Genomic DNA, 54,582 nt, shown 5'->3' with positions numbered 1-54,582 from the left:
GCGGCGCATTGCGCCGCACGCCCGCCACCCATTGCTCATGCGACGGCGCAGTGGTCACAGCCGCGGACGAAGCAGCCGCCGTCGTATTCCGCCGCGCTTCCTCCTCCAGGTGACGATCCAGCAGCGCGCCAATCAACCCGTCATCGCCGAGCAGATTGAGATCCTCATAGCCAATCAGGAACGAATCAACGTCGATGTCGCGGACATCGCGAGCGGGGTCAAAGCCAGGGAACCATGACTTCAGCTCCGAGAGCTTGAACGCTGGCCTGTCGGCCAGCCAGGTTCCCTTTGCGACTTCTTCAAAGCCGAATGCGGCGAGATTGCTGCGCGTGTAGCCCCGCACAACCAGGCGATTGCGCCCGTCAGGCGGGCACTGCATCGCAATCAGCATTTCAGCCCCGTCATATCGAGCGAGGCTCACCCAACGCCGCATCGTCACGCTCACCCCCTGAACGTCGGTCGGGGGCGGCTCGCCACCGATACGCGGCTCGCCTCGGCCAGCTGCAAAGCCGGCTCGAGGCGATCGCTGGCCCGCTGGAACCAGTGCTGGGCGTTGATCATGTTCTGCCGACTCGGCTGGATGCCCATCGCTGCATACGAAGCCAGACGAGCGAGCTGCATCCCGGTCCTTTGCAGATCGCGAATCGCGTCAATGCTGTCGTCCAATGCCATGAATTCCCTCAATTTCTAGGTTTGATGCTCGAATGCGAGCGTGTCGAAAATCTGCGGGTCCACGATGAACGTCTCATCGTCGGCACCCTCGGCTGTCGGCCCCGCCGCGCTCACGCGCACGTCGTCGGCAGCACTGAATGCGGTCTTGAGTGCTGCCAGCACCGCGGGCAGATCCGCCGGATTGCCCCTCGCCGTTGTAGTCAGAGAGTATGCGTCCAGCGCGAATTCGGGATACAGGCGACCCGAAATGCCATCGTGGGTCTCGAACGAAATCTCTTCGCCTTGCAGGCTCACACGTGCCAACGGCTGCTCCTGCAGGTTCGCCTCGAAGTGAAATCCGTCCGGATGGAGAAGCGCCTGCTGGATCAGCGCGCGTGATTCGCCGCCTGTCGTGAACTCCTTCATGACCGAGATCATCTTGAGCATCGGGACGCTAAGCTCAACCGGTTTCATCATGGTTAGTTCACCCATTCATCGTGCTTGCAGGACGGATAGCTCGAGCACGAAAGTTTCCGCTTACCCGAGGCAAACCGGATGCCCTTCATTTGAGCTTTTCGACACTTCGGGCAGGTTTCGCCGTGGCCCGGCACCGTTTCATCCGTCTGCGGAGCGGCCTTTCCGCTCGGTGAGGAGGCGGCCTGATCAACCGGTCCCAGTTTGGCCGCGTCAAACACGCAACGTCTCATCGCCTCGACGATCCTCGCAACCTGCTTGCGCACCACCCCATCGGCCTGCTGTGGGGTGATCTTTCCCTGCTCGATGAGGCTCAATGTCATTTCCCACTTCGCCGTCATTACGGGGTTCGCGAGCTCGACTTCGGGCGGCAGCTTGGTGATCAACTCGATGCCGAGATCGGTCGGATACACCTCCACGCGGCTGCCTTTCTTGCGCGTTGCCATGTAGCCCACGTGTTTGAGCTTTTCGATCATGGGTGCGCGCGTGCGCTCGGTTCCGAGACCCCTGGCATCCCGCAACACCTTCCGGTCAGCGTCGTTCGTTACGAAGCGATGGATGTTGGTCATCGCCGAGATCAACGTGCCCTCGGTGTAGCGTTCGGGCGGAGTTGTCTCGGCAGCGTCCAGCTCGACCACCCCGCCTTGCAGGACCTGCCCCTTCTCGTAGCTCATGGAAGGCTATGCCGCAATCAATACGGGACGTCGTCGTCGCCGAAATCGGTGCCGCCACCGTTGCCAGGCACGCCGTGCTCGGCCACCGCAGCGCGCGCCGGACGCTCGACACGTGACGCGGCAAAGCCGAGGCGCGCATGCAGCACCGGCGAGCACGCACGCGTGACGTACACGGCCACCGGCTGCGCGCCGGGGAGCGGCTCGCCGGTATCGCCGACAGGGTTGAAGAGGACCGTGTCGTAGTAAACGTCGCTGCCGTCGGCGCGAGCGTTCACGACGTTGCCGAGTGCGACCGTCACGTATTTGATCTCGCCCGAATGGTCGTCGACGCGACGTGCGGACAGCGAAATGAACGTACCAGGTTGCCCCTTGCGATCGTTGACGAACGCCGTTACGCGCTCTCTGCCCTTACCCTGGACCAGTTCGATCACGCCCGTCAGAACCGCGCGCGTATCCGGGTTGGTCGGCTCGGTGAAACTGGCAATCTCGAAGACTTTGTCGCCACGACGGGCGACGGCACGAAGCACAGCAGCGGCATTGGTCATGAATCCCCTCACAGTGGATGGTTGCTTGCGGCCCTGTTGGACACCCGCGCCGCGTGGTCGTCGCACTCTGATCCTGGTGATACTAATTCCGTATCAAAGCAACGATACGAACTATTATAACGAGCAGCTATCGCTTGTCCAGCACTACCTGGTGCCCGCGTCAGGGGCCGCACCGTTCACCCGCACACCTGCACCCTCGCCTTTTCGGCTACCAATCCCGGAAACAAATGACAAACACAACAGACAGCCGAAGGCAGGCTGGGGGAGCCGCTAGTCGAGGACGCGATGGATGAGACCGTGGATCAGCGAATGCCAGTACGCCCGGCCAAGCGTTCGGCGGCGGAGCGTCTTGTCGTCCATGTGTAAGCGCCCTTGAACTTCCCCACCTTGTGTTGCATGTACGAGAAGTACGTCCGTTCCCATGTTGGATCCAGGGATCGAAAGATAAGAACATACTTCTGGTCCCCAATGTTCACGTCGCCTATGCTAAGTCAGTAGCCCTCAGTGACAAATTGGATGCGGTCCGGCGACACGCGCCGGTCTCCTCTTTCCCTTTCAAAAAAGGAAAACGCATGGGACGCCTGACAAATAATGCATGGGAGGTATTGCATCTCAACAGGAACGACTGGTCGGAGGATGCGATGTCCGCCGCCGTAATGGTCAAGGTTAGCAACGTTAACATGGAGGGCAAGGTTGAACGCGATGAACATATCGAGTACTTTCACGTTGAAACGTACAAGGCGGACACGGGAATTCACGTTGAACAAGCACTCATGACCGCGCTGTCCAAGCGTTACGGAACGCTGCAGGCACTCCCTGCACGATGCACGATCGTCTTTGTGGCTCAATGGAGTCCTTGCCGGCATTGCACCGAAGGGACCATCCCCATGTTCCTGAACCAGGCGGACATTGTTGGAAAAAGCATCCGGGTAAAGTTTCGATTCAAGCAGTACTATGCCCATGGCATCTTTCCTAGAGCGGACAAGGTGTCAGCGGAGCATCTTTGGCGCACCGTTGGCGAGGCGAACGCCGCTTACGATGCTCTGGCCAACCGGTACGACTTTCACAACTATAAACTCACAGGCTTTGTGGAAGGCGGTATGGCGGTCAAACTCAGGCGGCGGGTCGTATTTGCACCAGCCCAAGTCACCTCAACAAGCAAGGTGGAGACCTGGATTTTTAAGTAACTGAAACTTGTCGAACTTCTATCTCGCCGCGTTTGCAAACAACGCGAGTGCCGTCGCGCTCGCGACAACATCCGGATACCCGCATGATAAGGAAACGGGAACTCCTGCATGCCGTCCTCCAATGGACTCACCGGCTCACACCGGTATAGGGAACATCACACCAGTTTGGCCGTCGGCATGCCCGCGAGAAGAATCGCCGCATGCATGTTCGCCACACTCCGAAGCGGCCCATGTCGCGCCAGGACCGCCAGAATTTCAGGCGATTCGAAGCGAAGCTGGCAAAGCATCTGGCCGCACGCTGCAATCCGCGCGATCTGCTGAACCGTCAAGGCCATCAGAATTTCAGCGACCTCGGCTGACAAACCCAGGCGAAACATGCCGGTCGCAACGTCCTCGCGAAGCATCCGTTGTGCGAGCAACAAATACGAAAGATTGATCTCCTGAATCTCGTTGACGGCCGGTTGATCACTATCCATGGCAGGGACCAGAGAAGTCGAAGAGGCTATACGGAACCGGACAGGCTGGATGACTCAGTTCGCAGCCTGGCGGCGCAGCATCCGACGTTGCCAGAGACGCCATCCGCACCACGCGGTCGCGAGCGCAATCACTGCGGGCACTGCACGGCCAACGTTCAGGACGACCCAATGCAGTTGGTCATCGGCCGTCATGTCCGAGAACGGCGTAGCAGCGAGACGCTTCGATTCGAGCACGAGTGCTGCGTCCGCCCGCACCGCTTGCGCGGGCTCGAGCCCGGCTCGCTCCACCGCAACCACGCTACGTTGCAGCTCGAGCAACGTGCGCCTGCTCGGCGACGGATCCGCAGCCAGAGCATCAGCAACGAGTCGAGCGGCGTCCGCGCTGCTCCGGGCCTGTGCAACGAGCCTCGTGATCGCCGCGCTGGACGCCGGCAACCCGGATGCCAGATGCAGGATCACGGTGCATACGATCAGCAGCACCAGACCACACTCAATCGCACGACCAGCAAGCGCCTTGCGCTGCAACGCGCTGCGCGCGCGCGGGCTATTTCGCTTCATTGGAGCACCACCGTGTTGAACTTGGCGTTGGTCGAGCCCTTCTTGTCCATGTACACCGCAATCGTTTTCTGCGGCGTGATGAATTTGAGGACGCTTTCTTCGATGTTCAGCTTCTTGCACGAGGCGGCCCAGAACGAGCTGTCGATACCAAGGAGGATCTTCGTCGCGACCGTCGTGATTACACCTTGCGGGAAGTCAGACGGCGTCTGGGATACGGCCCACAGTCCGAGGCCGAACTTGCGCGCCTCCTTGGCGATCTTGTTGTAGATGCTGTCGGGATCGTCATCAAACAGGTTATGGGCTTCGTCGGCACCGATCACCTCCTTGAGGTGGGGCGTCGCGCCCGCGAGCTTTCGCATCCGCATGATGTACTGTGCGCGGATCTTCGCGAAAATGTACTTCTCGCCCTCGTCGATGTTGGTCAGGTCGTAAGACCATATTTTCGCGCTCGGGTCGAACGGCGGCGGATTCGCATTGAAGATGCCGATCGCGCGAAAATTCTTCAACCGGTCGATCACGCTCTTGAGCACATCCTTCGAGTCGTATTTGATCAGGTCGTCATACTCGCGGCCGGTCTCGATCGTCTTCATGTAATCCATGACGCGCTCGAGGTACTTCTCCTTTGCAGCTTCGAGACTCTTCGCAGCCTTCTCGCGCTCCTCGTCGTCCACCTTGCGAAGCTTCGTGTTGACCAGACGATTGAGACTCGCCGCCGTGCGATTCATCTCTTCGAGTGCATTGACGGCACGGCTACCATCTTCGTTTGCGTTCAGGCCGCCGTACATGGCCCGGAGTTTTCGTTCCGCGAATGCAATCGCATCGTCGAGTGTCGGGTAGTAACGCGCCATCAGCTCGCGAAAGTCGCGTGTCCATCGTTCGTTTCGCTCGCGCTCGGTGATCTCTTCGCGTCGCCATGTCGCGGGCTCCGTCTCATAGATGCCGAAGATCGCATAGACATCGGTCAGGACGTTGCGCAGGCAGGCCTCCTGCTTGTCCATGATCTTGCGGGACGTCTGGTTGATCGTCTGCAGGATGAAGTTGATCTGCCGCTCAACACCACCCGACTTCGGATTCGGGTCGAGCACGAGCGGGTTGTATCCATAGCGCGTCGCACGCGAGAACTCCACGCGACTCTCACCTGGGATAACGAGATCTCCATGCACGTCGAGGTTGTGATACCGCTCGAACTCGTCGCCCGCTGACGCGAGCCCCTCGCGTATGAAACGCATGAGCTGGTACGACTTGCCCATGCCGGACTTCGCACACAGGATGATGTGTGGATTGATCAGATCGTCGGAGTCCCAGAAGACGGGAACGTCCTTGCCCTGCTTGCGCAGGTAGTCATTGAAACCGAGTGGGATTCTCATACGGACCGGTGTGAAATGCGCTTGCGTAGCCGGAGGAATCCAATGCAGGCGATCCACATCACGATCCAGCCGGCAAAGAAGATCATCTTGGCTGCTACATCGACTGTCGCGTCACCCGCGAGGTCGTTCGTCAACGTCTCCATCAGCTCGCAGATCCAGAGCGGGTGCGGCTTCGGGAGCCCCACCAGTGCAACCAGGATTCCAGTCGCGATGTAGACGCGCAGCACTGTGAAGCCGAACAGGTCGATGCCGAAAAGCATCCGGGCGGAGAGTTTCCGCATCATGCAACGTGCGCCTCATTGATCTGGCCGCTCGCGCCGCCTGCGCCCTGGCTCCAGTCGGCCCCCGCGCCGCCCGGCACATAGTCTTGCCGCGGCAAATTCGCAACGGCGTGCAAGCCACCGTACATCGGCGACGCGTGTTGCTGTACCGGCCGAGCGTTGCTCGCCGTACCCTCGCGACTCTCGGAGCCGCCCGGCTGCACCACCGGTTGACCGGCAGTCTCCGTGCTTGCCGGTTGACCGGCGACGACGTTGAATACCTCCTTCTGGATCCGGCCGTTGACTTCGCCGCCGAGCTCGATCGCCAGCTTTTCGTATGTCACGTTGCCAATGATCCTGCCGGTCTCAAGGATGATGACCTCGTTCGCGCAGACATCGCCTTCGATCAGTCCGCCAACGATCAACTGATGGCTACGCACATTGCCATGCACGCCGCCCGTATTGCCAATCAGCAGGCTGTGCAACCCTGCCTGGGTGATGTTTCCTCGAAACACGCCCTTGATGACGAAGTGCTCATCGATCTCGAGGTTGCCGTTGAACTTCGCCTCGACCGGGAAGACCGTTCCGATGTCCTTACCTTTTGTGACCGCCTGCATGATGTCCGTACGCACCGTGGTCGACATGGCTCCGCCGGAAGCGCTCGCGGATGCGGGCGGCTGGGTTGCACGGGCGGGCGCTGCATCCTGGCGTGGTTGTCGCTGTTCGGCCGAGGTGCCAGGCGCTGCGCTGGCCTGGGGCTGAGGTCGAGCTGGCGTGGACGCCTGCGTTTGCGACCGGGCGGGACCCTGCGTGTTGCCGGCTGCCGGTGCGCCCTGCCCCGCATTTGCTGTGGCCGGTTGCGCGGTGGACGGGGCCGGCGCACGTGCTGCGCCTGCCATCGTTGCCGTCGACCCATTCTGGCTCGGGGGGTTCTGACGGATGATGCCAGTGGCAAGGCACAGTCGGACGATCGGATTGGTCATGATGCTGGGCCTCAGTTTGTTACGTTGATGATGCGTTGGTTAGTCACGATCGAATGACTTTCCGGGTCGATCGCCACGATGATTTCGCCCTTCTGGAGCGCCTGGCCGACCGAGAGGCTTTGACCGCCGATCTGGACGACGCCATTGCCGAAGCCCGTGATGTTCATCGCCTGCGCGGGAATCGCCTGCAGTGGCAGGGCGGTGACATCGACTCCGGCCGCCGCGCGCGCGGTGTCGAGCGCCTGGTGGATCGAGTGCGAGACGGCGACCACCTGGGCCACACCATCGCGCGTTGCGCGTGCCTGAGGCGCTTGCGGCGTAGCCGCTGGGGCCGACGCCACCGCCTTCTGGATCACGTCGACGCGCTCCTCAAGTGATTGAAGGCTGTCGGCCATCGCCTCGAGCTGGTGCTTGTTGGCCTCGGCGGCCGCGCGCCACGCCGACGCCTGGATCTCACGCGTGTGGCGCTCGCGCACGAGCTCATCGGAGAGCTGCTGGCTGGACGCACCTGTGAACTGCGGGAGGGGGCCGCCGACGGCCCCTGACGGCTGTGCTGGCGCGACCGTCCGCGGCGGCATTTGATGGGCAACACCACCTGCATATTCAGCGGGATGAAGGCGTTGCCACTCAGCGTAGCCGCCAAACCCCACCGCGCCCGCGATGGCTAGAAGCACGATCCAACCCCGCGCCGTCATCACGACCTGCCCCGGCATTTGCCCGGATCCACCCTGCTGAATTGCGCTGTCCATACGATCCCCGCATGCTTGACCGTCGCCCGGCCATACGCGCGCGTCGATCGGATTTCACGAGTGCGTCGGGCTGCTCCACCTGTGTTCGGCCCCGTCGCAGGCCCATAATTACGTATCGTTAGTTTGATACGGAATTCATGATGCTATTTTTTTGTCTGCCAGTCAAGAAATCTGGACGCGGAATGCCCCGGCGAGCGTCCCGCGAAATAATGTTGTTTCATCCTCCCCCAAAGAGAGCCCGTGCTGCGGTAAGCGAACCAGCCCGTGTATTCAACTTTGCTTTCCGGAAATGCGAAGTAAACTTGGACCTTGTTGACGAAGGGAAGTAAATCTGGAACTTTGCGAAGGGTGGGTGGTGGCTGACGTTCGTCCGGTTGATCCTGCGCAGCAGTTGAACTTTCACCCGATCTCCATTCAGCGCTCGAAATCGACGCACCAGTTCCAGGGTACATCGTCGACTCGCGGTATCGGGAGGTTCCGAGATGGCTGTTCATTGCGCTCGTGCTAGGATTTTCCCCAACAAGGGAGGGAAAGCGATGGCTGTACACGCTATAACGGCGGTTCGGGTGGACGGGAATTCGGAAAGGGTCACACACGTGCTTTGGGGGCAGGTGTCCGTGAGCGGAGACCAATTTGAGGTCGCTCCGCACTCATCGCCCGTAATCGAAGTGGTAGACGCACTGGCTAAGGGCGACACCGTCGTAACAGTCTTTCCGCTGGATGGCCAGCGCGTTGCAGGTCCAGAAGTCCGCTGCGTCGTCGACGAGGCCGGACGCGAAGGCATCGAAATGGTGGTCACTGATGCCGATGAGGGCCGAACGCTCACGGACCTCCCACGGCTTGATCACGAATAGAGCGCTCATCGGGTCGGCTCTATCGGACGGAGTTTAATCAACCGCCCTCACGAACCGGCGCCGAAACCTTGCCCCAGACTCACGTCGTCTGAACACGCGGTTTGGCTTGTCATGCGTTCCACATTAGAGACAGTGATCGGCCACAACCGGACGTTCGGCAACGCACCGTGCATCGTCGACAATCGTTGGTAGCCTCGATGAGAAGAAAGAGGACCGGCGAATATTCTGTCCAGCATTCCTCGATGCGAGATGGGGCGCGCATCGCCGCCGAGATGGCAGTTGAAACGGCTTATCTAGCGAGACCAGCATGAATTCAATAAAAACGAAACGGCCAATTCTTGTCTGGGTTGTATTTCTTTACTATCTGGTAACTATTTTGCCTGCCGCCGGCGCACTTCTCCTCGTTTGGCACTCGGCGCCGTTTTCTGCGAAAGCACGGATCGCCCTCGAGTCCATGACAACGCTGGCTTGGGCACTCGTCGGGCTGACGTTCGCATTGGAGCTGGGTGGTGCGGTCGCATTGTTCAAACTACGGCGCATTGCGTTCCCCCTGTTTGTTGGAGCGTTCGCCTGCACCATCCTTCAGATGACAATGCACCGTCAGGAGAGCGCGGTTTCGGGACCCGGCAGCCACACTCCTGCACTATGGATGGCAATTGACCTTTTCGTATGTGCGTATGCCTGGCGTCTACGGTCTCGTTCTGTGCTCACTTGAATCGCGCGTGCCGGAAATGCCGAAGGCAAAAGATCTAAAGCGCCGCCGTCGGGAAAGTCCGTTCGGAAGTAAGGCAACTGGCTGCTCAGGGCCGGTATGCCTATCGCATGATACGTGAGCCGGGCAGGCGCGGGGCCGTTCGCGTGACGCACTGCGGCCACATGCGGCCGCTCGACAGAAGCTGCTAGATTGCTGACAATCCTGAGACGGCAGGTAGGTGATTCACTCCGAGTAGGCCCAAAAACCTAATGGAAGGCCGAAGGACATTTCAACTCAAACTTACGATTCGGCGTCAATGAGCTCACAACTGTCTTGGGACGATATTTTTGTCGATGCGGCACATCTTGATTTTGGTAATCTCTTGGCGCAGTGGCCAAGCTTGGTCAATGGTCCGGTTAGGCCGATAGGGGCGTCCGTCTTCGGCGATCTATTCTTTGAGCGCCGATCAGGGAAGGTTGAGAAAATTGATGTGTTGGAGGGTGGACTTCATCCTATTGCAGACAGCTTCAGGGATTTCTCAGCGCTGATGAATTCCCGCGATTGGCAGGAGCAGCACCTTCTGACTGAGGGTGTTGCTTTGTTGAAAGACAAGGGAGTAACCCGAGCCGTTGATCAGTTCTTCGGATTTGCCCCGCATCCTTCACTCGCGGGGAGAATAGTTTGGTCAACCGTGATGCCGCTCGACGCCGTCGTTTGGAATTCGATTTGCGCACAAACCTTGTCCAGTCATAGCTAACCCCTTTCTCAGAATGGCTCTTGCAATTGCCGGATGGCGAGCATATGCCTCGACGCCGCAGAGCGTCATTGATTGGTCGCTTACGAAACGGATTGGACGACTGCTTTGGAGCGGGATGACTGTCTGGTTCGGGTCGTCTGCTGCCGCACGCCAGATTGCCATGCCGGCCGGAGGACGGGAACGACGCCGCTCCTCGCACGGCGTCGGGTGGACGATATGCGACAGGACCGATAAGTTGCCTTATCGGTCCAGTTGCCAGTCCGAGCTAAACCCTCAGTCGCGAAAATACGCAATACGCGAGACCGCACCCGCCGAACCCCGCGATTCCGGCGGCCACATGCCCTATCAATTCGGGCCGCGGGAAAGCTCCATCTTCACTTCGCAAAACACGCAATCAATTGATTTTCAAGGAGAATATTTCTTCGAAATCGCAGAAATGCGCCTGAATACGGCGAAGTTTCTACTTTACTTCGCGAAACGAAACATCTTTACTTCGGCGGACGGCGAGCGCCGTGCAACGCCCGCAGAATCATGCAGACGGGACGTCAATTGACGGTGAGGCGGGGAAAGGCGGAAATGAAGAGGGACCGTCTGGCGCTTGCTGGCAAGCGCCCAGCACGGGCACACCATGCACGCGAACGCGGCATGGTGTCTTAGATCGTCACTTCGATCTCGGGATGAAACTTCACAGAAGCCGCGGCGATCACATTCGGTTGAACCGCATAGTCCACCTTGAATGACGTAGCCGTCATCGGTAGTTGGTGGAATTCGACCTTCGCGGGATAGGTCACCACGTTGATATGCTGGAACTCGGGCAACGCCAGCAGACGCGGCAACAGGTCGGTGCGGCGCGCCACGAAGTCCTCAGGCTTGAGCCACTTGTATTGCTTCAACGCATCGACGCCTTCATCTTCCGCAACCCACGCCTTCCAGTGCGCGGCAATTTCCGCAATCAGCGATTTGGATGCGCGGAACAGGCTCAGCACGTCATGGTTGGGCAATTCTTCTGGTGGAAGAATCTTCGGATAAATAGGCTTCTGGAAATTGACCAGCATATCGACCACGAACATTTCGAGACGCTTCTTGTTCGCATATTCGCGGGCATGCATCAAACTCTGCACGCGCTGAAATCCCGATATACCGGTAATGTATCCGGACAGTGGTCGCTCTAGCGAAAGACCGTCGAGATCCCTGATTGAGAGACGTTCAGGAATCTCGTTGCGCGGATAAAACAGAATTGCCGATACATCGATCCCTGAGCGTTTTGTCTTTCCCATAACTCTCTATGCCTATTATTTATTCTCTCGCCGCCACGAATTCTTCAGGAAAGGATCGCCAATACCCTGCCGCTTGGCAACCGTCTTGGCAATCTTTTTCAAGATAGTAAGACGATCTTCTCCAGGGACATCGTTCGGTAACCGACTAACGGCTGCCATTAAGCGCTCGACTGAGGCACTTGGACGACTGGTGCCGCTTTCCAGCCAGCGATACGAACTTGCCTTTTCTTTTCCGTGAAGGAGTGAAAAGGTAATTTTGTCTTTTGGCACCGTTGGATCTAATGTCAGGCTTTCCATATAAGCCCGCATATCGGGTATTCGTTTGATCGGGATTGTCTCTGGGTATAGCCGATAAAACTCCAGCACCTGACATATGCTATTGTCTTCAATCATGCTGTCTGGTTTTTTCAGCATGGCAGTCCAGCTCACGCGTTGCAATCCGAGACATTCGCATGCCTCGGTAATCGTGAGTCCGTGTTGTACCCGGAAATATTCTATATCGTCATTTCTGAACGGAACAGTCCGGGTTTCTCTGGAAGAATTCTGGCTAGTCATATTTTCTGCTTTGGCTTAAAGCCATTGTCTTTCTTGAGGAAAGACGAAAAGTCATCGCTTACCCAATCCGATTCGAATTCGGACTCGGACTCGTCGGCGATCGCATCGGTCACAGCAGCTGCGCGCCCCAATGCCTCAACCGTCTCGGGCTTTCCGTCCACCGCCCCCTGCTCTGCCAGCAGACTGACTGCATCATGCACCAGCACCAGCTTTCGAGCCTCCGGCCTGGCTGCCTCGGCCGTAGCGCTCAAAGCACTTTCATGCGGCTGGTTTCCTGCCAGGCCCTCGTTTGCCGCCTCGCCATTCGGCGTACGCACAGTCGCACTCTTGAACTGCGCCAGCGACACCACATTGTCCTGCGCCCGCGTTTTCTTATCGCTCAGGAACGACGCGTCGTGCCCTTGCATGCGCAGAAGATCCGCGAGTTCGTCGCGTGCGAACACCCCTGTCGTTAGAGCATGTTCGCAGATCAAGCTTCGCGAACGCGCCAACGCACCGAGCGAGGCTTCCAGCCGGCCGAGCTCCGCGATGTGCGTGCGCATCTCGCCAGCCGGATCGATCTGGTTGGCGAGCACGCCACCGCCCTTCCCGTCGCGGACATTGTCGAGATCAGCGCGCAGAATGCGCAGCGCTGCCGCAGGCTCAATCCCGTGCTGACCAGCAAACAGCGTGAGCTCCTGCTCCAATCCGCCGCGAAGCGAGTCGCTGAGCTTCCGGCAGGCGAGCGTATCGTCCAGGTTGCTCTGAAGCAGCACGCGGAACGTTGGCTTGCGGTCCATCTCCGGCATGTCCATCGCCGCTCTGACCGATGGCGACAGATCCACGCCTAACGCGCGGTCGATAAGCTCGTTCACCGACTGTTGTACCGGCCCCACTGCGGATTCCGGCAACGAATCCGTCACGATTTCGTGCTCGTTGTCACGCACAATGCCACTGGGAGCTGGCGCACCGGCCGCCTGTGCATCCGGGCTGCCCGCTGCCTTGCCGAAAATCGCACGAAAGATCCGCGCGATGAACGCGCGAATGCGCTCGAGCAGCGTCACGAGGAAATTCTCGTCTTCACGCAGCGCCGCGGGCGCGGCCATCACCTTCCGGTAGATCGCATCGCGGTCGATGCGGATCCTGCCACCGTCTAGCTGGCTTGCGGCAGGCCGGTCTTCTGAAAAGGGCGGAGCCGAGAAGTGTTCTCGAGCAAACGCAGACGGTTGTGCCGCAGCAAAGTCGTTTCTCATCAAACCCTCCGGCTCATTCTGTATCGAAGCAATTTTACGCACTTCGCTCATTTTGCATTATACGAAACAACGGCGCCGCAACCAGCAGTCCGTGGGCGAAAAGAAAAACAATGAGCGCCTCGCGCCCATTGCCATTGCTGACAGCACACCCCATGCCGGGAGCGTCACCGCGCCCGCCAGGAGACCGGGTTACCCCTGACATCCGTATGAATAAAGTCGCGCACATAGAAGCCGACGCCGCCTTGCCGCGACAACCATGCAAGCCGCCCCATGTACTCGCTCGGAATGGTCGGCGTGCTGAAATCGCCCGCCCGAAAGACGCCTTGTGCGTCTGGAAGGTGGTATGACGCCAACGCCGCGCCTTCCGTCGAACGGTTTGTCGCCGGCGTGCGCAGGCCGGAATGGATGTCGAAGCGGACGTGGTAGCCGTAGGCGGCAAGCCAGGCCTGCATCCATGCCCACTGCTCGAGCAGCCGGGTATGCGGCACACCAATGATCCCCGCCCGAACGTCGCGCATCATCCAGGCGATCGCCCGGTATCCCTCCGCGGTCGAATAGTCGAGCTGCGCCTCGTCACGCCCCCGACGCACCCACAGGAGCGTCGGCAGAGGCGACTGCGTGTCTGCGCGCGCCCGGCCGGGCGACGCAAACGGTGCGACCGCCGCGGCCGCCGCTAGCGCGCGGCAAAAATCCCGTCGCCCGATCATCGTCCGTCACCCCTTCTGCGCCGAACGGCGAATGGTGTCCTGCATCGAACTGAAGAGACCGTCGAGTTCGTCCGCTGACATCTCATCAACCGGGCTGTTCCACTTCAACTTCTGCGAGATCTCTGCCTCGGTCGCTTTCATGGATTCCTCGGGATTCTCGCTACCGAGCGCGGCTTCGATCTGAACCAGGGTTTCGGCCGTCCTCTCGGTAAAGCCAATGACAATCTCGGGCTGATGCGGCCCGCTGCCGCTGGGTTCCGGCGCAACGCCCCGCGCTGCCACCGCTGCCACGGCCTGCTCGGCAAAGGGCTCTCCCGCCACAATGACCGCATCTGCCGACACCGCAGCCACCGGCCCCTCGCCGAACACGGGATCGTCCAACCCCGTTGGATCAGCCACGGGTGCATCGAGCGGCCGATCCTCGCCCGCGTCCATGTGGGCGCGCAGCAACGCATCCATGTCGTCCGGCTGCGCATCAGCAGTGGGAACGGCATCCTGGCGAACCGGCGTGGCTTTGCCCGCGTCGAGACCGGTGCTCCCGCCAAGATTCGCCTCGAGCAGCGCATCGATGCTGTCGGGTACATCGTCGGGCTCTGCGCGCGAGGGCGTCGCACCCGGCGCGGAGGTTTCAGGCGAATTCGCAGGCCCCGTGGCCTCGCGCTGCGCGCGCACGGGAGCCGGAGCATCCTCTGCGTCATAGTCAGCCGGCACGGCGGCCGCCGCCTCAGCAGCGGCACGCTCGGCCACAACCGCTGTGGCCTGTGCGTCCACCGGGCCTGCGAATTCCCGCACCAGATCGTCGAGCGTCGAAGCGGCCCCTACGATAGTCGCCTTCTCCTGCAACGGCGGATTGTGATACGCCGGGTTCCCGGTGGGGTTGCCGCTCGGGCGCGGTGCCGGTCCCCCGCCTCCACCGCGCGAGGCTGTGGTGCCCTGGCCCTCGCCAGAGCCGCCGTCTTCATCCGCGATCGCCATCGGCGGCGCTTCATCCTCGAGCGTCGTCGGGTCGACTTCGATCACTTCCCAGTAGCGGCCGTGCGCGTCCGGCTTGTTCGCACGCATCGCGCCGACGGCCGCCATGTAATAAGCGATACCGCGATTGACTGGCGACTCGTTGGGGTTCGTCTCGGCGATGTGCCGATGCGTCTCGCGAACCGCATCGAGCACCGGGTCTTGCGTTGCCACATAAGCGGGAGGCTTGCCTTCGCGAATGCGTGCCACGATGCCCGTGATCGTGGTGAACCGGGGATTCGTCTGGGAGAGTGGCTGCATCTTCTCCGACAACTCAATGCGAGCCGGGCGATCGACCTGCAGGAAACGATTCAGCCGGAACGGCAGCTTGGTGCGCGGCGTCGAGTTGAACCACGTGAAACTGCGCGCGCGCGTAACCTGGTCCTGGAAGATCAGCACACCCTCCATCGGCTTGAGCGCCTTGAGCTCGCGCATGTCGAGACGATCGCGCCTCTCAATCGAGCCGCTCAGATTGCGCCGGTAGTGTGAGGTTGTGAAATTGTTGACCGACCCCTCGTACGCGGCGACCTCGACAGAAATCGCTTCACCCGCGACCTTCTTGAAAACGTCCAGCGTCTTGTCCGGATCCTCAAGTGCGAGTGTGTACTTGATTTTCGTGTTGGCGATCATGGAATCGACTTCTTCCTTGTTCTCGCCCTTCGCCATCGCCGCAATGTCCTGGCCGGCGGCGATCATCATGAAGCCCAGGCTCCGGGCCTGAGCAAACATCAGGGCGATGCCCTCAGCGAAGTAATACCCGAGCTCGTCCATCGTGATGATGTAGGGCGCAGGCGATGCCGTCGCCTTGGTGTCGATCACATCGGCATAGGTGCCTTCGAGCACGTGACCGAGGTTCATCGCCATCATCAGCCGAATGCTCGACACCACGAGCTTGCCGAGGTTCGCCGCCTCCTGTGACGACTTTTCTAGCGTCGGGATCATGACCACGAGGATGCGCCGGTTGAGCAGCACATCCATCATGTCAACTTCCGAATACTTGTCCTTGAAGATGTACCCGTATGTGTCCATCAGCATGGACAGCGTGCGCGCGTACTGGCCTGTGAGGTAGCCGTGCTGGTCGTAGACCCCCTGATCCCACTTGTCCGGCTTGTCGGCCAGATCCGGGTTAAAGCCCGGAAGGCCCGTCTCGAGATAGGCCTTGATCGGCAGGAACGCGAATTCCGGCAGTTCGCCCTTCTTGCCCTTCAGGTACAGCTTGACAAGGTTCTTGAGCGACAGATACTCGCGGATCACACCGATGGAGAGCGTCACATTGCCGACTGCCCGCTCGTAGCACAGCGTACGAATGAGGGCGTCCATCATGTTGACCGCCTTCTGCTGCCACTGCGCGCCGTCACCGCTTGCCTTGGGCAGCAGCGACGATGAGAGCTGCGAGAGAAAGTCCGGACCGCCGTCGTACCAGGGGTTGGTGCCGTTGGACTTCTTTTCGGTGGTCTTCTTGGCTTTGTACGGGTCCGCGCCGCCCGTCATGAAGTTCAGCACGAGGTAGTCGTCCTCACGCCCGACGCGACGGCATAGGTTCCAGACAGCCGCATGCAGACTCGAGTCAGCCTTGCCGTCCGAGTAGAAAAAGCCGGATCCCCACGCGAGCGCATTGAAACACAAGCTCAGCAGCGTGACCGTCTTGCCCGAGCCGGTGGTCCCCATGAGGAGCATATGGGTGCGGCAGTCGTCGTTAGTAGCCCATAGCTCCTTGAGATGCTCGCCCCGGTCTGGTGAGCGCTGATTCCCCAGGTACAGGATGCCGTCTGCCTGCTTGCGCTCAGTGATCTCCCCCTTTCCTTTGGGATTGGCCTTCTGCACATCAAGCGTCGGATCAATCCCGCCAAGATCCTTCGGATAGCGCATCGGCATGGCCTGCTGCTGCCACGTGTACCAGAGGTGCGCGAAAAGCATGACGACCGTGATCGGGAGCCAGAGAAACGCCAGGGCGAGCGCAAGGCACGCCATGCCGATCTGGAACTTTCCGTAGTTGCGAGGTTGCTTGAGCCACCATCCGAACCGCTGAGACAGCGTGCGTGGATCCAGCGTAATGTTCCGCTGGTTGACTTCCTGCCATGCATACGGGCTGTACTTATCCGACATACGCTATCCGAACTGGGTTGGAGATCGGGGCATCACCCCTTGCTATTCGTATCCGGAAGACGCGCAGCTTCGGCCCGGATATCACTGGCCGTCGCGCCGGCCGCGAACGCATGGCCCGTCCCGCTCACGACACGTGGCGTCTGCGTAAAACCGAGCCGGTCAAAGGTCTGCATGTTTGCCTGCAGCGCCGCGTCGTCCTGCTGGCACTCAGCACCCGTGACGGCCTGATTGACGTCCAGGGTGTCCATCACCTCCCCCCACTTCGCGCGCCGATCCGGCGCACACAGGATCTTGCGGGCCAGCTGCAGCGATCCCTCCTGGTAGGCAACCGGCAACACGTGAATCTCGAAGTCCTTCGCGAGACTTTTCAGGTGCGGCTCGAAGCGCCGGCACGCCGGGCATTTCGGATCCGAATAGACATAGAGCACCCTGCTCGGCGGTTGTGCGCTCAACCCGAACGAAATCGAGGTCATCGACCCTGTTTCGGGCGGCTGCACAGCAGCCGTTGGAGGAATGGTGATCGACGCAACCGCTCCGTCGGCCGCGGGCGCGGCGGCCTGCCCCGAGATTGCGGCGGGCAGCTTCGCGATCGACGGCATCGCCTGGCCTAACGCCTGATCTGCCGGGGACGGTTGCAGCAAGTTCACGCCGCCCGGCGTGTTCATCAGGTTGCGCAACATGTCGATCGCGCCGTTATGCGAGTCGAGAAAACGCACGGCGGCCATGCACACAGTAGCCGTGAGCAACGGTGCACCGATCCACACGATGGCAGAGCGCCAGAGTTTCCCAAGGCGCGCACGCACGACGCGACGAAGCAGCACGTGCGTCAGCTGCGAGAACGCGAGTTGCGCGTCGCCTTGCGTCTTGAATCGCTCGATCAACGCGAGCTTCTCGACGCCGTCGACCTCGCTTACGAACATCAGTGCGTAGGGCGCAGAGGCGACGGTATCGGCATCGCCGCCCTTCGCCTCCGACACGATGAACGAGCCCGTCGAAGCCGTCGCGCCCTTTGCGAAGCGAGTACGTGCCACGCTTTTCAGAAAGCCCGTCGCTCCAAAGTACGAGAAGATCGTTCCGTCCGGCTCAAGCTTCACGATATTGCGCGCAGAGTGCGCGCCGAGATCCATCTTCACTTTCATGTAGGTATCCTTAGAACGGTTTGGATCCTTCTATTTCGAGTACCCCAGTGTCCTCGAGATACTTCCTTAGCCCCAGAATGGCGTTTTCGACGTGCGGCTCGGTGAGTACGCAGCCCGCGTCCCACGCGACCTCCTCGGCTTGCATCTGGTTGAATACACCGGCGGACTCCATGAACGGGGCCTTGCGGCCAGCCGTGTTTAACGGATACCAAAGGGCGCGGTCATGCGGCTTGAGCCAGATGAAATTTGCGGACGGCAGCACACCCATCTGCCTCGAATCGATCAGCAAGGCCATCAGCAGCGTCCGTGGATAGGGATGCTTGCGCAGCCACTGCCTGGCCACCGGCGCACTCGCGCAGCGTCGGAATGCCGTATCGGCAAGCGACAGATCGGCCTTCGACTCGCTGTTCTCGGCGCTATAGTTCAATGCGTCGGCCAGGGCGTCCGCGCCCTTCTTGTCCTTGAAGAAAACGCGCAGGCCAAACACTGCGAAGAGCGCGCGCTCTTCTGGCGTGAATTCGCTGTAGGCTGTTACGCGCTTGCCGATCTGCTCGACCAGGCGTTGTCGCGTAAGCGGAACATCCAGCGCTTCGTTGACGATGAGGCCGTATTCCGCGACCCATTCCTCAGGGTGCACCGAGGATCGCCACTCCGGCGACGTGTCGTTCGTCAGATCCCGTTTCAGGACGGGCACGATCGAGGAAAAGCTTCGGCTCTGTGCCTCGAGCAGCGACTGGATCGAGTGCACACGATAGGCAGACACAACGGGGTGCTTCAGCGCCCGGCGCGCCCACCAGATTGCGAGGCCAAACGGGATGAAGAGCCAGAGTGCCCCGATCTGCCACCCCAACCAGTACACTTCGCCGAAGGTCATTACGCCCGCGTGGTCGAAATAGATCACGAGGCGTTGCCGGAGATCATCGGCCGGGCCGAAGAGCCACGCCATCGGAATGACCTCATATGCCTTCCAGATCAGCATCCGCTGCACGATCAGCTCGTGCCTCATGTGCCACACCAGGATCGATGCGACGACCGTCAGCACCGCGACGACGGCCAGCAGTGGCAGGATGCTCTTGTTGTGATTTACCTGATCTGACATCCGAACCTCTGCGCCTCGCGCGCGACATTCATCACGTATCGGGCATGCTCGACAGGTGAGCGGCTATGGTAGTTGCCGACCCCGCGCCAAAAGTCACCGCCAGACGAATTGATCTCGTATCGGATGATGTAGGCGGCACCGTTCACCGCAAGGCAGGCGTTGTTCGCGAAGGCCGTTGGCGTCAGCCCGAAATTCCGCGTGAAGTAACGCATCCACACCGTGTTGATCTGGGTGACCCCGAAGTCCTGCGTACCGTTCGTGTTGTTGCGCACCAGCCCCGGCGCGAGGTCACCACTGGATTCAACCTCGTGTACGGCATGCAGGATGCACGCGGGTACCTGATACTTCTGCTCGGCTTCGGCGACGCATGAATTGAACGTCTCGAGCGGCATCGGCGGCACGAAGGGTGGCGTGGCATACGGCACTATTCCTGCTCCTCGATTTCGGCCAGGCAGGCAAGAATGTTGCCGATCTTCTCTTCGCTGAAAATCACGGCGTACTCCCCACCCTTGCGGATCAGGTCGAGCCGCCGATTGGCTTCCGGCAACGTTTCGATGTGATGCGGCCACTTCCTCTCGATCTCGATCGCGACAGGGATCGCCTCGCTGAATGGCACGAGGCGGAAGAAGCGGTTGAGTTGCGCATGGCACATTTCGAGTTGCGGGCGCGTCAGCGAGCGCACGAAGTCAGCCATGCGCGCGACCAGATCGCGCAACTGCACAGTAACGTCAGGTGATGCGTCAGCCCACGAATGGGCGACATCGATCCGGCGCGCGACCATCATCCCGACCTTGGAGGTCATGAGATCGATCAGGTCACTGCGCGGCTCTCCAAGGCGGCTCATGGTAGGAAATCCAGCGAGGCTGGCAATCGGGTTGGGGTCGTCTTAATTTCGTATCATAGCTATGATACAGACGTAAGGTCAATTTTTTGTCTCCTGGACAAACTATCTTTCAAGGTGCCCGATGGACCAATCCGACTCGCCGAAGCACAAACCCACCAGCAAACCCGCAGAGCCCGAGAGGCCGTCGCCCGCCCGGCAGGTGGTTCACATCGCCAGTGAGGTTGCAACAGAGATGCTGCAGACAGGTGAACCGCCGACGCTCGACCACATGGCGCAACTGCATGGCCTTGGCCTGCTTGGCGAGCTAGCCAAGCTCGGAGACGGCCTCGTTGGCGCGCGGCACGCTCATGGGCCCGCGGACGATGGTCTCCAACCTGTCAGTCCGCGCAAGCAGATCAAGCCGCGCACGCACATCAAGCCGCGCTAACGCAAACGGGGCCGACTGGCCCCGTTCTTTTTTGCTCCCTCTGGACTATTCTTGCCTAGCCCTTCGTGCGCGGCGCGCGCACCCGCGACGCGTCGCGAGTTTCCGGTTCGTCGAGCGCGGCAATCTTGCCGTGTGTGTACCGGTACGACACGGCCTGCAGCTCACCTTCATGAAATTCGCGCGTCGCCACCAACTGGCGATCATGAAGAATCAGCGCACCGTCGACTTCCTGCAGCACGTGATGCCGCGTAACGCGCAGGATTTCCCCTGAATAGTCCTTTCCGTCCTTCGCCTCGGCACCGCAAATCGTTCGGCCACCGGCGACAACGTTCATCAAGCGTCGGGACAACTGTCGGGCTTTGAGAGGCTCGACGAGCTTTTCACCGACCCACGGCACATCTGCTGCGCTCTCCTGGATCTCAATCGCGTCGTCGATCTTGTTCGCCACCACGACGATACCGTCCCTGCCCTGCGAGTTATCCAGGATCGTCGCCTGGTCAGCCTGTTCTAGCGCAGCGGGCAGCAACGCCATTGCGGCCTCATAGCGCCGGCGAATCGCATCGGGCTCGACTGCGTGCCCGCCGACAGCGACCCGACCAGCGACACGTTGCACATTGATTTCAGGATCCTGCGTTGTCACAAAGACAAGCGTCACGCGATAACCGAGAGCCTTGGCCTGAGTCATCAACGCGACCTTCTCTGGCGTGGACATCACGGTCTCGAATGCGAAATCCCGCCCCTCGCTCATCGCCTGAACACGGAGCTCCTCGGCCATGGCTGCGGCCTTGAGATTGCGTTCAAGGTAGTCGGGAATTTCCGGTTCGAGCGCGCGCGCAATATCGTCGGCGTTGATATATTCGCCGTCGAACTGCGCGGGATCAGAGAGGATCGCTTCGGTGATGGTCGACTTGCCGGAGCCGTTCGGTCCGGCAAATACGAGAACTGCGGGGAACTGCGGATTGTCGTTGAATTCGTCTTCTTGTTTTGCGCTCATGCAGCCTTGAAGGTCTTACGCTTCGCCGGCGCAGCGTGGTCGCCCTTTCGTTTGGACGCGCGCACGATGTAAGCCGGCTTGACACCCTTCGCCTCGAGGTTATCGACGGCCTTGTTGACCGCCGCGTTGGCCCGACCCAGAAAGGCCGGGCTCGTGATAAAACGCCCCAGTTTGTCAGCAGCCATGATCGAGCTCCTTGCGTTGGATCGGATCAACCGTTGCTGACAGTATACCCCCATTTAACGTCTCGAATCACGCGCCGCCAACCACGTGCAGGCGCGGACCGGCCACCGGCGTGGGTGACGGCAAAAGCACCAGCCCCGTTTCGTTGTGCTCAACACGCACTTGCGCGTAAACCTGCTTCACCGTCGAGAGACTTTCCAGAAATCCGGCCCGGAAATCGCGCAGGCGCGCGTATCCGGAACCAAATTGCATGTACAACTGCTGCCACGTCGGCCTGCTTGGCGAGCGAAGCGTGTACATGCGATAGGCGAGCCACTGGTAGATGTCGAGCTCGAGCGGTGCCTGCTGCAACGCTCGAACGGCTTGCAGATCGAGCGGAATACAGTGCGTGGTGATTTCCTTGAAGAATTTGTCCGTGAGGACAATCTCGGACTGGAACAGCAATTGTTGCCGATCGTCGGCGCTCTCGTCGAAAAAGAGACTGTAGGCGTCAGAGAACGACAGAAAGTCCACATGCTTGCGGCTGAGCTTCTCGAGCTGTGCATCGCCAGTAATGAACGCCGCTCGGGAGCTTAGCAGGCGATCCGCCTGTTCGATCAGCGCGCGGCCCTGACCTCGCTTGCCGCGGCTGTGGTCGATGTTGAGCTTCCGGCAAAATTCCTTGAACGTCCCGCCGGTACTGAGACGGTTGCTACCCGTCCGGATTGCCTCGGACGTGAGCCAGATGATGAACAGGCGCGGATAGGTCCCGTACGGGATGCCTTGCGGTCCGCCCTGAATCCAGAGCGTGTAGTCACCATTGCGTCGGATCCACGCACCGTTGACCAGGCGCGAGGCGGGCGGATTCCGGTAAGGCAACGACGCGGACACGAGGCACTTGGCACCGAACGTTAGTTCGTCGGGCGCATCTGGATCGCTCGCGGCTTCCGCGATCGCAAGCGCCGCGTCACGCACCTTCGCTTCCCGTCGGAAGCCCAGCTCCCGGTCGGAAACTTCGCCTGCCAATCCCTCAGTCATGACAACCCCTTTTCTTCGTTACCGTTGAGGTGTCGCGCCCTTGTCTTCGCCTGGTCCGCAACGACACGTCAACCCCTCAATCAGCCGATGCCCGGCTTCCCGATATTTTCGTATCGTTGGTTTGATACGGAATTTAAAGACATGTCAAGGGCCTGTCAAGGTGGAATCGTCGTGTGTATTCGACGGTGGACTGGACGTGGGTGAACTGGTCGCGCCCCGTCGAGAGCTGGCATTAGTGTGGGTGAATTGGTCGCGCCCCCCGATTCGTGGGTGAACTGGTCGCGGCGGGGACTGGTCGGAGACTGTGGATAAGTCCTGTGGACGACGCAAGTTGTTCAGGGTGAATTGGTCGCGCTTACGGGGTGAACTGGTCGCGCTTTCGCGGCTAAAAATGGGTGATCTGGTCGCGCTTGCGGGGTGAATTGGTCGCGCTTGCGGGGTGAACTGGTCGCGCAACCTGCCCGCAAAGCCTTACCGGTACTGGATTTGACGGATCCCCAAGTAGTTCTTCCTATAGGTTTTGCCTGTAGGTTTACAAATATCTCTTTCAAATAGTAAGAGCCACGCGATCTGTGGATATCCACTGTTCCTGCACCCAGCCCGTGGATTTGTGGACAGCCCCGCTGCGCGGGGTCCCAGCCTGATCGCTTCGCGATCCCCGTTGACAAGGCAGGGACAACCCTGCGGGTTGACCCACCCTTGCCAACCGGTCGGCTGCTGTCCACAAGCTCCACCGGCTCCTTCTACGAAGGAGAGATAGAACCTTTTCGCCGACGGCTCTCACAAGGCTTGGTGGCAACTTCAGAGGCCTGTCGCACACAGCAGTTTCACCAACGCTACTCATCGCCGGTTTGCTTGTCGTCAGCACGGAAAACGGGGCATGGGGCCACTTGCGTCGGCCTACAGGTTTCTGTAGATTAATTGCGTGGCCGGGCGACCGGCGTATTGGAAGGGGTGTATCCCATGTCGTTCATTCAGGGGCGCGCGATCCGAAATCAGGCGGCGGCTGAGAACTGGATGTCGTACGCGCGCGAACTCGAACAAAAGCTGGCGAACGCGCAAGCGGGACTTGAGGCGATGCGTACCCTGAAGGACGCCGCAATCACTGAACTTGGCAAGGTGGATCCTGCCAATTACCTCATGAACCAAGCAAACCGCCAGAAGATCCTCGATACTGCCTACAGCCAGAAGCAGAGCTAGGATTTTTGGAAGAACCGTCGCGTGGCGGCGCTGTCGGCTCCGCGCGCGCTCAAGCCTCGAGCCAGGGCAGAGCTTCGGGCGCAACAACGAACATGGGACGCTCTTCGTCAAGAGACGTCCACACAAAGCCGAACTTGAATTCAACCTTTGCCGGCAGGATAAAGACGTGTGGCTCCTCGTTCAGCGAGCCGTCCCACCCTGCTTCGCGCGCAGCTTCAAAGGCGCCCTCGATTTCTGCCTCGAAAACCTCTTGCGCGAACAACTCGCCTTCTTCGGCCGCAATCTCGCATAGTTCCGCGAACGTGCGCATCCAATAAAACGACGTGTCGGCGCGCTCAATGCGGTAGACGGTCCAACTCATTCATCATCTCCTTCGATAGATTTCGCTTCTCTATAGACATGGCTCTTGCCGCTCCGTTGAAGTGGCAACAGCCAATGTGAAGACCTTACGGCGTTAGGTAGGACTTCCGCTGGTCGATGAGGTCCTTTTCCTTCAAAACGGCATAGAGGGATTCGGCAAGGCCACACGCCCTGTGTGCCAACGCTCTGTCGCTGTCCAGGGACTCACGCCCACCGCTGCCGGCAACAAGTGACGCGAGGATCTCTTTCGCTGCGTCTGCAATAAATTGCTTCCTATCGCTCATACAAACCTATTCCCTTCTTGATTGTCCGACGACCGGTCGGAGAGGCGGGCGCTCGCGCGCAAAACAGTTTCTGATGAGTGTTCCAGCTTCCCACGCAATTCGTTTGCTCAACAGAGCAAAGCCTGCGCAATCTAGCCGCATGGGACCGGTGTTACCGTCTCGTCAAACTGTGCCCGTTGACCGCTCCCAACGTTTTCGATGCGAAGGTTAGTGTGGTCGATCCGGTAACAGAGTCCGGTTTCACGCTTAACCACCTCGTAGCCTTCCCATGCCGCCTGAACTTGCAATCCGCCGTCCGGCCTCGCGGCAACATAGCTCACCATATGGGTCGCGTACTTCAACGTCGTTTCGCGCTCGCCCGCATGGCAAGCAAATGGTGCAGCCGCAACCACTGCGAGAACTAGTTGCTTAATGAGCATCATTCCCCGTTTTCCTACGCGTCCTCATCGAATTCAATGTTCCCGTGAACCTGCACGCTCCCGTTAGCGCCTATGGACCACAGCTGAGCCTTGTGAATGTCCCGCTGAATCGAGAATGCCTGTGACGGGTCATACCAACGGTATCCCACGCGGAAAGTCGTTCTCAGATAGGACATCTCATACTCGCCGAGATTCCATTTCGGTTCGGCGGCGATCTCCTCAAAGCCGCAACCTCGCAGGAAGTCCTTCAGTGCCTGTTCGCCGCTGACCGCATTGAAGTCATCGTACATTGACATGAGCCCTCCGCTTCATGAATCTGACTGCTTCTTAAATGCATCCAACTCTCGCACGTGCCCCAATCTATTGCGCAAAAATTCGCAACCGAAGGCAGAGATAACCCACGCCAACACGGATTGAGAGAACCAGCCGTGCAGCTGCATCGTCTGGACTTCGTATGTGAAGATGATGCCGAAGAGCGGCACGACCAAGAAGCCGGGATGAACAAGTGGTTCAGGTAGTCGGCACGCCACGACAAGTGCGACAACAACAATCGCACCGATCTCGGCGACTTGCCTCCACGGTAGCCAGGGCGCGACAAACGCAACGGGGGCAACCCACATGAGTATGGAAAGGATTGTCCCAGTTGTCTTCCAGATGCGGCTCACGTTTCCCGCCAACCACGCTAGTCGATCATTCGGTGATACTGGCCCACCGCAACGACGGCTTCCACAAACCGCTTTGCGGTAGCTTGATCCATGATGACCGTCTTACCGTCCACGGTCAGGTAAATGCTGTCCTCTTTGTAGAAAGACGAACGACCGATCTCAACGTGGAAGGTAGCTTTGTCACCCTGATCGCGAATCGTCTCTTCAAAATACATCGTTGTTGCCATTGTGTCCTCCAGTTTTGTGTCTTATTCAAAGCCCGATCAGTCGGGCACTGTGCATTTTCCCGTCAGCAGCCACATTCCGGTTCGGTCCTCCGGAAGATAACGATGACCGCGCTTGATGATCGTTGGCGACCCAAGAATCTTGCATCCACCCGCTTGCGGTTCGCCCTTCGTCGCTATTTGATATTCGACGTCACCGATGGCGACATGCATCGGATCTTCTGCAACGTCATCTTTGGTCAGCTTGTGAATAACGATACTCTCCACGCTCATATTAGCGGCAGCGAGTCTGCTCCCTAAGTCGCCTCCGAAGGTAGGAATGGAGTGAACAATCTTGCTTATCCCTATTGGGTCGCTCACGCCCGAGAAGCTCTGAGCCTGAGCGCTCGACACCACCGAGAGCAGTATCGGAAAAAGCGTATGCAGCATCGTCGTTCGCAACTTGTTCATTGACTTCCCTAGTACCTGTTTTTCCGCATGCCGATCGCGCTCGCAAACCCGCCGCGTTTCACTGTTGGGTCATCTCTTCGATAGACGTTCGGTCTTTGACGGTCGGAAAAGACAGCTTCCCACTCCTCCAGCGCTTCGTGGATGATCCATTCTTGAGCGCTTCCGCGACGGCACCATGCATTTCGTATGACGTCGCATCAGCGCCGGCACGAAACTGTGCGGCCAATACGGCGTTCTTGAACCCAATCTTTACCGCTTCCCGCGCTGGGTCGTATTGGTTCGGTGGATCACTTAACGGATTATCGAATGCTTCCTCGCAGACACTTGCGTCTCGCGAATGAAATCCGCGACAGGCGGTAGGTCTCACGGAATAGACGGAGCACCGACCGCCGTTAAGAAATGCGCACGGTACGTTTGTTCGAAGGTATTCTTCGCGCGCCATCGCGGATACGCGCGTGGCGGTTTGTTCAATGGCCTTTCTGACTTCCGTACGCCGCGGCTCAGGTAGGCGGTCAACGTGTTCGGCGAGGGTGATAGCTTCGGCACCCGTTACAAGGACGTGGTAGTAGCAGCAGTACGAGCAGCCGGCGGCGCAGGCAATTGGCTCGGTTGCTTCGCCCATTCGCGCGTCCATCCGCCGGTAGAACGCGATCACTTTCTGAGCCACAGGCTCAGACGTAGGGGCAGTGAGAAGCCGCGTCAGCGCTTCGCTTTCTTCTTGCGCGAGGCTGGTCGCTTCGCTCATCATCTGGGTTATGTTCATTTTTCTGTCCGTGGGGTGATCTGCACAGGCTCTGGCTCGACACCAGTGGCATTTCCCGTTTCAACGTCGACTCACGCAACGAAGCGAGCGATCTCGGCTCAGTAGATCCGGTCGTCTGGGGGTGGTCCGATTTGCCGCAGAAAATCGGTAAGTTGGTCGATCGAGCTCTCCCAGTCGCCACACGCGACCTCAAGCGTCGGAGCCCAATGCGTGTTCACTGTGACGCCGCAGGAGAACCCCGAGGCGTTCCCTCGGTCGGTAAACGTGCACGGCTGCAGTTCCCAATGGTAAGTCACCGGACGCAAGTCCTTAACCGTGGACAGCATTCTGTCGAAGTGGAAGAAGAGCGGGAAGTAATTGCCCGCATCGGCAATCCCACTTCGTGAGTTGAAAGCAAACTCAAAGTAGCCCGTATACCGGTGCTTTCCTTCCTCGGCGACAGCTGAACTCAGGCAACCAACAGACAGCAGCGCCGTCTCGTCCCCGTTGGCTGCTATTGCAAGTCGGCGCAAAGATGCATCACGGGCAAGCTCGGGTACAGAATCGACGCGGTCTAGTGCGCCTTTGAGACAGACGAATCCATAGTTCGCTTCTCCGTCTTCACGCGGGACACCGTCACCGCCGTACGGAATCGGTTTGTGCTTTTGATTGATACACAGATAATTCTGATAGTTCATCGTCCTTTTCCCCCGCTCTCGTCTTCATTCGATTGTGATCTCCGCTTGCTCGGCGAGTCTGTAAATCAGCAACAGAAAAACCAGCATTTGACTTCGCGAAGTCGGTGATGAAAAAGCCGACTTCGTTTCTCAGGCGGAAGCGAAGACTCTTTTGCGCGTCACTATCAGCGGCACGAATCCGCCGCAGCAGTTCTCGCACGCGTTCGGCCTCCGACTGCGAGAAAATCGCCCTTCCTTTCAATGCCGGCTCCCGCCGTCCGGAATCAATAGTGCGGATTCGGAACTAGCCAGCTTGTGTCGAAGCGGTGACCGTTCTGTATCGCTTGATCAACGTAGGGTTTCACCGTATCGATCGCCCGGTGAATCGCATAGGGGACTGAGGCTTCGTAAGGCAGAGAAGTGACGTACGCTGAGATCTGGTCGGGCGTATGGGCGTGATGGCTGGTCTCGAAGCTGTACGACCTCCCCTCAGCGACATCAGATCGCTCAACCTTCACGCCGAGCGGATACGTATCGCCCTTCCCAGTGCGAAGCGTCAGTTTCACCTCGAACGCAAGGCGCGGCGAGTCCACACCGGCCAGTGTCTCCAGATCGTTCTGCAGGAACTCCAGCACATCAGCAATGGTCGCGTCAATTCGACCGAGTTGTATCACAGACATTCCATTTTCTCCGTTTCCGTATGAATCCCTTAACTGCCGCCGTCAGCCTTGCTGTCCGTTTTGCCGAATAGATACCGGCTACCGTTCCGAGAAACCCTTGCGCCCCATCTATCCGGTCCCTCGTGCCTTCGTGTCGCTGATTATTGTTCGATCCCTTTCGATGATGCAACACCGCGCCAGACGAGGCGCCAGATGGCGTTGCCGTCCGGCGCACCTGGAATCAGGTTCTGCAAGGCGCATGCGACGCTGACTGCGGTGACGACGAGGCATTCCAGCCACGCGCTTCGCGGCAACGCAAGCCAGACGGCGATGCTGAAAGCGAGATTCCCAAGCACTCCGCCGGCATAGACCATCAATTGCTTCCACCGGGAATTCGGCAGCTCCCCCAGATCGATGTGTGCCCCTTTCCACAATGCCCAACAGAGCTTGAAGTGAACGTTTCTCCAGCACCACTGAGCGATCGGTGTCCCGCCGCCGATTCGGAATCCCTTTATCTGTACACGGGCTAGAATCGCAAAAAAGCCGTGGCCTAACTCGTGGGCAATCAGGTTCGCGACAACCGTCGGAATTGGCAGGACGAGGAAGGCGGCGACCGCTCGCCCGTCGGAAACCGAGCCCATCATGATTACCGGCATTCGAGCGAACGTCGTAATGACCAACATTGCGTCTGTGGGTGTCACGCTTACCTGCCTTCGCTTATTTTGTTTCTCGCGTTGAGCCGCGCCCGTGAGGCGGCAAGCCCGCTCGATCGCATCAGCCACGATCTCCTCGTGCACGCGGAGACGAAGCGTAGGAAAACTCTGGCGTCAGTGAGTTTCTTTGGTATCAGCGCGGACGAACTACACCATCGCGGCCAGTCACGAAGCCACGTTTGCCCCTTGCTTTCCATCTACGCTCTTCTGTATCGGCCGCATTGTGCGCTCACTGTATATCCCCAACGGGTAGGATCGTCAACTCGGACACAATGAGGCGTCGCGGACGCCCCCAGAGCAGCAGCCCCGTGTGACCCTGTGGGATCGCAACAACGAGCTCTTTGAGGCAAAGGAAAAGCCCGCAGGATTGCGGGCTATTCAGTATGCATAGACGCTTGCTCAGTCTCGAACGCCGCTGGTTATGCCACTCGTCGGGGACAGACGTGTGGCCGTTGCGACCGGCGCTGCAGGTACGGCTTGGCCGCCGCGTCCTATAGCCCCTTGCGCATGTGTGCCGGCAGTCCTCACTCCACCTGCAATCACCGTATGGCCCTTGTCGTGTGCGTCGTGTCCAAACGTGTTATGCAACGCAGTCCCGATCCACGCAAATACGGCATTAGGAACATGGTGGACCAGCCCGAACATGGACTGGCAAAGCGTCTGGCACATGCCCACGTAGAGCGCGATGTACGCGATGATGCTCACGATCCCGGTCGTGCTGTTGAACTGCGCATTGGCCAACGCCGTTCCAAACAAGGAGTTCAGAAGCGTGCCGAAAGCCACGATTCCGATACTCGCCAGCAGAAAGCCGATCACCATAAACGCTGGACGGAGCATCAGGTTCAACATAAAGACGTAGCCATACGACGTCCGCGGCCCCATGCCCTCGCCTTCGCCGTCGAGGTGCGCAAATGCCCACAACGGAGCAGCGACGACAGCCTCGCAGACCACCGCGAACCAGCTCAGGATCCCGCCAAACCAGACCATGAACGGCAGCATCGGCAGATAGACCGAGAGCATGACACCGAAGAAGAACAGGCTCAGCAACAGCAACATGATGATCGGCGACAGGTCCTTGATGACCTGCTGAAGTGCGCCCTTTACGGAGTCCGACGCGCCAAGCGTCACGACGTCCAGCGCCTTGTCCGCAACCCATCCGATACCGGATCCCGTCGCCCCCTCGAATGCGGAATTCGCGATATATGCAGCGAGCATCACATCGCCTGCATCGAGAATATAGTCCCCCACATTCTTCATCCCGATCAGCGGATTGGTGCCGGTCCCGGTCCCGATGTTCTGAATGGACGTTGTGACCAGATTGACCAGCCGCTGGCCGGGGAAGAGCCCCGAAAGGACATGTCCCGGATCGCTCGACACCGACGAGAGGTTATTCGATCCCGAGCTCGACGACGAGCTAGTCGCCACCGTCGTCGAGGCGTCCTGCGCGAGCTGGTGGTGATACGTCACAAGCACGTTGTTATACAGATCCGGGTACGGCAGGTTCGCTGGATCGGTTGGCGGAATTGCAGTTGCAGCCGTCGATGTCGAACTGGTGAGCTGCGTGTTCGCCATTGCGAACGTCTGGTACCACGAACCCAGCATGATCCAGCCGTTTTGAGACAAACTGGACTGGATCTGGCTCGACAATCCGCTGATGGAACTGGATGCGCCGGCGATCGCCCCCTGGATTGACTGCTGATATGCCTGCGCAGCATTGTTGATCGTTACCTGAGGGTCAGCAGGCTGGCTTCCCGCCGCCACCGCCTGGACGTACGACGCCGCAGCGCTTTGCAACGTGGCCTGCATGGAGCTCAGGGCGCTCTGCTGCGCGGATTGCATCGTCGATACGACACCGGATACGTCCGGCACGATCGCTGTGAGCCCGGACGTGGAGACCGAGTCACCCGTGATAGTCGAGTTCAACGTGAGGTTGACCGATGCTCCGCCGCACGACAAACCGTTGCCGTTCATCAGCACGATCTGGCCAGACGTAGACCGGGTATTGAACTGCTCTCCAGCATCGGCCGTGACGCCCCCGGTGTCGCTAGGCAGGTTGTTCGCCGCCAGGTTGGCAGCCTGTGCGCACAGGTTAGCCTCGAACATCGATTTCGCAAGATTCGTCACTTGCGGTGCCGGTGGCGTTGCAACGAGCGTTCCCCCGTTTGCGAGCACCGATGTCGCCGTCGAGACATCGAGGTTCGCGATGCCGATGCCCATCATCGTCGCCCACAACATGATGAGCTGCGCGCCGGAGTACCCACCCGTGAACGGCACCAGCAGCGTAAAGCCAACACCATTCCGGATTGAATACCAGATAGACGAGCGCTTCTGACCGAGAAATTCCCCTTCGGACCCGGTTGCGATCATCGCCGCGACAAAAAGATAGCAAGCCCACAATGCGCCGATCACCAGCACGCTGGCATTCAGGGTGCCAAGGATCGCGGCGATCGTGGAACCGGAGCCGCTTCCACCCGTCAGCGGATTCGTGACGACGTTGCCAAAGACCTGCTTCAGCGCGGTCATCGACTGATCGCTGCCGCTGTTCGCAGCACTCGTGATCGCGCCAATAGATTGCGCCGACTGAGCGTGGGCAAACCGTGAAGCCAACGATAGCGCGGCTGCAATGGTCGACGCTCCCAAAGAGCGGAGCAAGCGAAGTTTGCGCATGATCATTTCCACTCGATACGGGGGTTGAAGAAGTGCTTCACGAAACCACGGTCACGCAGAAACTCTCGAGCCGACATGAGCGGTTTATCCGGGTTCTTCGGGCCGGTTTCCATTTGACGCAGTCGATACTCGAACTTGAAGATCTGCAGGCTGCACACCATCCCGAAGAATGCGCTCGTGACCACGCCTGTCCACTGCGCGCTCGTGGCGTATCCCAGTGCGCGGCAAAGCGCGAAGAACGCAAGTGCTAGAAAGACCCACTTGGCCTGAAGGCTGCGTCTCCGGATCACGCTAAGTCGCTGCGGCAATGCTTTTGCCGCGCCCGCCTCGACGGCCCGATTCCTGCTCTCCCTGCGCGCCTCCATCACCTGATTCCAGCTGCGCGCACGTCTACGCGCGCGCTTGTGAGGTAGTCGCTTTGCGAGATCGGAGATCACGGCCGCGCCCGGCTCGGTGGATCTTTTGAAGGAGCGGATCGCCCCATAAAGCGGGTATCCGGGAATCATGTTCAGCGCGACAGTCTTCACGATCCTGAGCGCCGGCCGCGCGCGCTCAGACTGCTCACCGCCGGCAGGCGGGGTCGAACGGTTTTCTCCACTCATGCTGCGAGCTCCTGTTTGTCCAATCCATATTTGACGACGAGCTCTTTCGCAACGGTGTCAAGGATGTTTTCGTCGTCCTGCGCGCCCTGCTCTGCCTGCCGCGACTCAAGGTACGGCGCGGCCGTCCCGGAAGGGAATTCCTTCGCGAGGATCCGGCGTGCCTTCGCCGGCGGAATCAGTCGGTAGAGACGGCGACGCAAGCCAACGTCCTTCGCCGTGGTCGAGAACGCCCACAGTTCGATCGCGCCAGGTGCGTTGTGGAGGACCTGTGTCACGATGCCGCGTTTGGTCTGGTGCCAGACAAGGAAACGACCGGGTCCACGAACGTCGCGCTCGAGCGCGGTGATGGCCGAATCGGAGAGTCCAAACATCTTCTGCGCGTCAGCGCGTGCGGCGGGGCTGCCCGCGTTCATGATGTAGGCGGAGAAGGCCGACTCGGTGATCGCCTCACCGTCGGACTGGAAATCGCTCATGAACTGGCTCGCAAGCGAGACTCGAATACCATGTTTGCGGCCTTCGCGGCGATCGAGTGACAGCAGCCGACGGAACGACTTCTTGCCTGCTGTCCGGTGAAGTTCGTCCACGCAAATGGCCTTCATTTCGTCCTTGATGTCCTCGTAGCGCTCCTGGTGCCTGGAGTGGTACATGGAAGGGGCGATATCCGTAATCGACTCGGGAAGGTAGTACTGGCGTGCAGCGATCTGACGCGCGAACACGAACATGATTTCGGCGCGTCGTTCACCGTCTGGGCCAGCACCGCGGGTCACTTCCTCGAGGTCCAGAGCGACAACGCGCGACTGCTCGCTGAGTTCGAAACGCGTATGCCCTGCGATCACGGGGAAGTCCTTCAGCGCCGTTGTAATGACCATGCGCATAGCGTCCAGCAGCGCCATGCCCGTTTCCGTCATGGCTCTCGAATCCTCGCGTGGCTCATACACGCTGCGTACGCGCTCACTGCCGAGCGCCTCGATCAGGTCCGCGAGCACCGGCACGGCGAAGCGTTGCGCGCGTCGCGACTCCCTCAGCATTCCCTTGGCGAACAGGTGGTCTGTGATCGCCCACCAGGTTGTGTATTGGTCGACCTCGAATCCGGTCTTTGCGATCGCTGCATCGACGACCTCGTCGATCGTCGCCTCGTATTTTTTCTCCGAACCGTTGGTCGAATAGCGTTCGTACGCCTCGTCCACGATCATGCCCGAGAGTTCCGACGCGTTCGGATACGGCGTTGTGCTGCCTACCGGAGTCGCCAGTGATGTGAGAAGTGAGATCAGGAATTCGCGGTCGAATGCTGTCGGTCGACGGCAACCCGGCAACGTGTCAAACCCATTGATCGCATACTCGGACGTGTTACGCAGCCGTATATAGATGGCCTCGTGCTGGCGATCAGTCGGGAGTGCGTTGCGGATCAGATCGATCAACCCAGCAGAGCTCGGACCCACGTCGATCACTGTAATGAGCGGCAGGCGCTTCAAACCTGGCGACAGGATCGCCCCGAGATTGAGTGTGTTCAGGAACACTGACTTCCCTGATCCCATGACGGCCCAGATCAGATCGATCCAGGCTGTCTGGAGCGACGAGTTCGGTTGGTATGGGTAGACCTTGCCATCCAGTGTGCGCAGAACAATTGACCCGCCCTCATACCACGGCGAAGCCGCACGCTGGATCGGTAGCAGGCGCACGAGGTGGCTGAGCGGTGCGATGAGTTTCGGAGCGATGGACTTGTCCGAAAAGCCCGGCACTGTCGAGGCAAGACCAAGCATCGGATCGCCCGTATCGGTGCTCACCTGCGTAACGCCCCAGCCCTGCATTGCCGACACGAGAGCCGAGAGTCGGCTTTCGCAGGTCTTCCTGTCCGGCCCCCACGTTGAGGCCGCGATGCGAACCGACACGTCGCATTCGCCGTCCTTCTTCGCCTCCATGAGTGCGTCGAACGACCGCTTGATCGCCTTGTTCGTATCGCTCATGAAGCCGATGATTCCGACCACGAAGGTCTTCAGCTTCGACGAGTCGAGCCCGCCCGGCTCAATCACGTACTTGATGCGCCAGGGAATCTCCTTGCCCACGCGGTTGAACAACAGCATGAAGTCGTGGATCTCCTGCGGCCCGAGTTCCATGTAGGCCGACCCGTGGTACTGACCGTTGATGCAAACGAAGTCCCCATCCGTCACGATCTTGCCCACACACATCTGTTCGGAAAACTTAGGCAAGTACAGGTCGTCCAGTGGGTTGCCGCGCGTTTGACGCGGCATGAAGCGATCTCCTGGCAGAGCTGGTCGCCATTTAGAATCCGTCCTCTTCCGGTCGTACGCCATGCGGATTGCGCGAGCTGCCTGGTGCGTGGACAACTTTTCGACGTGCAATTTCCCGTACAGGAAGTCCTTCTCCATCGCCTCGACGAACGATTCGTGCCGGCTAATCAGCCCTTTCATGATGGCTGTGCCCGATTGGGCTGCCAGCATGGGCTTGACGTTGAACTCCTTCATGGCCGCCTTGTGCCGCGCGAGCTCGCGCTTGAGCTCGTCGGGTGCCATAGCCGTAAGGTGCGTATAGAGCAGCACGTAACAGGACTCGTGCGAACAAAGGGAGGCGACGCGATCGACACGATCATCGAGGACGTCGTTGAGGTCCAGACCGATGCGCTTGACAGTGTCGTAGGCTGGCTGCATGAGTGCGCGTACGCGCTGCTGCACGAGCTCGGGATCCCGCTCAAACGAGAACTCGACCGAATATCCTGGCTTCTGGTAATACGAGGTCATAGCCCGGCGCAAATTGTCGGTAATGCTCTCGAATTCAGCGTCGCCGACTACGTCCATCGATCCCGTGAGTTCGAAGACAGTCAGCATCGCGCAGTTGCGCGTGATCAGGATGTACGGGCGTGCGCCCTTCGGGTCCATTGCCGCCATCTCCTTCGCGCGTGGATCGTCAGGATCGAGACCGATCGCGGTTTCCAGCTGGCAGTGCGCGGGCAGATCCGCGCCTAGTGCGAGGCTGGATATCCAGGCAATCAGGCTCTCGACATTCGCGAGCACCGGGTCAACGCGTCCAAAAGCAAGGAACCCGGCAAACGCCGCACCCAGCAGGGAAAAAACGATAAGCGCGAAATTCATGGTTGTGGTCTCCCTTTGCCGAGACGGGTGATGACTTCGTTACGCAGGATGGTCATGGCATCGAGGCGATCGAGAACACGGCTCACGCCGGGATCGGTCGCTGCAACTTCCGTCAATGCCCTTGCGACATTCACGACGCGCTCGGCCGGCGTGCGCGCCTCCATCAGGATGCGGTCGAGCTGGTGCGTGATGCCGGTACGAATGGCGATGCCGCAAAGCACATCTGCGAATGTGTCGAAATCCAGTAGCGCGGCTTGCGCCTGCGCTTCAGGCTGCTGATGCTGCATAAGCGTTTTCCTCTTCCTGCTTGAGCAACGGTGCGAAGTCCGGCGACACCATCTGGTTTTCGATGCAGAAACTGAGTACGTTCCACAATTCAGACTTTGTGACCTGTATGCGAATGCCCCCTGCCCCGTACCCAGTCACGAAAAATCCCTGATCGTGCGCGCGACGCGCAATCGCGAAGCATTGGGCACGATCGGCCGCCCGCAACCACACCGCGCGCGAGGTCAGCACCTTCTTGCGCATGCCCTTGTGATATTCGTCGGTCGCGAGTGCGACCCAGTGGTTTTCGGCGAGCAGGCCCGCCGAGTACGAAAGACGCATTAGTGAGTCGTTCGTAAGAACGTCAGGCATGCGATGTTTCTCGTGCAACCGCCGGTAGCCCGCCGACAGGTAGACGGAACGGATAAGAATCGGAGAGACCTTCGTTAGCCACACGAGCTCCGGATGCGAGACCCACTTACGCAATTCCATCCGCGAAGCAGTCTTCTTGCCGAAGGCGGTCAGTTGCGCATACTCCGAGTCGGCACGTGACATATCCAGCTCGACTTCGGCGAGTACTGGCCGGTCGCCTTCCAGGCACATCGCCAGACGTTCACGCTGGCTGACTGGTAGCTTGTTCTCGTGCACGTATTCCCATGCGTCATCCGGCACAGGGCAATTCATCACTGCCTGGGCGTGTGCCAGGCGATTGACCCGAAGCGTCAGGAAAATCGAATTCGGATTGAAATGCGGCTTAGTAACCACGGAATCCGGCTGATACGCTGCCCAAAGCGCACGCTCGAGGCCCGGATTGTTCGTGATGTACTGGTCCTTCGGAAAGCGTGACTTGATATTCAGGTACAGCGAATCCGCGTTGGCCAACTCGCCGGGCTTCCATTGGTAGCCGGCCGCAATGAGCGAGACCATGCGTGATACGACCATTGAAAGTACCGGGGCCGACGTGTGCGCGTATTCTCCGAGCAGACTGATTCCGAGATCGGCTGCGATCTGGTCGAGACGTGTACGCAGGAACTCATTGCCGCGCAGGTTGTGCACGTTCTGATGCCCCAGCGCGCGGAACGTGGTGAAGTCGGCGTTCGTGAGCCAGATGACGTTGTTCGCGAGATCTTCAGGCTGCCGAACGTTCGTCGCCGGCCCGCCGGCGATGGATGCGAAGCCACTCGTGCATTCCTTGGCGTTGTCGTAAATCATGACGCCCATAACCGGAACTTGCGCGGAGCTGGCTGCGGATCCACTAGCGAGGGGCGCGGGCGCGCTCATAGATCATGCCCCACGTTTTCAGGGGGAGCGTCTTGTAGCTCTCCTCAATCCATCGCCCGATGTATTCCATGAAGCGAACCGGGCGGTACAGCAGCGCTAGCCCTGCGAACACCCCGATACGTTTGTCGTAGTCCTCGTCGCGCAGTTGGAGCATCGCGTTCGCGAAATCGGACGGGTTGGCACTCCCCCATGCGTTCGCGACGAGCTCGGCACGACTGGCAAGGTGCTGCAACAGCGCGCGCGCTTCGGCCTTCTGCGCGTCGTCGCCCGTCTCGAGCACAACGGCGATCGTTCGCTGCAGGTGATTGACCTCGGCTTGAGGCAAACCGTCAAGCCACACGAATACGCCCTGCTTTTGCGATCCGACCTGACCAATGTGCTGTGTGCCGTGGCAAAGCGGATCGGCAATGTCGAGATTTTCCGGCCGGTTGTCGGCGTGGTTGTCGTTGCAGTGGTGGACCTCCGTGTGCTTCGAACGAAAGCCACAGAACACGCATTTATAGTTGCCCTTGCTCAATACTGCGGGGCGGACTTCACGGAAGTCGGTGTTGGCCGACTCCATGTTTTCGTCGTCCTGACGCCAAACACGGCGCTTGACGGAGAATATGATGTCCCGAAACTGCCGGAACATGAAGTTGGCGGCCAGCGCCGGATCCGGCGTGGCCATACCCGCGGTTGCGTCGTCCCACGAGACCCCGGCGTTGCGCACAGCCTGTTCGTCCAGTGCCATGCTCCTTCGAGGATCAACAGATTGCGTGCTGTTCGCCATACGACGTGTCTCGTGGATGACGTGGTTGCTTAGTTCGTCGCAGCCGGCAGCGCGTTCAAGCTGCTCGAGCTACCGCCCATCGAACCCATGGTGTTGCTCATGATCCAGCCGACACCGCCCAGTGCCGGGCCGCCGAGACCATAGCCGAACACGTGGCCGTTCGTGACCTGCTGATCGCCACGCGACTTCTTGATGCCGTTGTTGATGCCGACTGCCGTGGACACCACGCCGCCGCCGTAGCATCCGTACACGATGCCGTTGAGCACCTTGGTACCGTCGCTTTGCAGCGAAGCAACCATATCGCCGATCGTCGCGTGTGCTTCCGGCGCGAAGCCGAGCGACGTGATAACGAACAGCATCATGGCGAGCGCCAGCATGTTCCCGACGGAATCGCGTTGCGCACCGGTCTTGCCAGCGCGCCACAAGCCGACCGCGATCAGCAACATCATTGCTGCCGCGAGCGCCGGAGTGTCGATCCACAGGCGCGTCACGCACGCGCCGACGGCCGCTGCCGCGACAAGCAGCGGGGCATGCTCGACCGCTTTCAGATGCAAGCGGTACTGCAGGTGCTGAATGGCACTCAGCGGGTTGAAAACGGCTCGCGCCGAAGTGAGGTATTGCATGATTTGATTCCTCTCGTTGATGGTTAACTGCTGCTGCCAATGGTGGCCTGAAAGGCGTCAAGCGTGCCGGTGATATTCACCAACGCTGCTCCTCCCAGAATGTGGACGAAGCCTTTCCACGCGTGATCCTCGTAGCCCCCTCCTCCGCCTCCGCTAGAGGCGCGCTTCAACAACGTCCATCCTTTCAGGCCGTACCACCATCCAAAGGTAGAAACGATCGTCAGCGCTGCATTGACAGCGCCCGCAAACGACCCGGCAGCGGAGGCTCCGCTATACGAGATCAAGCTGCCGTATGTCGTGCCGCTACTGCCGAGCGAGCCAATGGTGTTGGTCATCAGCCAACTGAAATTGGCGAGCGCTGCACCAATCAGGAACGTGACAAGAATGCTTTGGCCACTCACATCTGCGCCGGCCGAGGCAGACTTCTTCATTGCGTTCTGAATCGCCGCCGCACAGAACACGATCCCAACGCCGAGCGCAAAAGTCTGCGCCAGCGCCTGCAACGTCAGGAGATCCTTAGCGATGCTGGTAATCATGCTGGACAGGTCCATTACTGGATCACCCCTTCCGTGGTCACAATTTTGTAGTTGTCCGCATCGATTTTCGTAACGCGGGCGCTGCCGATCTTGTCGCCGACGGCAACGACCTGCTGCTTGCCAGTGCTTTCGTCCTCGACCCAGCCTTGTCCAGGAATCACCTGCTTGATGTGCAGGCTCGACAGAGCAGACGCACCGACAACGGTCTTCGTATCCCCGATGTTCGCGGTGCGCTTGTGCTTCGCCGGCGTGCCCTTCTTCTTGTGCAACTTCGCGCTCGTTGAATGGGCCGGCGGAGTCGACGACGTGAGGCCGTCGGCTGCGCCAGCGTCGCTCGAGCTATGCGGCGCATTGTCGAGTTGCGTCCGCAGCGCCTGGACCTGCGCCTTGAGTACATCGATTTCCGCCTGCTGCCTGTCGCTGCGCGAGGCAGCAACGTCGTTGCCTGTTGTTGCATCGGCAGCCGATGCAGTCGCATTCGTCGGATTCATTCGCGTTGTGTTCGGCTGCGCCCGCTGTGACGTGACCACATCGCTAACCGAAGCGGGGCCAGCGAACGCAGCCGCGTTCGGCGAGTTCGATACGAGGCCGCCGCCTGTGCCGGCAGCGCTCGAAGCCGACGGATTGAAGCTTTCCCGCGATGCTTGTACCTGCTGTGTCGGCAAAGCCGCGTCGAAGCCGGGATCCGGGATCGCATTTGAAGGGGTTGTCGCCTGGCTTTGAGGCGGCACTGCAGCCTGCGGTGCGGGTAGAGGTGCGCTCGGCTGTGCAAACGGCTGACGGGTCGCTCCAATCATTCCGCTGCCGCCTGCGTTAGCAGAAACAACCGCAGTGTTAGGCCGCGCCGGTGCGGTCATCTCCTTGTACACGGTCATGCCGACACCGAACAGGACCATCCCGCCAATCACGAGCACCGGCGTCGGGAGCCCTTTCCTCTTCGGCTTGACGGGGGCTGCGATTTCGCCGGTATCAGTCGCCGGGTCGCCTTGATCGTGCAAGCCGTCAGAGCCGTCGTTCCAGTGGGGCTCCTGCGGCGAAGCGTCTCTGTATTCGGCATCCTCGACATGTCTGTCGAAGTGATCGGTGATCGTCGTCATCGCGCCTGCGCTCCGAAAATTCGTATCAAAGTAATTATACGGAATAATTCAAAGTAGAAAACAGTCTTTCAGATCGGCTATTTATTGAGCTGCCACGTCGGCCTTGAACAGCACGACTACGGGCGTGTTCGCGTTCACCGTTCCGGTGATTTGCGGGACGGCGTCGTTCACTTTCTGGATGACGCTGGTAACCCCATTCGTACCACCTGATGCGGCGGCACCGGCGAGCTGCCGGCCGGAGGGTGAAGTGCTCTGTACAACCGTCGTTCCGCCAAGCGGGCTCGTTGTCATCGTTGCTCCCGCGTTCGCGAAAACCTGTCCGGCCGCACCGATCGCGCCGAGCAGCGCCGGCACAGCGATATGCGAAATAACGTGATGGTCGAGATCGGCTGGGAGAGCGTTACTCAACGTGTCGGCATTCAACGCCTCGGCCTGCACAGAGTACGTTTGCCCGTTACAGGTCAAGACCGTATAGGAGGCGGTGACTTCCTCGCCCGTGAGCTTTCCCGCGCCACGCAATTCCCCGCCCTTGCAGGGGCCCTGATCCATAGTGATCAGCGAATCAGAGGGGGCGTCGGTTTTGATCGCGTTCTCCAGGTGCCCGTAATACTTGTCGTTCGCGTGGATGAGAACCACCTTGGGGGCAGTGGAAGAGCTGCCCGGCGTGGCAGCTGCCGCCGTCGCGCCGGTAGCAGGTGTCGTGCTAGCTTCCTTCTGAATGCCGAGCACTTCCTGTGTGGGGTACGTCGTCCACTGCGTGGCCAGGCTACTCACTTCCTGGCCGACACCTGCTGCAGGTTGAGGTAGGGGCGGCAGCTGTTGCGCTGCGGCCTGACCGGGTTGCGTCTGGTAGTCGATCTTCTGGGGTTGGGCCGGCTGCGTCTGTTGGCTCCCTCGCGCATCCAGTGCGGCATTGATCTCGGCGTTGCGATCGGACAGCGCGGGAACGAAAGTCCCTCCGGAGCGCTCGGCCTGCGCGAGGCCCTCCTGGTTCGCCTGGTTCAGGGAATCGGAATATCGCTTCGTCTCCGGAGAGGGCTTGCCGCCCTTCGCGTTCATTGTCGGCGGCAGATTCGTCGGGGCGGTGTCTGCTGGCTTGTTCTTTGCCGACATGAACACGAGCACTCCACCCACCGCAGCCACCGCGACGATCGCGCCGATGACTTTCAAATTGCGCATGAAGCCCGGATGCATCTTTCGGTTGTTCTCGGCCATCCGCCTTACTCCAAATCGAGAATCACATTGCGCTCGACACCGTTCTCCGTGACGGTCACGACAGGCGTGCGCGGAATGTCATATACATGGGTGCCGTCAGCACCAGCGATCGAGCCAAAAAATGCCGGATTCGAGAGGAACAGATTCGTGCGCAGCATGATGTGGTCGCCTTCGGCAAACGCTGTCATGCCCTGCGGTGCGTTTTCCATCTTGACCGGCGTCGCATCGCGCGTTGTCTGCGTTCCGTCGAGGATCGCCTGCATCACGTCGCTGGGTAGGCCGATCTCCGGCGTCGAGCGTGCGGGCGCGATTGCGTTGGGGCCACGTCGGGGGATCCGGACGTCCATGCGATAGTCCGTCTCCCGTTGACCCGCAACCATCTTGAGCACGACCGGGAATGAGAGTCCCTTCAGGAACACGGCGACGTCCCCTTCCACATATCCACCTTGTGCCGTGATCGTGATCGTTGGCACATTGGGAACCGGATGCAGCACGTCGAAGCGACCCTTGGCGAGATTGTTGACTTCGACGATATCCCACGGATTTCCGCCCGCATCGATGAATGTCACTGCTGAGCCGAGATCAGATACGCGCACAATCGGTGGAGGCGCGCCAGGCGAAAGGTCCACGGTCTGCGTCGAATAAACGGGCTTTGGTGGTCGCGTCGGGCTCGCATTGGCCGCGCGACGCGAATCGTCGATCCGTTTGCGCAGCGCCCGAATCTGGTCAGCGGTGAGCGGGGACACTGCATTGACCGCTGCGTCATAGTTCGCAATTGATTGATTCGGCGCTTCGAGCGGAGGCAAAGGCTGCGGCGTCGCGAGGTTACTGTAGGCGACACCCTGCCCGCCACGCTGCGCTGTTGCGCCCGCGGTAGCAGAGGAGCCGGGATTCGCTGCGCCTGCACTTCCAGGAGCCTGCGCGCTACCTGCTGCGCCTGGCGTGAAAACCTGTGCTGCGCCTGCATTGGCAGGATTCGCAGTTTGGGCGTCTGCAATATCTGCTGCGCCGAATGCAATCAGCAGACTGCCGACGAGAAGGCACCGAGGACTCCGCATGTGTGCTCCCTTAGAACGGAGTACCGGTCACAGCCGCGATCTCGGTCCGGATATCAATGATCGCCTGAACGTACGCCGCAGTCGCGCTTGTCGGCGCGCTGTCGCGGAATTCCTCGAGGACGTGACGCTCGGCCGACAAGCCCGACACCAGATCGGTGAACTCGGCGTGCCAGTCGGTCCCCTCAACGCTCATAATCGGATGGACGTGCTGATTGCCGTGCGGACCATCGCGACAGATATCGGCCATCGTAGGCAGTGGTTGGAAATCGTCGCTCGGTTCTTTCGACGTATCTTCAGGCAAGTACATTTGGTCGTCCTCGGCGTTTCTTGACTGCTCGAACTACTACTGGTTCTGGCTGGAATTGTTGTTACCCGACATCAGGCGGGTCGCGATGATCGAGACACCTTGCGGATTGTCAACGTTCGATACGCGCTGCACAGATGCTTCCACGATGAACGGATACGAACGTTGGCTGGTCTGGTTTTGAAGCGTAATCGTGATCGGCTCCTGCACCGTCCACACGTATCCGCCCGGCGCTTCCGGCGTGACAGCAGTGATCACGGGGGCGGCAGTGGCAACGACACTCGATACCATCCGGTCCTGACGGATCTTCTGGATCAGGTTGGAACCATCGAAGCCTTTCATGAGTGCCGCGAAGCCGGCATCGCTGTAGCAGTCGTGGAGCGAATTCAGCTTTTCGCGCAGCTGGTCGGGAACGAACGTGAGGCTGAACGAGCGACTCACACAGCCCTGCGTGAACTGCTCGACGGCTTCGTCGCTGACAAGCGGGACGTCCAGAGGCACTAGTGCTGTGATGCGGCCGTGCGGATCCGTCGAGAAGTAATGGTTGTCCGGCTTTCGCGTAACCAGGATGCCATTGATGATCAGCGAAATAATGAGGGCGATCACGAGACCGACATTGCTCGCAAGGAGCTTCGGCCAACTGAACTTGTAGAAAAGCGTCTGCGTGATGAGCGCGAGCGCCGGGTGCATCCCAGGAGGGATGCCCGCGGAACTGGGTTGCCCGTTCCCCTTCTGGGCTGACCCAGCTGCCTGAGTCGGTCGCGGATTCGTCATGATTGCGTCTCCGCGAGTTCGAGAGCGTAGCGCTCCGGATAGAGGAGATGATCTTCGCAAAGCCGCCCGTCCTTGAAATTCGGGTGGGTCCGGCGTGCGTGCTGGATAAAGATCCGGGCTTCCTCGAGGCGCTCACGACGCAGCTCTGTTTCGCGCAATTGCGGCGCAGACAGACAGCGCACGTCATTCAGAACGCGAACGAGGATTTCGGCCACCTCCGGGCTTGGCATCGAGCCTTGCTCGAGCCGTGTCAGATGCCCTCTGGAAATGGTCGCTTCCTGACAAATTTTCGTCGCGTCCAGGTTGTGGAAGATCCTGAATGCACGGAGCAAGGTCAAGCCGAGCTCCCGGTCCCTGACGCTCGGCCGAAGCCGCCCCGACTTGATTTCCCCTACAGCTCTTCTCATAGCAAGCTCTTCATGGTGCTGCGTAGGCCCCGTGTGTGTTACCGCTTCGCCCGTAGATAAGTATTTTGTATCGTTACAATCATACAAACTTCACGCGAAGTCTAGCTGCACCGCGAGTTTCGCGTCAAGCAAATTGCGTATTGGGAAAAATTTGAGAAGATCTGCGAAGCAACTAGGTTTCTCTGTGACATCCGTCAATACCCAATACGCATTGGGGACCAAAAGAGGCAGAGAACAAATTCAAACCTGTCGCTGCCCGCATGGAACGCAAAAAGCAGCTCCACACGAGGGCGTGGAGCTGCTGGTCAAGGAACTGACTATCCGGATCGAGGCACGCAGGTCGAGATGACTGCGTGGGCTGAGGGGGCATCCGTGATTGACTGCTGGTACGGCTTGAGCGGCACGCCGGCATCGGCTAGCGCGGACACGAAGCGAATCATGCGACTCGACGACGTGGGTTCCACAAGGTTGCAGCGCCTTACAACAAATTTCAGTTCGCTTTGTAGAACATTTACGGCATTTATGGGGTTTTCTTTATCTTTTTTTATGCCGACTACATGTAATGCGCGATTGTGGTTGGCCGCGGTTTAAGTGAAACCCCGATCCAGAGCGGTTGAAACTATGCGAATTGAATATTCGGATTTTCGTCGCCGCCTTAATCTAGAGCGCAGCTTCGAAACGCGCGGCATTCACGCGTTGCATGCACAAACGCGAAGCCTACATTTCCCTGTCATTGCTTCATCAGCAAACCCTCCCGGTCGCATGTGTCGCGAGCGACGCATGCGACCGGGAGGCAACCTCAACCGCCGCGCGTGGTGCCAGGTGCGTTCGGCTTGGCCGCCGGCTTGTCCTTCTGGTCGCGCCACTTTAACCACGCACTACGGCGCGGGGCGTAGTGCCTGCGCGCCGTTCGTACCGACCCATGGCCGAGCAGCTCGGCCACCCGCTCATGCGATTCCTGCGCCTTGATGTTCGCCGAGAATTGGTGCCGCGCCGAGTAAAGGGAGAATCGCTTCGCAGACTCCTTGCCCCAGACGCGTCTGCACGCACGACGCAGTTCGGCCGCACAGCACTCGTGGATCGTTTCGAACGCGTATCCCTGATTCGTCAAGGCGCGTACGGCCTCGAGGTGCGCGTGCACCACAATCACGTCTTCGGGCTTCAGGTCGATGGTGCGGCTCTTGCCGTTTGCGCGACCATTCGTCGCCTTTGCGTTGACGACCTCCAATGTGCCCTGCCCGCTCTCAAGATCGACTTGCAGCGTGGCCTGCTTCCACTCGACTGGACGCAGGCCAGTCGGTAGCGCGGCGAGCAACCAGGCGGCCGCGACCTGAGACCAGCGACCGCCGTTTCGTGGATTTGCGAGATTGCCGACCAGAACACTGAAGTCGTTCTCGGGGATGCCCTTCCGCTTTCTCGACGACGTCTGGCCGACGGCGTTCTCCGGTTTGCAGTCTTGCCAGGGCAACCGCCGGATCGCTTCAGCGATCCGGCCGAACTCGGCCTCGCCGCGCTCTGCGGCTTCGTGTTCATAGAAGCAGGCGAGGCTCGCCTGATACTGCCGGAAAGTGGCCCACTTCCAGTTTGCGGTATTCCGGCGCAGGTACTCGACAACACTGGAGGGCTCTGGCCACGCGTCTTCCGGCATGCCCAGTTCGCTCGCAAGACGAGCAAGCAGCCCGCGCGCTCGGCTCAGGTACTTCGCGATGGTTTCTTCGGTTCTCGTTTGCAGCCTTGCGCGATCTTTTCTCATGCGAGCGATCCTCGTTTTATTCGTCTTCTTACGATGTCTGCTTTCTGGCCGGTACGGATCCTGAACGCGGAAGCGCTGATCGCTGTGCCGACCACTACCGGTCGCCTCGCAGTCGCCACTCTCTCTATGGCGCGCTGGACAGGATCCCACCTGCTCGAGCTCGTGCCCCTACGACTCCACTCGCCAGTCGGTATCACCCATATCTGGAGGCGGCTCTGTCCGTGCTCGATTCGATCGCTTTCCGCCCTGTTCGTTGTCCGCTCAATCAGGTTTCGGGCCGTTCGGTTTCGCAGTGGGTTTGTTTTCGTTACCAGTTAGGTATCTGGTGGCGGCTATATTCGCATATAGCCGCGTTACACGAACATGCAATGTGTCGTGTAACGGCTACTGCGTGGCAAGAAACGAACAGATACCGGTGTTGTCCGAAAACGATCTTTTCTGGGTACATGTTTGGTTGGTTACCGGTTCGATGTGGCAGCTGGCTTGCTCACGCCCTGCCCGATGTCGTGCTCCGCGGCATGCGCGCCGGTTGCCGCATGGGAGTGCACTCGCGCGTTGGCCAGCCGAATCGAGGTTGGAATCGAGCATCTTCATGGTGGCATCTGCGTCGCTGGGTGGCTTGCTGCTGGCGTCGAATGACGGTCGGATTCTGCTGTGGGACGCACTCGAGCGCCTGCGCGCGCGTCGAATTGACAAGGCCGTTACATGACATTGGAGTGATGTCCTGTAACGGCCGGCTTGGTCAATTCATGATGCTGGTGTCGATCATGCCCAGCATGCGTTTTCGGGTACTCGAAGCAGGCTGACTTTGCATCGGCTCCTGGCTGCTCGACGGCTCCGGGTGAGGGGCCGTTACCGGACGCTGCACGGACGGCGTCTCCGCCACCTGCTGAGGAGCCGGCTGCGGCCTTCTCGGCACCGGCGGCGCGCTCTGGCCGAGCACATCGATGTGCTCGCCGAGCCTGCGCTCGGTGCCTGCGCGGAGCACGGCTTCCGCGCGTAGGCCGAGGTTCGCCAGCTCTCGCAAACGGCCCATTCTCAAGCGATCATCCATGCAGTTGAGTGCGTCGAAGAGCTCTTGATCCCGCGCGCGGTTGACGTGGCCGTTCAGTCTCAGGCGTTCTTTTTCAGCCATGCTTCACCCAGCATTTGAAAGCCGCGCACGTTCGCAAAGACCGGGTGCTGACCGACGTGGACCTGATGATGGGGGAACCGGGCCTTGATTGCGTCCAGGTAGAGGTGCGTTGCGCCACCCACCACGATGACATTGTCGATATCGGCCACGCCGCGTGCGCCGCTAATCAGCTTGTTCACGGCGCTGTCCGCGAGCTGCGTGATGAGCGGGGTGTATTTCGCCAGATCGACCGGCTGTCCGTGGACTTTCAGCGGCCTTTTCAGGCGGATCGCCTCGTCGATGCGCGAGATATCGCCGGGGTCCTTCTGCATGTCGTGCTCGATCGCCGCGCGCAGCTCGGCCAGGATCGTCGAAGCGCCCGAGTCATTGACAGCGGCCGAGCGCGCGTCGATTGGCCGAGTCCCCTCCGACGTAACCCAGTCCAGGGTGTAGTAGCCGGGGTCGATGATGAGGTTCTTTTCGTGTTCCATTGCGTCCAGCATGTCGTGCTGTATCACGTAGTCATAGAACCCGCCCATCGGCTGCGGAACGACGGAAACCTTTTGAATCTTCACGGTTTTGTCGTTCAGACGGTGCACGCCGGCGATGTAGTTTTCAAGCGCCTCGCGCTTGGATTGGTAGGTGGTCAGCGGCAGGCCGAGCACGAGGCAATCGACTTCGTCGACCTGCATGTAGCTCAGTGCGCCAAGCACAAGCGCGAGGTAGCGGCTCGACAGGCAGAAGTTCTCGTCGAGCGTGCGATCGTGCGCGCCCCCGCCCAGCACAAGGCGGACTTCGCGGCCCACCTCGAAGCGTTCGCCACCCTCGAGGTCGATGCGCACCGTGTCGCGGCTCTGGCCGAGCGTTGCTGAGAGGTCGTTCGGGAGGGCCGTCGGCGTCAGCGACGGAAACATTTCGCAGAATTCGTTCGAGCTGGCGTCCCCGTCGTCGGTCGGCAGGTGGCCCGTCGTGTACTTGGTGTTTCCGTAACCCACGTCCACGGCGCGGGCGATCAGCGGTTTGCTCATTCGATTCTCCACTAGGTCTGGCGTGCTGCTGTCCCTTGCCCCATGCAAGGTGAAGCGGTCCTGACGCCAAGGTGACGCCGCGCGGCGTCATTGCTGCACATAATACCGTATCGTAGTAATGATACAGAATTGATTTTCGATTTAGATCACGTTGACGCTGCGCCGACGCGGCAATGACGCCACAGTGACGCGGCGTTGACGCGAGTCATTACACCCGAGCGCTTGGGTGGAACTCCCCTACCATTTGCGCTTCTCGGTTGAGCACCGTAGTAACGCCGCATTGACGCCACAATGACGCCGCGACGACGCGAACTCCACGCAATTTCAATTTTCACTGCGCACGTGGCAAATCCGGGCACTAGTCGATGCTGAATTGACGCCGGAATGACGCCGCACTGCGTCATTCACCTTCGCATGAGGGACAGAGTCTTCGAAGGAGCTCGCCATCTGTGGTGGGCGCTCTTCACGTAGTTTCTGAGGTTTCGCCAGGAAACCGGCGCGGGATGGAGCCTTTGCGCATCGGAGAAAAGCAAAAGTTAACTTGCATGCGCCCCGTTTACCGTTTACATTTCGACGAAATTCGCCATTCAGCGGCAAAGTTATCGATGAATGGCGAAACCAGCGTCCAATAACCGGGTGCCGTCAGAGCGGCAGGGGATCCATTCTATGGCAGTGGCCAAACCGATTGTCAGCATTTCGCCGTACGTCAGGCATGTGCCTCAGGGTATCGAGCTCGAGGAGATCGAAACGATCGCCCAGAATGCGAGCGAGATGCTAGTCAACGTTCGCGAGAGCATGCTCGCCCCTCATCCACGCAAGCGCGCACCCGTTTTCACAACGTCCCAAGTGGCTTCGCTGTGCCGCATTGACCGCAAGAAGGTCAATTATTACTGGGAAAAACCGGATCTCCAGCTGCCGCAGGGCACCGTTCTACCTCGCACCCGCGAGTTCACGCTGGCCGAGGCCCGCGAATGGGTCACGAAAGTCGGCCCATTCCCCAAACGTCCACCTGGCGTAAAGGGAAAGAAGATTGCGATCGGCAACTTTAAGGGTGGCGTTTCGAAGACGACAACCGCTGAGACGCTCGCCCAAGGATTGTCGCTTTTCGGTCGAAGTGTATTGCTCGTTGACCTGGATCCTCAGGCGTCGCTCAGTGCGCTTAATGGCATCTTAGCGGACAGCGAGGTCTCAGAAGACCAGACTATTCTCCCCTTGATCTATGGCGAACAGTCGTCTCTCGAATACGCGGTTCAACCAACGTATTGGGATGGAATTGATCTGATCCCCGCTAGCGCGGCCTTGTTCAGCGCAGAGTTCTTTCTTCCCTTCAAGCAGTCCAAGGATCGTGGATTCAAATTCTGGGATGTGCTGAATACGGGTCTCGAGCCCCTTTTGGACAAATACGATGTCGTGATCATCGACACCCCACCCGCGTTGTCCTACGTCACGATCAATGCATTTATGGCTGCAGATGGACTTATTGTTCCGACGCCGCCGAGTGCACTGGACTATGCGTCTTCGACACAGTTCTGGTCGCTATTCACAGATCTGGCCCGCAGCATGAAGACCATCGTGCCGGATCTCAACAAGCGATTCGATTTCATCCACGTCCTGCTTGCGAAGGTCGATGCAAGCCAAGCGGCAACTCACGCGGTCCGCGAGTGGATTAACCGCACCTACGAACGACTTGTGCTGCCAATCGAGATTCCGACGACTACCGTCACGCAAAGCGCATCGACGGAATTCGGAACGGTCTACGACATTTCGAAATATGAGGGCAGCAACAAAACCTATCAGCGTGCGCGTGAAGCATACGACCGGTTTGCGGAAATGATCGATCAGGAAATATTCGCGCTCTGGAGCGCAGAGTTGGAGGCTAGATGAGCATCAAGGACAGAATGGCGGCCAAAACTGCTGCGATAGCACCGCTGGGCAAAAACCCGCGAGCGCCTAGCGTAAGTGACCTGCCCAAAACTGGTCCGGGGCAATTCCTTGCCGCCATGCCACTTTTGGCAGAGAAGGACGAACAGCTAGAGAAGATGTCCGCGGAAAACCGGGAGCTACGTGAGCAAGTGGCAAAAGGCTCACCGGGCGGGTTTGAAGTCGCCCTTGACAAGCTGGTCGAGGTCAAAGGGCGTCGTCGTTTCAAGTCCGCGGAGAAATATGCAGAGCTGCGCGAGAACCTCCGAAACAATGCACTCATCGAGCCGATCGTTGTCGCGCCACTGGCAGACGGCCAATACGAGATTCTCGCCGGCCATCACCGAACTGACGCATATCGAGAATTGGGTCGGCCGACGATTCGGGCAATTACTCAAGAGGGTAGCGAAGACGAGGCGGAGGATGGCGCGTTCTACTCAAACCTCTTGCAGTCGGATCTGACCGACTACGAGAAGTACCGTGGATTTAAGGCCAAGCAAGATCGCAATCCGAAACTGACCCAAGCGCAACTCGCAAAGTTGTCTGGCTTTTCAGAGTCGACGATCTCCTTTCTCTTCGCTTTTGAACATTTGCCCCCCGACGTCATTTCCATGTTGCACGCGCGTCCGGATCTGCTGGGCGCCACCGCCGGTTACGCGCTCGCGAATCTCGCCAAGCAGGGCCGTGATCAACAGGTCGTTGCGGCGGTTAAGAAGCTTGCGGCGGGAGAGGTGGATCAATCCCAAGCCGTGAAGTTGGCATCGGGCGGCGACGCTCGCGAAAAGCCCGCGGCCGCGGCCGCAGTTTCGGACAAGATCAAGATCGGTAAGGCGGTCTACTGCCAGATGCGCCGCGCGAACAATGTCCTGCGTCTCCAGTTTCAATCTGACGCGGAGGCGGAGCGTGTTCACGCCGCAATTCGTGCTGTGCTGGAGTCCGAGGCGAAGGCCGGACAGTCCGACAAGAATGATTGAAAAAAAGTCGTTGAAAATCAACGGCTTTGGAATCTAAAGATCACGAAAAGGCACCCAGATGGACGCATAGCGCTCTATGAAAGACAAAAGCCTTGGGCTGCAACCCAAGGCTTTTGAAAAAACGGGCTTGTTATCGCCCTGGCGCAAACTCCCCGCCTGCAAGCGGACAGATCACACACACAGGATCGGAGTCTACGCCAGGAATCGCGGTAGTCAAGCGTTTCGTATCGATTTGTGGAAATCGAACGATGCTGATCGCGCATTCCAATGCTGGCGAGGGTAACGTACGCCCTCACACCCCTGAATCCTGCCCCGCGGCCGGTTTCGAGCCGTCTACCCGCAATCTGCCGTACCAGACACTCCGCGCGCAACAGTGCGCCATGGAGCTCAAATCCCTCCCGCAACGCGCGCGCTGCGCGCTCGCCGCCATCGCCCTGACCGTCGATTGCCGCAAGCCACTAGCGTCCGTATTCGCCCGCCGCGCCTATCTCACCGAGCGAGCCGGGATCTCCGAGCGCACCTGGTTTCGCGCGGAAAGGGATCTCGTGGAGGCTGGGCTGATTACTGTCGCTGAGCAGATCCGCAAGGGTCCACGAGCCCGCTTCGATTCGGCGTACATCTACCTGACGCCCGAGGCAGTCCGGTTGCTCCGCTTCGCCGACGAGCTCGTCGCGCGAGGCCGCCGGCCAGCTCGCGCGAGCGCCGAACAGGAGCAGTCCGCAGCAGCCGAAGCGCCGTCTTCTTCGGCCTCACCGACTGCCAATCCGGCAGCCCCGTTTACTGAAGATCTACTCCCTGCTTCTTCTCAAAAGAGACAACCAGCCGGCGAACTGCCTGAGGACCTCGAGCGCCTTCGGTCGCTGGGTTTTCATAAATTCCTGATCTTCCGGCTCATGGGCGAGGCGCGGGAACAGGGCAAGCTGCTGTCCGACGTGGTCGAGGCGATCTGGCACAGCCTGAAGGCGGCAAAGCGGCCGATCCGCTACCTGCAGGCGATGCTCGCCAGACCGATCGATTTCCGTCACGTGGCAGCGCAACGACGCGCCACTGAAGCGGGCGCGCAGCGCGAGCTGCATGAACAGAAACAGGATCTCGATCTGGTCGGGCAGTGCGCTGGCCGGGAATTCGTCAGCGCCGACGGCAGGATCCGGTATCACGTCTCGTCTGACGCGGCGACCCTGACGTCGCACCACCTGGGCGAGGACAGGCCACGCGTCGCAGCCGGATCGTGGCGACGCTGGTTCGCAGAGGGGCTCTCGAGCGGGGCCGTGCTGGCGAAGCCGGAGGCGGAAGAAGAGGGTGGATTGCAGGTGGTCACGAAGGAGGCGCGTGACGCCTGCTTCGCGACGCTCCGGGCATCGCTGCGTATGCGCGGGGCCGTCGGCCCGGCACGGGCGATCGCCTAGCCGCCGTAGATCCGGGCCAGCTCCTGGATGCTCCGGGTGCGTTCGGCCCGCACGTAGATCGTGGTGGTCTGGATGGAGAGGTGGCCGAGCAGCCGCTGCAGGACGTCCACCGGTACGCCCTTGGCGGCGAGGCCCGATGCGAAGGTGTGGCGCAGCGCGTGCGGCGCGGTACGGAGCAGCGTGCGCTCGGCTTCGCCCAGATCCAGCGTGGCATCCCCCGCAATACGCGCCAACGCCGTCACGACCACGCGGTACAGGTTGTCCGGTGCAAATCCGATGCCGGTCAGGGATGGATCCCCTATGAGATCGCGTTCGATCTGTCTGGCCTCGGCGTCGGTCTGGGCCGCCACAACGACCGGCGAGAGCAGGGCGTGGTGGGCGCCTTCCGGCGCATCGAAGTCCAGTCCCCGGTCGTGCCAGTGAGCGCGCAGCGCGGCGATCACGCGCGCGGGCACGAAGACCGTTCGCCACTTCCTGCGCTTGCCCAGCACCGCGATTTCCCAGAGCGGCTCCGTCTGGTCAGCCGTCTCCGGCACAGGGCGGCAACGATCGCGGGTGACGCGCGCCGCTTCCTCCCGGCGCATGCCGGAAAAGCCGATCAGCATCACGGCGGCGCGCGCCACGCGCAGCTGCACGGCCAGCGTCCCCGCTTCCCAGGGTCGCATCGGCCTCGTGTCCGACCCGGAGCGCGGCGACGGCAGTCGCGCGCAGACGCGTTCGAAGATGCCGTCAGGGCAGGTGAGGGCGGTCCACAGTGCATCTGGAATGGCCTTCTCGATGGCCATCGGGGTTTCGCGCTGGTCCACGGGCGGATCGTCCACGGTGTGCCACGGGTTGCCGCCCAGATAGCGCACGTTCACGAGCCAGTCGAAGAACGAGCGCAGCGCCTGGATCGCGTAGCGCTGCGACACCGGCAGCAGCGCGCCGGCGAACGGTCGCCAGCGCGACGACGTGCGTGGCGCACGCGGGCCGGTCCAGGCCCCGGGCAGGTCGCCCAGGAAATCCTTGTACGCCTCGCATTCATCCGTGCCAATGCTGGAGAGCGCGATGCGCCGCTCGCGCACGCACCAGAGCAGGAACCGCTCGAGCTCCTTCTGGTAGGCCCGATGGGTCTTCGGACGCTCCCGGAACCGGTACAGGTAGGCGCGTACTGCGTCGAGGTCGTTGCGGGCACTGATCAGGCAGAAGCCGTGCGCGCGGTTCAGCCCGGTGTGGCCGTCGAGCGCGGTGGCGATGCTGCGCAGGCGCTCCAAAGGTACCAGTGGCACGAGCGGGTTTGCGTGGTCCGCGCCGTCGGCATGCGTTCCCGTGTCTGGCGCGAGCTCGACCAGATCGCCGCGCACGGGCTCCGCCTCGAGGCGCAGCGCGCCGAGCGTGCCGGCGTGGCCGGCGAGCCACCGTTCGATCGATCGGGCCTTGCCCGCGCCGATGCGCGTGACGCCGCGGAACCAGCCGGGACCGCGTGCGTTGATGTAGGCCGTCAGGTCGCCGAGCGTCTGGATGCCTTCGAGGCGCAGCGGCTGGAACGCAACGGGCTTGAGCCACGCCGAGACGCTATCGGCCGGCACCGGACGCGAGACGTCCTGGTCAGCCGCCTTGACGAGGAAGTCGATCGCCGCGCGCGACCAGCGGTTGTAGGTGCGCGCGTCAGCCAGTGTTTTCGAAAGCAGCGGATTCGAGAGCGACACGCGTTCGACCAGGTGATCGCGCATGCCGTCGAGCCACGCCTCGAGCTCGTGCGGGCGGCCGATGCCGCGCGCGGCCAGCTCGTGCTCGCCATAGACGTGGTCGATGATGTTTGCGGCCGGCATGCGGTTCAGGCGGAAGCGTAGCGCCGTGAAGTCGGTGCGCGTGTAGCGGCGCGGCGCGTCAGCGACGCGGGTGTGCTGGGCCATGACAGGATCCTGATCGGGTCGGTCGCAACTAACCGTCCGGTGCGCGCCCATGGACGGGGCTATGCAGCGGCCGGAAACCCCTGAAGTATTGCAGAAAGCGCCCTGTTTCGCTGAATAATATAGGGCTGATAATAAACATTATCAGCCCTAATCGAGCCCGGCAAAGCGGGCGAGGGTGGCAACACGTCCGTTTGCGCGCACGGTGCGCTCCAGTTATCAACTAGAGTTCTCGCTACTGGCCGGGTCTGTTCTGAATGCCCCAGCTCCAGCCGCCTTGCGGGAACAGGAGACCAATATGGACACGATGGACGAGCGCCTCAAGACGCTTTACGACTACACCAAGTTCCACATTGGGATGTACACCACACTGATCGGCGCGATCATCGCGGTGTTTGGAAACAAGGATTGGGCACTGTCGTACGGCGCCCTGTTGCCCTGGGCGTACGGCAGCGCGGTGGCGTTCGCGATTGCCGGAGTCTTCGGGGGGCTCGTCGCCAGCAGCATTCCCTATTACCGGACATTCAAGGAGTTCGAGGATGCACGGCTCGGTGCGTGGAAAGCCAAACGAATTTGCG

The 54,582-nt window shown here is 60.1% G+C and carries 63 protein-coding genes (1 of these 63 only partly in view); 10 read left to right on the top strand and 53 right to left on the bottom strand.

What is annotated here, in order from left to right:
* The 5 genes in view from AB4Y43_RS16870 to AB4Y43_RS16850 are tightly spaced (at most 50 nt apart) and all read right to left on the bottom strand, a layout consistent with a single transcriptional unit that may run on beyond the window.
* A protein-coding gene (locus tag AB4Y43_RS16870; protein WP_368728316.1) for an LPD1 domain-containing protein crosses the window boundary here: on the bottom strand, window positions 1–391 show its 5' end (the start). The gene continues 2,564 nt to the left of window position 1, outside the view; the window shows 391 of its 2,955 coding nt (coding positions 1–391); the start codon lies at window positions 389–391; the stop codon falls past the left edge of the window.
* Window positions 392–441: 50 nt separating this feature from the next.
* Window positions 442–672: a hypothetical protein gene (locus tag AB4Y43_RS16865; RefSeq protein ID WP_368728315.1), complete on the bottom strand. Its 231-nt coding sequence runs from the start codon at window positions 670–672 to the stop codon at window positions 442–444.
* Between the two features lie 15 nt (window positions 673–687).
* A complete protein-coding gene (locus AB4Y43_RS16860) occupies window positions 688–1,128 on the bottom strand; it encodes a hypothetical protein (protein ID WP_368728314.1) in 441 nt (146 codons plus the stop codon).
* Window positions 1,129–1,130: 2 nt separating this feature from the next.
* Complete coding sequence (locus AB4Y43_RS16855) at window positions 1,131–1,799, bottom strand: DNA topoisomerase (protein WP_368728313.1); 669 nt, start codon at window positions 1,797–1,799, stop codon at window positions 1,131–1,133.
* Window positions 1,800–1,816: 17 nt separating this feature from the next.
* Window positions 1,817–2,344 carry a hypothetical protein gene (locus AB4Y43_RS16850; protein ID WP_368728312.1) on the bottom strand — a complete coding sequence of 176 codons (528 nt, stop codon included), beginning with the start codon at window positions 2,342–2,344 and terminating at the stop codon, window positions 1,817–1,819.
* A 572-nt stretch (window positions 2,345–2,916) separates the two neighbouring features.
* Here AB4Y43_RS16850 and AB4Y43_RS16845 point away from each other — a divergent pair.
* The gene (locus AB4Y43_RS16845) at window positions 2,917–3,531 is read left to right on the top strand and encodes a hypothetical protein (RefSeq protein WP_368728311.1); all 615 of its coding nucleotides are present in this window, start codon (window positions 2,917–2,919) and stop codon (window positions 3,529–3,531) included.
* Between the two features lie 155 nt (window positions 3,532–3,686).
* Here the strand turns inward: AB4Y43_RS16845 and flhD are convergent, their stop codons facing one another.
* The 7 genes from flhD to AB4Y43_RS16810 form a co-directional block, all read right to left on the bottom strand.
* Window positions 3,687–4,007 (bottom strand): flagellar transcriptional regulator FlhD, encoded by a 321-nt coding sequence (gene flhD / locus AB4Y43_RS16840; protein WP_368728310.1) that lies wholly within the window; start codon window positions 4,005–4,007, stop codon window positions 3,687–3,689.
* A 54-nt stretch (window positions 4,008–4,061) separates the two neighbouring features.
* Complete coding sequence (locus tag AB4Y43_RS16835) at window positions 4,062–4,565, bottom strand: hypothetical protein (RefSeq protein WP_368728309.1); 504 nt, start codon at window positions 4,563–4,565, stop codon at window positions 4,062–4,064.
* Window positions 4,562–5,932: a helicase HerA-like domain-containing protein gene (locus tag AB4Y43_RS16830; protein ID WP_368728308.1), complete on the bottom strand. Its 1,371-nt coding sequence runs from the start codon at window positions 5,930–5,932 to the stop codon at window positions 4,562–4,564. The genes AB4Y43_RS16835 and AB4Y43_RS16830 overlap by 4 nt, the downstream gene beginning before the upstream one ends.
* Window positions 5,929–6,216, bottom strand: a complete 288-nt coding sequence (locus AB4Y43_RS16825) for a hypothetical protein (protein WP_368728307.1) — start codon at window positions 6,214–6,216, stop codon at window positions 5,929–5,931. Before AB4Y43_RS16825 ends, AB4Y43_RS16830 begins: the two co-directional genes overlap by 4 nt.
* A complete protein-coding gene (locus AB4Y43_RS16820) occupies window positions 6,213–6,836 on the bottom strand; it encodes a polymer-forming cytoskeletal protein (RefSeq protein WP_368728306.1) in 624 nt (207 codons plus the stop codon). Before AB4Y43_RS16820 ends, AB4Y43_RS16825 begins: the two co-directional genes overlap by 4 nt.
* A 350-nt stretch (window positions 6,837–7,186) precedes the next feature.
* Window positions 7,187–7,924, bottom strand: coding sequence for a hypothetical protein (locus AB4Y43_RS16815; protein WP_368728305.1), 738 nt, complete (start codon window positions 7,922–7,924; stop codon window positions 7,187–7,189).
* A gap of 650 nt (window positions 7,925–8,574) precedes the next feature.
* Window positions 8,575–8,787 carry a hypothetical protein gene (locus AB4Y43_RS16810; RefSeq protein ID WP_368728304.1) on the bottom strand — a complete coding sequence of 71 codons (213 nt, stop codon included), beginning with the start codon at window positions 8,785–8,787 and terminating at the stop codon, window positions 8,575–8,577.
* A gap of 298 nt (window positions 8,788–9,085) precedes the next feature.
* On the opposite strand from AB4Y43_RS16810, the gene AB4Y43_RS16805 reads away from it, so the two are divergent.
* The 3 genes from AB4Y43_RS16805 (at window position 9,086) to AB4Y43_RS16795 (ending at window position 10,782) form a co-directional block, all read left to right on the top strand.
* On the top strand, window positions 9,086–9,493 hold the full coding sequence (locus AB4Y43_RS16805; protein ID WP_368728303.1) for a hypothetical protein: 408 nt from the start codon (window positions 9,086–9,088) through the stop codon (window positions 9,491–9,493).
* A gap of 295 nt (window positions 9,494–9,788) precedes the next feature.
* A complete protein-coding gene (locus tag AB4Y43_RS16800; protein ID WP_368661988.1) occupies window positions 9,789–10,229 on the top strand; it encodes a hypothetical protein in 441 nt (146 codons plus the stop codon).
* A 115-nt stretch (window positions 10,230–10,344) separates the two neighbouring features.
* Window positions 10,345–10,782 (top strand): hypothetical protein, encoded by a 438-nt coding sequence (locus AB4Y43_RS16795; protein ID WP_368728302.1) that lies wholly within the window; start codon window positions 10,345–10,347, stop codon window positions 10,780–10,782.
* Between the two features lie 100 nt (window positions 10,783–10,882).
* Here the strand turns inward: AB4Y43_RS16795 and AB4Y43_RS16790 are convergent, their stop codons facing one another.
* From AB4Y43_RS16790 to AB4Y43_RS16750, 9 genes are all read right to left on the bottom strand, one after another.
* Window positions 10,883–11,506 carry a hypothetical protein gene (locus tag AB4Y43_RS16790; protein WP_368728301.1) on the bottom strand — a complete coding sequence of 208 codons (624 nt, stop codon included), beginning with the start codon at window positions 11,504–11,506 and terminating at the stop codon, window positions 10,883–10,885.
* A gap of 15 nt (window positions 11,507–11,521) precedes the next feature.
* Window positions 11,522–12,061, bottom strand: coding sequence for a hypothetical protein (locus AB4Y43_RS16785; protein WP_368728300.1), 540 nt, complete (start codon window positions 12,059–12,061; stop codon window positions 11,522–11,524).
* Window positions 12,058–13,344, bottom strand: coding sequence for a hypothetical protein (locus AB4Y43_RS16780; RefSeq protein ID WP_368728299.1), 1,287 nt, complete (start codon window positions 13,342–13,344; stop codon window positions 12,058–12,060). Before AB4Y43_RS16780 ends, AB4Y43_RS16785 begins: the two co-directional genes overlap by 4 nt.
* Before the next feature lie 113 nt (window positions 13,345–13,457).
* Complete coding sequence (locus tag AB4Y43_RS16775) at window positions 13,458–14,000, bottom strand: YcbK family protein (RefSeq protein WP_368728298.1); 543 nt, start codon at window positions 13,998–14,000, stop codon at window positions 13,458–13,460.
* 6 nt (window positions 14,001–14,006) lie between these two features.
* Complete coding sequence (locus AB4Y43_RS16770) at window positions 14,007–17,117, bottom strand: hypothetical protein (protein WP_368728297.1); 3,111 nt, start codon at window positions 17,115–17,117, stop codon at window positions 14,007–14,009.
* A gap of 32 nt (window positions 17,118–17,149) precedes the next feature.
* On the bottom strand, window positions 17,150–18,256 hold the full coding sequence (locus tag AB4Y43_RS16765) for a thioredoxin fold domain-containing protein (protein ID WP_368728296.1): 1,107 nt from the start codon (window positions 18,254–18,256) through the stop codon (window positions 17,150–17,152).
* A gap of 10 nt (window positions 18,257–18,266) precedes the next feature.
* Window positions 18,267–19,298, bottom strand: a complete 1,032-nt coding sequence (locus tag AB4Y43_RS16760) for a hypothetical protein (protein WP_368728295.1) — start codon at window positions 19,296–19,298, stop codon at window positions 18,267–18,269.
* 41 nt (window positions 19,299–19,339) lie between these two features.
* Complete coding sequence (locus AB4Y43_RS16755; RefSeq protein ID WP_368728294.1) at window positions 19,340–19,780, bottom strand: lytic transglycosylase domain-containing protein; 441 nt, start codon at window positions 19,778–19,780, stop codon at window positions 19,340–19,342.
* Window positions 19,780–20,199, bottom strand: coding sequence for a hypothetical protein (locus tag AB4Y43_RS16750; RefSeq protein WP_368728293.1), 420 nt, complete (start codon window positions 20,197–20,199; stop codon window positions 19,780–19,782). The genes AB4Y43_RS16755 and AB4Y43_RS16750 overlap by 1 nt, the downstream gene beginning before the upstream one ends.
* Window positions 20,200–20,320: 121 nt before the next feature.
* Between AB4Y43_RS16750 and AB4Y43_RS16745 the strand changes: the two genes are divergently transcribed.
* Window positions 20,321–20,626 carry a hypothetical protein gene (locus AB4Y43_RS16745; RefSeq protein ID WP_368728292.1) on the top strand — a complete coding sequence of 102 codons (306 nt, stop codon included), beginning with the start codon at window positions 20,321–20,323 and terminating at the stop codon, window positions 20,624–20,626.
* A gap of 55 nt (window positions 20,627–20,681) precedes the next feature.
* Here AB4Y43_RS16745 and AB4Y43_RS16740 read toward each other — a convergent pair whose 3' ends face one another.
* The 3 genes from AB4Y43_RS16740 to AB4Y43_RS16730 form a co-directional block, all read right to left on the bottom strand.
* Window positions 20,682–21,620, bottom strand: coding sequence for a zeta toxin family protein (locus tag AB4Y43_RS16740; protein ID WP_368728291.1), 939 nt, complete (start codon window positions 21,618–21,620; stop codon window positions 20,682–20,684).
* Window positions 21,617–21,805 carry a hypothetical protein gene (locus tag AB4Y43_RS16735; protein WP_368728290.1) on the bottom strand — a complete coding sequence of 63 codons (189 nt, stop codon included), beginning with the start codon at window positions 21,803–21,805 and terminating at the stop codon, window positions 21,617–21,619. The genes AB4Y43_RS16740 and AB4Y43_RS16735 overlap by 4 nt, the downstream gene beginning before the upstream one ends.
* A gap of 67 nt (window positions 21,806–21,872) precedes the next feature.
* A complete protein-coding gene (locus tag AB4Y43_RS16730) occupies window positions 21,873–22,808 on the bottom strand; it encodes a replication protein RepA (RefSeq protein WP_368728289.1) in 936 nt (311 codons plus the stop codon).
* Window positions 22,809–23,783: 975 nt separating this feature from the next.
* On the opposite strand from AB4Y43_RS16730, the gene AB4Y43_RS16725 reads away from it, so the two are divergent.
* Window positions 23,784–24,020 (top strand): hypothetical protein, encoded by a 237-nt coding sequence (locus AB4Y43_RS16725; protein ID WP_368728288.1) that lies wholly within the window; start codon window positions 23,784–23,786, stop codon window positions 24,018–24,020.
* Between the two features lie 49 nt (window positions 24,021–24,069).
* Here AB4Y43_RS16725 and AB4Y43_RS16720 read toward each other — a convergent pair whose 3' ends face one another.
* The 28 genes from AB4Y43_RS16720 to AB4Y43_RS16585 all read right to left on the bottom strand — a co-directional run bounded on the left by AB4Y43_RS16720 (window position 24,070) and on the right by AB4Y43_RS16585 (window position 47,812).
* Window positions 24,070–24,381 carry a hypothetical protein gene (locus AB4Y43_RS16720; RefSeq protein WP_368728287.1) on the bottom strand — a complete coding sequence of 104 codons (312 nt, stop codon included), beginning with the start codon at window positions 24,379–24,381 and terminating at the stop codon, window positions 24,070–24,072.
* A 414-nt stretch (window positions 24,382–24,795) separates the two neighbouring features.
* Window positions 24,796–25,086: a hypothetical protein gene (locus AB4Y43_RS16715; protein WP_368728286.1), complete on the bottom strand. Its 291-nt coding sequence runs from the start codon at window positions 25,084–25,086 to the stop codon at window positions 24,796–24,798.
* Window positions 25,087–25,097: 11 nt separating this feature from the next.
* Entirely contained in the window at window positions 25,098–25,379 is a 282-nt protein-coding gene (locus AB4Y43_RS16710; protein WP_368728285.1) for a hypothetical protein, read from the bottom strand.
* Between the two features lie 12 nt (window positions 25,380–25,391).
* Window positions 25,392–25,748, bottom strand: coding sequence for a hypothetical protein (locus AB4Y43_RS16705; protein WP_368728284.1), 357 nt, complete (start codon window positions 25,746–25,748; stop codon window positions 25,392–25,394).
* A gap of 17 nt (window positions 25,749–25,765) precedes the next feature.
* On the bottom strand, window positions 25,766–25,975 hold the full coding sequence (locus AB4Y43_RS16700; protein WP_368728283.1) for a hypothetical protein: 210 nt from the start codon (window positions 25,973–25,975) through the stop codon (window positions 25,766–25,768).
* Between the two features lie 36 nt (window positions 25,976–26,011).
* Window positions 26,012–26,422, bottom strand: coding sequence for a hypothetical protein (locus AB4Y43_RS16695; protein ID WP_368728282.1), 411 nt, complete (start codon window positions 26,420–26,422; stop codon window positions 26,012–26,014).
* Window positions 26,423–26,480: 58 nt separating this feature from the next.
* Window positions 26,481–27,185 (bottom strand): YkgJ family cysteine cluster protein, encoded by a 705-nt coding sequence (locus AB4Y43_RS16690; protein WP_368728281.1) that lies wholly within the window; start codon window positions 27,183–27,185, stop codon window positions 26,481–26,483.
* A gap of 98 nt (window positions 27,186–27,283) precedes the next feature.
* Window positions 27,284–27,862 (bottom strand): hypothetical protein, encoded by a 579-nt coding sequence (locus AB4Y43_RS16685; protein ID WP_368728280.1) that lies wholly within the window; start codon window positions 27,860–27,862, stop codon window positions 27,284–27,286.
* Complete coding sequence (locus AB4Y43_RS16680) at window positions 27,801–28,061, bottom strand: hypothetical protein (RefSeq protein ID WP_368728279.1); 261 nt, start codon at window positions 28,059–28,061, stop codon at window positions 27,801–27,803. The genes AB4Y43_RS16685 and AB4Y43_RS16680 overlap by 62 nt, the downstream gene beginning before the upstream one ends.
* A 64-nt stretch (window positions 28,062–28,125) precedes the next feature.
* The gene (locus tag AB4Y43_RS16675; RefSeq protein WP_368728278.1) at window positions 28,126–28,521 is read right to left on the bottom strand and encodes a hypothetical protein; all 396 of its coding nucleotides are present in this window, start codon (window positions 28,519–28,521) and stop codon (window positions 28,126–28,128) included.
* Between the two features lie 140 nt (window positions 28,522–28,661).
* Window positions 28,662–29,282 (bottom strand): site-2 protease family protein, encoded by a 621-nt coding sequence (locus AB4Y43_RS16670; RefSeq protein WP_368728277.1) that lies wholly within the window; start codon window positions 29,280–29,282, stop codon window positions 28,662–28,664.
* A 330-nt stretch (window positions 29,283–29,612) separates the two neighbouring features.
* Window positions 29,613–31,880: a DotA/TraY family protein gene (locus tag AB4Y43_RS16665; protein WP_368728276.1), complete on the bottom strand. Its 2,268-nt coding sequence runs from the start codon at window positions 31,878–31,880 to the stop codon at window positions 29,613–29,615.
* Window positions 31,881–31,882: 2 nt separating this feature from the next.
* On the bottom strand, window positions 31,883–32,482 hold the full coding sequence (locus tag AB4Y43_RS16660; protein ID WP_368728275.1) for a hypothetical protein: 600 nt from the start codon (window positions 32,480–32,482) through the stop codon (window positions 31,883–31,885).
* Window positions 32,479–35,589, bottom strand: a complete 3,111-nt coding sequence (locus AB4Y43_RS16655) for a hypothetical protein (RefSeq protein WP_368728274.1) — start codon at window positions 35,587–35,589, stop codon at window positions 32,479–32,481. The genes AB4Y43_RS16660 and AB4Y43_RS16655 overlap by 4 nt, the downstream gene beginning before the upstream one ends.
* On the bottom strand, window positions 35,586–35,876 hold the full coding sequence (locus AB4Y43_RS16650; RefSeq protein ID WP_368728273.1) for a hypothetical protein: 291 nt from the start codon (window positions 35,874–35,876) through the stop codon (window positions 35,586–35,588). The genes AB4Y43_RS16655 and AB4Y43_RS16650 overlap by 4 nt, the downstream gene beginning before the upstream one ends.
* Window positions 35,857–37,065 carry a hypothetical protein gene (locus AB4Y43_RS16645; RefSeq protein ID WP_368728272.1) on the bottom strand — a complete coding sequence of 403 codons (1,209 nt, stop codon included), beginning with the start codon at window positions 37,063–37,065 and terminating at the stop codon, window positions 35,857–35,859. The genes AB4Y43_RS16650 and AB4Y43_RS16645 overlap by 20 nt, the downstream gene beginning before the upstream one ends.
* 43 nt (window positions 37,066–37,108) lie before the next feature.
* Window positions 37,109–37,903 carry a hypothetical protein gene (locus tag AB4Y43_RS16640; RefSeq protein WP_368728271.1) on the bottom strand — a complete coding sequence of 265 codons (795 nt, stop codon included), beginning with the start codon at window positions 37,901–37,903 and terminating at the stop codon, window positions 37,109–37,111.
* Between the two features lie 29 nt (window positions 37,904–37,932).
* Window positions 37,933–38,526, bottom strand: a complete 594-nt coding sequence (locus AB4Y43_RS16635) for a hypothetical protein (RefSeq protein ID WP_368728270.1) — start codon at window positions 38,524–38,526, stop codon at window positions 37,933–37,935.
* Between the two features lie 23 nt (window positions 38,527–38,549).
* Complete coding sequence (traQ, locus tag AB4Y43_RS16630; RefSeq protein WP_368728269.1) at window positions 38,550–39,062, bottom strand: conjugal transfer protein TraQ; 513 nt, start codon at window positions 39,060–39,062, stop codon at window positions 38,550–38,552.
* A gap of 14 nt (window positions 39,063–39,076) precedes the next feature.
* Window positions 39,077–40,159, bottom strand: coding sequence for a hypothetical protein (locus tag AB4Y43_RS16625; protein ID WP_368728268.1), 1,083 nt, complete (start codon window positions 40,157–40,159; stop codon window positions 39,077–39,079).
* An 81-nt stretch (window positions 40,160–40,240) separates the two neighbouring features.
* On the bottom strand, window positions 40,241–41,374 hold the full coding sequence (locus tag AB4Y43_RS16620; RefSeq protein WP_368728267.1) for a DotG/IcmE/VirB10 family protein: 1,134 nt from the start codon (window positions 41,372–41,374) through the stop codon (window positions 40,241–40,243).
* Between the two features lie 5 nt (window positions 41,375–41,379).
* Window positions 41,380–42,432 (bottom strand): DotH/IcmK family type IV secretion protein, encoded by a 1,053-nt coding sequence (locus AB4Y43_RS16615; RefSeq protein ID WP_368728266.1) that lies wholly within the window; start codon window positions 42,430–42,432, stop codon window positions 41,380–41,382.
* Between the two features lie 10 nt (window positions 42,433–42,442).
* Window positions 42,443–42,739 (bottom strand): hypothetical protein, encoded by a 297-nt coding sequence (locus AB4Y43_RS16610; RefSeq protein ID WP_368728265.1) that lies wholly within the window; start codon window positions 42,737–42,739, stop codon window positions 42,443–42,445.
* 36 nt (window positions 42,740–42,775) lie between these two features.
* Window positions 42,776–43,510: a DotI/IcmL family type IV secretion protein gene (locus AB4Y43_RS16605; protein ID WP_368728264.1), complete on the bottom strand. Its 735-nt coding sequence runs from the start codon at window positions 43,508–43,510 to the stop codon at window positions 42,776–42,778.
* The gene (locus AB4Y43_RS16600; protein WP_368728263.1) at window positions 43,507–43,848 is read right to left on the bottom strand and encodes a helix-turn-helix domain-containing protein; all 342 of its coding nucleotides are present in this window, start codon (window positions 43,846–43,848) and stop codon (window positions 43,507–43,509) included. Before AB4Y43_RS16600 ends, AB4Y43_RS16605 begins: the two co-directional genes overlap by 4 nt.
* A gap of 868 nt (window positions 43,849–44,716) precedes the next feature.
* Complete coding sequence (locus tag AB4Y43_RS16595; protein WP_368728262.1) at window positions 44,717–45,565, bottom strand: site-specific integrase; 849 nt, start codon at window positions 45,563–45,565, stop codon at window positions 44,717–44,719.
* Between the two features lie 847 nt (window positions 45,566–46,412).
* Window positions 46,413–46,805: a hypothetical protein gene (locus AB4Y43_RS16590; protein WP_368728261.1), complete on the bottom strand. Its 393-nt coding sequence runs from the start codon at window positions 46,803–46,805 to the stop codon at window positions 46,413–46,415.
* Window positions 46,784–47,812 (bottom strand): PRTRC system protein D, encoded by a 1,029-nt coding sequence (locus AB4Y43_RS16585; protein WP_368728260.1) that lies wholly within the window; start codon window positions 47,810–47,812, stop codon window positions 46,784–46,786. Before AB4Y43_RS16585 ends, AB4Y43_RS16590 begins: the two co-directional genes overlap by 22 nt.
* 666 nt (window positions 47,813–48,478) lie before the next feature.
* On the opposite strand from AB4Y43_RS16585, the gene AB4Y43_RS16580 reads away from it, so the two are divergent.
* The 3 genes from AB4Y43_RS16580 (at window position 48,479) to AB4Y43_RS16570 (ending at window position 52,112) form a co-directional block, all read left to right on the top strand.
* Entirely contained in the window at window positions 48,479–49,696 is a 1,218-nt protein-coding gene (locus AB4Y43_RS16580; protein ID WP_368728259.1) for a ParA family protein, read from the top strand.
* Window positions 49,693–50,706, top strand: coding sequence for a ParB/RepB/Spo0J family partition protein (locus tag AB4Y43_RS16575; RefSeq protein WP_368728258.1), 1,014 nt, complete (start codon window positions 49,693–49,695; stop codon window positions 50,704–50,706). Before AB4Y43_RS16580 ends, AB4Y43_RS16575 begins: the two co-directional genes overlap by 4 nt.
* A 248-nt stretch (window positions 50,707–50,954) precedes the next feature.
* Window positions 50,955–52,112 carry a replication protein O gene (locus tag AB4Y43_RS16570; RefSeq protein ID WP_368728257.1) on the top strand — a complete coding sequence of 386 codons (1,158 nt, stop codon included), beginning with the start codon at window positions 50,955–50,957 and terminating at the stop codon, window positions 52,110–52,112.
* Here the strand turns inward: AB4Y43_RS16570 and AB4Y43_RS16565 are convergent.
* A complete protein-coding gene (locus AB4Y43_RS16565) occupies window positions 52,109–54,007 on the bottom strand; it encodes a phage integrase family protein (protein WP_368728256.1) in 1,899 nt (632 codons plus the stop codon). The two genes, AB4Y43_RS16570 and AB4Y43_RS16565, sit on opposite strands and share 4 nt — an antisense overlap.
* Before the next feature lie 295 nt (window positions 54,008–54,302).
* On the opposite strand from AB4Y43_RS16565, the gene AB4Y43_RS16560 reads away from it, so the two are divergent.
* On the top strand, window positions 54,303–54,582 hold a 280-nt coding region (locus AB4Y43_RS16560), incomplete at its 3' end, for a hypothetical protein (protein WP_368728255.1).

This window comes from Paraburkholderia sp. BR10872, assembly GCF_040965835.1.
Taxonomy (GTDB): Bacteria; Pseudomonadota; Gammaproteobacteria; order Burkholderiales; family Burkholderiaceae; genus Paraburkholderia; species Paraburkholderia nodosa_A.
The sequence above is the reverse complement of the archived record's forward strand: the minus strand, read 5'-3'. Positions and strand labels throughout refer to the sequence as shown.

Bases quoted from the DNA above. Each gene is read 5' to 3' on its own strand.
- AB4Y43_RS16865 (WP_368728315.1), bottom strand. From the start codon at position 672: ATGGCATTGGACGACAGCATTGACGCGATTCGCGATCTGCAAAGGACC.
- AB4Y43_RS16860 (WP_368728314.1), bottom strand. From the start codon at position 1,128: ATGATGAAACCGGTTGAGCTTAGCGTCCCGATGCTCAAGATGATCTCG.
- AB4Y43_RS16855 (WP_368728313.1), bottom strand. From the start codon at position 1,799: ATGAGCTACGAGAAGGGGCAGGTCCTGCAAGGCGGGGTGGTCGAGCTG.
- AB4Y43_RS16850 (WP_368728312.1), bottom strand. From the start codon at position 2,344: ATGACCAATGCCGCTGCTGTGCTTCGTGCCGTCGCCCGTCGTGGCGAC.
- AB4Y43_RS16845 (WP_368728311.1), top strand. From the start codon at position 2,917: ATGGGACGCCTGACAAATAATGCATGGGAGGTATTGCATCTCAACAGG.
- flhD (WP_368728310.1), bottom strand. From the start codon at position 4,007: ATGGATAGTGATCAACCGGCCGTCAACGAGATTCAGGAGATCAATCTT.
- AB4Y43_RS16835 (WP_368728309.1), bottom strand. From the start codon at position 4,565: ATGAAGCGAAATAGCCCGCGCGCGCGCAGCGCGTTGCAGCGCAAGGCG.
- AB4Y43_RS16830 (WP_368728308.1), bottom strand. From the start codon at position 5,932: ATGAGAATCCCACTCGGTTTCAATGACTACCTGCGCAAGCAGGGCAAG.
- AB4Y43_RS16825 (WP_368728307.1), bottom strand. From the start codon at position 6,216: ATGATGCGGAAACTCTCCGCCCGGATGCTTTTCGGCATCGACCTGTTC.
- AB4Y43_RS16820 (WP_368728306.1), bottom strand. From the start codon at position 6,836: ATGTCGACCACGGTGCGTACGGACATCATGCAGGCGGTCACAAAAGGT.
- AB4Y43_RS16815 (WP_368728305.1), bottom strand. From the start codon at position 7,924: ATGGACAGCGCAATTCAGCAGGGTGGATCCGGGCAAATGCCGGGGCAG.
- AB4Y43_RS16810 (WP_368728304.1), bottom strand. From the start codon at position 8,787: ATGAGCGCTCTATTCGTGATCAAGCCGTGGGAGGTCCGTGAGCGTTCG.
- AB4Y43_RS16805 (WP_368728303.1), top strand. From the start codon at position 9,086: ATGAATTCAATAAAAACGAAACGGCCAATTCTTGTCTGGGTTGTATTT.
- AB4Y43_RS16800 (WP_368661988.1), top strand. From the start codon at position 9,789: ATGAGCTCACAACTGTCTTGGGACGATATTTTTGTCGATGCGGCACAT.
- AB4Y43_RS16795 (WP_368728302.1), top strand. From the start codon at position 10,345: ATGACTGTCTGGTTCGGGTCGTCTGCTGCCGCACGCCAGATTGCCATG.
- AB4Y43_RS16790 (WP_368728301.1), bottom strand. From the start codon at position 11,506: ATGGGAAAGACAAAACGCTCAGGGATCGATGTATCGGCAATTCTGTTT.
- AB4Y43_RS16785 (WP_368728300.1), bottom strand. From the start codon at position 12,061: ATGACTAGCCAGAATTCTTCCAGAGAAACCCGGACTGTTCCGTTCAGA.
- AB4Y43_RS16780 (WP_368728299.1), bottom strand. From the start codon at position 13,344: ATGAGCGAAGTGCGTAAAATTGCTTCGATACAGAATGAGCCGGAGGGT.
- AB4Y43_RS16775 (WP_368728298.1), bottom strand. From the start codon at position 14,000: ATGATCGGGCGACGGGATTTTTGCCGCGCGCTAGCGGCGGCCGCGGCG.
- AB4Y43_RS16770 (WP_368728297.1), bottom strand. From the start codon at position 17,117: ATGTCGGATAAGTACAGCCCGTATGCATGGCAGGAAGTCAACCAGCGG.
- AB4Y43_RS16765 (WP_368728296.1), bottom strand. From the start codon at position 18,256: ATGAAAGTGAAGATGGATCTCGGCGCGCACTCTGCGCGCAATATCGTG.
- AB4Y43_RS16750 (WP_368728293.1), bottom strand. From the start codon at position 20,199: ATGAGCCGCCTTGGAGAGCCGCGCAGTGACCTGATCGATCTCATGACC.
- AB4Y43_RS16745 (WP_368728292.1), top strand. From the start codon at position 20,321: ATGGACCAATCCGACTCGCCGAAGCACAAACCCACCAGCAAACCCGCA.
- AB4Y43_RS16740 (WP_368728291.1), bottom strand. From the start codon at position 21,620: ATGAGCGCAAAACAAGAAGACGAATTCAACGACAATCCGCAGTTCCCC.
- AB4Y43_RS16735 (WP_368728290.1), bottom strand. From the start codon at position 21,805: ATGGCTGCTGACAAACTGGGGCGTTTTATCACGAGCCCGGCCTTTCTG.
- AB4Y43_RS16725 (WP_368728288.1), top strand. From the start codon at position 23,784: ATGTCGTTCATTCAGGGGCGCGCGATCCGAAATCAGGCGGCGGCTGAG.
- AB4Y43_RS16720 (WP_368728287.1), bottom strand. From the start codon at position 24,381: ATGAGTTGGACCGTCTACCGCATTGAGCGCGCCGACACGTCGTTTTAT.
- AB4Y43_RS16715 (WP_368728286.1), bottom strand. From the start codon at position 25,086: ATGATGCTCATTAAGCAACTAGTTCTCGCAGTGGTTGCGGCTGCACCA.
- AB4Y43_RS16710 (WP_368728285.1), bottom strand. From the start codon at position 25,379: ATGTCAATGTACGATGACTTCAATGCGGTCAGCGGCGAACAGGCACTG.
- AB4Y43_RS16700 (WP_368728283.1), bottom strand. From the start codon at position 25,975: ATGGCAACAACGATGTATTTTGAAGAGACGATTCGCGATCAGGGTGAC.
- AB4Y43_RS16695 (WP_368728282.1), bottom strand. From the start codon at position 26,422: ATGAACAAGTTGCGAACGACGATGCTGCATACGCTTTTTCCGATACTG.
- AB4Y43_RS16690 (WP_368728281.1), bottom strand. From the start codon at position 27,185: ATGAACATAACCCAGATGATGAGCGAAGCGACCAGCCTCGCGCAAGAA.
- AB4Y43_RS16685 (WP_368728280.1), bottom strand. From the start codon at position 27,862: ATGAACTATCAGAATTATCTGTGTATCAATCAAAAGCACAAACCGATT.
- AB4Y43_RS16675 (WP_368728278.1), bottom strand. From the start codon at position 28,521: ATGTCTGTGATACAACTCGGTCGAATTGACGCGACCATTGCTGATGTG.
- AB4Y43_RS16665 (WP_368728276.1), bottom strand. From the start codon at position 31,880: ATGCGCAAACTTCGCTTGCTCCGCTCTTTGGGAGCGTCGACCATTGCA.
- AB4Y43_RS16660 (WP_368728275.1), bottom strand. From the start codon at position 32,482: ATGAGTGGAGAAAACCGTTCGACCCCGCCTGCCGGCGGTGAGCAGTCT.
- AB4Y43_RS16655 (WP_368728274.1), bottom strand. From the start codon at position 35,589: ATGAATTTCGCGCTTATCGTTTTTTCCCTGCTGGGTGCGGCGTTTGCC.
- AB4Y43_RS16650 (WP_368728273.1), bottom strand. From the start codon at position 35,876: ATGCAGCATCAGCAGCCTGAAGCGCAGGCGCAAGCCGCGCTACTGGAT.
- AB4Y43_RS16645 (WP_368728272.1), bottom strand. From the start codon at position 37,065: ATGATTTACGACAACGCCAAGGAATGCACGAGTGGCTTCGCATCCATC.
- AB4Y43_RS16640 (WP_368728271.1), bottom strand. From the start codon at position 37,903: ATGGCGAACAGCACGCAATCTGTTGATCCTCGAAGGAGCATGGCACTG.
- AB4Y43_RS16635 (WP_368728270.1), bottom strand. From the start codon at position 38,526: ATGCAATACCTCACTTCGGCGCGAGCCGTTTTCAACCCGCTGAGTGCC.
- traQ (WP_368728269.1), bottom strand. From the start codon at position 39,062: ATGATTACCAGCATCGCTAAGGATCTCCTGACGTTGCAGGCGCTGGCG.
- AB4Y43_RS16625 (WP_368728268.1), bottom strand. From the start codon at position 40,159: ATGACGACGATCACCGATCACTTCGACAGACATGTCGAGGATGCCGAA.
- AB4Y43_RS16620 (WP_368728267.1), bottom strand. From the start codon at position 41,374: ATGGCCGAGAACAACCGAAAGATGCATCCGGGCTTCATGCGCAATTTG.
- AB4Y43_RS16615 (WP_368728266.1), bottom strand. From the start codon at position 42,432: ATGCGGAGTCCTCGGTGCCTTCTCGTCGGCAGTCTGCTGATTGCATTC.
- AB4Y43_RS16610 (WP_368728265.1), bottom strand. From the start codon at position 42,739: ATGTACTTGCCTGAAGATACGTCGAAAGAACCGAGCGACGATTTCCAA.
- AB4Y43_RS16605 (WP_368728264.1), bottom strand. From the start codon at position 43,510: ATGACGAATCCGCGACCGACTCAGGCAGCTGGGTCAGCCCAGAAGGGG.
- AB4Y43_RS16595 (WP_368728262.1), bottom strand. From the start codon at position 45,565: ATGCCGGAAGACGCGTGGCCAGAGCCCTCCAGTGTTGTCGAGTACCTG.
- AB4Y43_RS16590 (WP_368728261.1), bottom strand. From the start codon at position 46,805: ATGGCTGAAAAAGAACGCCTGAGACTGAACGGCCACGTCAACCGCGCG.
- AB4Y43_RS16585 (WP_368728260.1), bottom strand. From the start codon at position 47,812: ATGAGCAAACCGCTGATCGCCCGCGCCGTGGACGTGGGTTACGGAAAC.
- AB4Y43_RS16580 (WP_368728259.1), top strand. From the start codon at position 48,479: ATGGCAGTGGCCAAACCGATTGTCAGCATTTCGCCGTACGTCAGGCAT.
- AB4Y43_RS16575 (WP_368728258.1), top strand. From the start codon at position 49,693: ATGAGCATCAAGGACAGAATGGCGGCCAAAACTGCTGCGATAGCACCG.
- AB4Y43_RS16570 (WP_368728257.1), top strand. From the start codon at position 50,955: ATGCTGATCGCGCATTCCAATGCTGGCGAGGGTAACGTACGCCCTCAC.
- AB4Y43_RS16565 (WP_368728256.1), bottom strand. From the start codon at position 54,007: ATGGCCCAGCACACCCGCGTCGCTGACGCGCCGCGCCGCTACACGCGC.